The following is a 53761-nucleotide window of genomic DNA, read 5'->3' on the forward strand; positions in this document are numbered from 1 at the left end:
AATGCCGAGCTCGGGGAGGCCGATGCGCGCCGGAGCGCCGCTGCCGACAAGCTCGCGGGCGCCGAGGCGGCCCTCGCCGCGGCCGACCGGGACGCCCGGGCCGCCCTCGAAGGATTGTCGGCGGCGCGCGAGCGCCGGGCCGCGTCCGAGGTGCGCGCGCAGGCGACGGCCGAGCGCCTCGCGGAGCTGACCCGCCTCATCGCCGAGACCTTCGAGACCGACCCGGCCGGGCTGATGCAGCTGGCGGGGCTCGCCGAGAACGATGCCGTCACGGATCTTCCGGCCGTCGAGGCGCGCCTCGCCTCGCTCAAGGCCGATCGCGAGCGCCTCGGCGGGATCAACCTGCGGGCCGAGGAAGAACTCGCCGAGACGGAGGGCAAGCGCAGCCAGCTCGCGGCCGAGCGGGACGATCTCGTCGAGGCGATCCGTCGCCTGCGCGGGGCGATCGGCAACCTCAACCGCGAAGGCCGCGAGCGCCTCGTCGCAGCCTTCGGGATCGTCAACGGCCATTTCGGCCGCCTCTTCACCAAGCTCTTCGGCGGCGGCGAGGCCGAGCTGACCCTGATCGATTCGGACGATCCGCTGGAGGCGGGGCTGGAGATCCTGGCCCGCCCGCCGGGCAAGAAGCCCGCCTCGCTCTCCCTCCTGTCCGGCGGCGAGCAGGCCCTCACGGCCACCGCGCTCATCTTCGCGGTGTTCCTGACGAACCCCTCCCCCATCTGCGTGCTCGACGAGGTCGACGCGCCGCTCGATGACGCGAATGTCGAGCGCTACTGCGACCTATTGCGCGAGATGGCGGGCGAGACGGAGACGCGCTTCCTGGTCATCACCCACAACCCGATCACCATGGCCCGCATGGACCGGCTGTTCGGCGTGACGATGGCGGAGCGCGGGGTCTCGCAGCTCGTCTCGGTCGATCTGGTGGTGGCCGAGCAGCTGCGCGAGGCGAGCTGATCCGACCTGCCGCCCAGGGCCGGCAGGGATAGCAAATTCTCCAGTAGTTTCAGCGGCTTACGCCACTATCTCACGTTGTTGACACCCCCCGGAGGCGCCACTATGGTGCCGGCCGACCTCGGAGGGTGTTCGGCCGCTCCGCATCTGTTTTCGCGAGTTTTCGCCATCATGAGCGGTAACGGCACGCGGGACGGGCGCGATGAGACGTCCGGATCAGCCGCCGACGGGGACCTGTCCGGGAGGCTTCAGCGTCTCGGGGCTCAGATCGATGCGAAGCGGCCACCCGCAGACCAAAAGAAGAGCCCCGGCGACGCGCAATCGGGACATTCCTCCGCGATAGGTCTTGCTTTTCGGCTTTCGGCAGAGTTTGTAGCCGGGGTCTTGGCAGGGGGCATCCTGGGCTGGCTGGTCGACCGCATGGTCGGGACCGCGCCCTGGGGCCTGATCATCTGCCTGATCCTCGGCTTCGCTGCCGGCATGCTGAACCTGCTTCGGGCAACCGGATCAGTTAAGTCTGCCCGGCCGGGCGGCCATTGAGGTGCGGCTAGCAGCTGCGACTGCCCTAGAGGTGCGAGAGTAACGACGGACCATGGCGAGCCCGATCGAGCAATTCGAACTAAAGCCCATCATCCCCGCTCTTGGCTTCACGAATTCGTCGCTGTTCATGGTCGGCGGGGTCGCCTTGATCGTTGGCGGGCTGCTCTATGCCACGCGCAACCGTTCGGTGGTGCCTGACAGATTTCAGGCCGGCGCGGAGATCCTGCACGACTTCGTGGCGGGAACGCTGACGGATGCCGCGGGCCGCGACGGGATGAAGTTCTTCCCGCTCGTCTTCTCCCTCTTCATGTTCGTGCTGACGCTGAACCTCGTCGGGCTGATCCCCGGGTTCTTCACGGTCACGAGCCACATCATCATCACCTTCGCGCTTGCCGTCCTCGTGATCGGCACCGTGATCGGCTACGGCTTCTACAAGCACGGCACCCACTTCCTCGGGCTGTTCGTGCCCTCCGGCGTGCCCGGCTGGCTGCTGCCCTTCATCGTGGTGATCGAGATCATCTCCTTCATCTCGCGGCCCATCAGCCTCAGCCTGCGTCTCTTCGCCAACATGCTGGCGGGCCACATCGCCCTGAAGGTCTTCGGCGGCTTCGTGGTGGCGCTCGGCGGCGCCGGCGTCCTCGCCGTGCTGTCGCCCCTGCCGCTCCTGATGGCCGTGGCCCTCACGGCGCTCGAGTTCCTCGTGGCTGGGCTCCAGGCCTACGTCTTCACGGTTCTCACCTGCATCTACCTCAACGATGCAATCCACCCCGGCCACTAGGGCCTAGCCCTAGCCCGGTTCCTTCACCCGCCCTGACCGAACCCACCGTTCAAGGAGTTTTCCATGGATCCAGTCGCCTTCAAGTACCTCGGTGCCGGCCTCGCCTGTATCGGGATGGGCCTCGCCGCTATGGGCGTCGGCAACATCTTCGGCAACTTCCTGTCCGGTGCGCTGCGCAACCCGTCGGCTGCCGACGGCCAGTTCGCCCGGGCCTTCATCGGCGCCGCGCTCGCGGAAGGTCTCGGGATCTTCTGCCTCGTCGTCGCTCTGGTCCTTCTCTTCACCTGACGCCGGGACCGGTTCAGGGCGGTTTTTCGGACGCCGCTTCCCGCGGCGTCCTCCCTTTTTCGAGTAGAGGCAACTGACGCGCGATGGCCCAGACGACGACACAGCAGGTCGCCGGCACGGTGCAGGAAGCCGCTCACGGCGGCGAGTTCCCGCCCTTCAACACGGCCACCTATCCCGGCCAGATCATCTGGCTCGCGCTGACATTCGGCTTCCTCTACTTCATGATGGCGCGGGTGATCGTCCCGCGCCTCTCGGGAATTCTGGGCGACCGGCGCCGCCGGATCGCGACCGATCTCGAGCAGGCAGCCGAGATGCGCAGCCGCGCCGAAGAGGCCGGACGTGCCTACGAGCAGTCCCTCGGTGAGGCCCGCGCCAAGGCGCAGGCGATCGCCCAGGAGACGCGCACGGCGCTGAACACCGAGAGCGAGGTCCGGCGCAAGGGGCTCGAGGCCGATCTCGCGCAGAAGCTGGCGGAAGCCGAGACCACCATCCAGGCCAAGACCGCGAGCGCGATGTCGAATGTTCGCGAGGTCGCGACCGATGCCGCCACGGCCATCGTCGAGCGGCTGACCGGCCGTGCGCCCGACCGGGCCACGATCGACGGCGCCTACGACCGTGCCGCGCGGAGCTGAGTTGATCCCATGCTGAGCAATGCAACGTTCTGGGTCGGCGTCGCCTTCGTCATCTTCATGGCGCTGGCCTGGCGCATGGGCGCCTTCCGGCAGATTGCCGACAGCCTCGACGGCCGCGGCAGCCGTGTCCGGGCCGAGCTCGAGGAGGCCCAGCGCCTTCGCGCCGAGGCCGATGCGCTTCTGGCCGAATACAAGCGCCGCCGCGACGAAGCCGAGCGCGAGGCTCAGGACATCGTGAGCGCCGCCCGCGAGGAGGCCGAGCGGGTCGCCCGCGAGGCGCAGGAGCGGATGACGGAGTTCGTCCGCCGCCGCACCGCCGCCGCCGAGGCGAAGATCGCCCAGGCCGAGGCTTCCGCCGCACAGCAGGTCCGTGCCGCTGCGGCCGACGCCGCTGTCCGGGTGTCCGAAGCGGTGCTGCGCGACCAGATGCGCGGCCCGACGGCCGAGGACCTCCTCGCCCGCAGCCTCACCGAAGTTCGCGGGAAGCTGCATTCCTAGTCATCCGGATCACCCGGAGATGCAAAAAAGCCGGCCCTTGGGCCGGCTTTTCTGTTTTGGAGGCTCTCTCTACTCCGCCGCCTGGAGGGCCGGGATCGGGGCCGGCGGCGTCCAACGCAGCACCGGCTGCCTGGCCGCGCGGGTCTCGTCCAGCCGGCGGCGCGGGGCGAGGTAAGGTGCGCCGGTGAAGCGCTCCGTCTCGCCGCGCTTCGCCGCGAAGGCGAGGTCGCGCAAGGCCGCGATGAACAGGTCCAGCGAGGCCTTCGATTCGGATTCGGTCGGCTCGATCAGCATCGCCCCGTGCACGACGAGCGGGAAATACATCGTCATCGGGTGGTAGCCCTCGTCGATCATCGCCTTGGCGAAATCGAGCGTCGTGACGCCGGTATCCTTCAGCCAGGCATCGTCGAACAGAACCTCGTGCATGCAGGGCTTGTCGCCGAAGGGCAGGGACATGAGGTCCGACAGGCAGGCCCGGACGTAGTTCGCGTTGAGGACCGCATCCTCGGACGCCTGCCGCATCCCGTCCGAGCCGTGCGAGAGCATGTAGGCGAGCGCGCGCACGAACATGCCCATCTGCCCGTGGAAGGCCGTCATCCGGCCGACCGCCTCCGGGTTCTCGGCGTCCTCGACGAGCTGAAGCGCGTCGTCCTCCTGCCGCAGGAACGGCACGGGCGCGAAGGGCGCGAGTCGCTCGGACAGCGCGACCGGGCCGGCGCCCGGCCCCCCTCCCCCGTGCGGGGTGGAGAAGGTCTTGTGCAGGTTGATGTGCATGGCGTCGACGCCGAGGTCGCCCGGCCGCACCTTGCCGACGATCGCGTTGAAGTTCGCACCGTCGCAATAGAAGTAGCCGCCCGCCCCGTGGATCGCCTCGGCGATTTCGGCCGCGCGCGGCTCGAAGAGCCCGCAGGTGTTCGGGTTGGTGAGCATGATGGCCGCGATCTCGGGGCCGAGCAGCGGCTTCACGTCCGCGAGATGGACCCAGCCGTCGTCGCGCGCCGGCACGCTCTTCACCGTGAAGCCGAGCAGCGCGGCCGTGGCGGGGTTCGTGCCATGCGCCGAATCGGGGACGAGCACCACGTTGCGCGTCTCGGCCTCGCCGCGGGCCGCGATCGCGGCCTTGATGGCCATCATGCCGAGAAGCTCGCCATGCGCACCCGCCTTGGGCTGCAGCGCGACGGCGGGCATGCCGGTCAGCGTGGTCAGGTAGCGGGCGAGTTCGCTCATCAGCTCCAGCGCGCCCTGCACGGTCGAGACCGGCTGCAGGGGATGGATGTCGGCGAATCCCGGCAGCCGCGCCATGCGCTCGTTCAGCCGGGCATTGTGCTTCATCGTGCACGAGCCGAGCGGGAAGAGGCCGGTGTCGATGCCGTAATTGCCCTGGCTGAGGCGGACGTAGTGCCGCATCGTCTCCGGCTCGGAGAGGCCGGGCAGGCCTATGGGAGCCGTGCGCTCCAGCCCGCCGAGACGCGGCTCGAAAGCCTCCGGCTCGTCGAGATCGATGCCGCTCACGTCCGGCCGCCCGATCTCGAAGATCAGCGGCTCTTCCTGCACCAGCCCGCGGTTGCCCGTGAAGGTCTGGGGAATTCCGGAAGCCGCCGCTGCTCCCCCGGAGGCGCTTGCCGGCGGGCGCTCGCTGCCGGCTGCGCCGGCCACCGCCGGCTCGTCCGCGAGCGGCCTGATGGAAGTCGGGCGTCCCTGGCGGTTCAGCATCACAGAATGTCCTTGAGGCCCTGGACCAGCGCCGCCCGGTCCTCGTCCGTGTTGATCTCGGTCGTGGCGACGAGAAGCAGGTCGTCGAGCCCGCCGCCGGGGATCAGGCGCGACACCGGGACGCCGGCCAGGATGCCCTCGGCGGCGAGGGCCTCGGCGACGCCCGCCGCCGGCTCCGGCAGCCGCAGCGTGAACTCGTTGAAGAAGGTGGCGTTCAACACCTCCACGCCCGGAACGCCGGCGAGCATGCCGGCGAGCTTCACGGCATTGGCGTGGTTCACGCGCGCCAACCGCCGGAGGCCCGCTTCGCCCAGCAGCGTCATGTGGATCGTGAAGGCGAGGCAGCAGAGGCCCGAATTCGTGCAGATATTCGAAGTCGCCTTGTCGCGCCGGATATGCTGCTCGCGCGTGGACAGCGTCAGCACGAAGCCGCGCCGCCCTTCCGCATCGGTCGTCTCGCCGCAGAGCCGCCCCGGCATCTGGCGCACGAATTTCGACCGGGTCGCGAAGAGCCCGACATAGGGGCCGCCGAAGGACAGCGCATTGCCGATCGACTGGCCCTCGCCGACCACGATGTCGGCCCCCATCGCCCCGGGCGATTCGACGAGCCCGAGCGACACGGCCTCCGTGAAGACCGCAATCAGCAAGGCGCCGGCCTTGTGCGCGGCCTCGGCGATCGGCCGGAGGTCCCGCAGGTTGCCGAACACGTCCGGGCTCTGGACGACCACGCAGGAAGTCTCGCGATCGATCGAGGCGACGATGTCCTCGGAGGCGGAAACGTCCGGCGGCAGCGAGACCACCTCGTCCCCGGCCATTCCGGAGACCGTGCGGACGACCTCGGCATAGTGCGGATGCAGGCCGCCCGAGAGCACGGCCTTGCGGCGCTTCGTGACCCGGTGCGCCATCAGGACGGCCTCGGCCGTGCCGGTCGAGCCGTCGTACATGGAGGCGTTGGCCACCTCCATGCCGGTGAGCGCCGCGACCTGGGTCTGGAACTCGAAGAGATATTGCAGCGTGCCCTGCGCGATCTCCGGCTGGTAGGGCGTGTAGCTGGTGAGGAACTCCGAGCGCTGGATGAGGTGGTCCACGCTCGCCGGGACATGGTGCTTGTAGGCGCCCGCCCCGACGAAGAACGGAACGGAGGAAGCCGGCATGTTCCGGCCCGCCATCCGGGACAGGATGCGCTCGACCTCGAGCTCGCCCTTGTGCCGCGGCAGGTCGGGCGGCGCGGTCATGCGCCTCGCCTCCGGGATGTCGGCGAAGAGCGCGTCGATGTCGGGCACGCCGATGCGGCCGAGCATCGCCTCGCGATCGGACGGGGTCAGGGGGAGATAGCGCATCAGGCGGGCTCGGTTTCCGCATGCGCCAGCCCCGCGATCGTCACCTCGGCGAGGATCGAGTTCGCGATGTAGCACTCGGCATGCGCGCGGTGGTGGATGTCGGCGAGTTCGGCCTCGCTCGGCCGCTTCTCGCCCGAGAACGCGACCTGCGGGTTCAGGGCGATGGCCGAGACGAAGAGCTTGCCGCGCTCGTTCCGGCTCATCGTGGCCACCGCCTCGTCGCGGTAGCTGTCCACGACGAAGCCCTTCTTGGCCGCGAACGCGAGAAAGAAGAGCATGTGGCAGGCCGACACGGAGGCGCAGAGCGCCTCCTCGGGATCGACGGCATCCGCCCGCGAATAGGGCAGCGGGACCGAACTCGGCGCGGAGGAGCCCGGCACCTCGACGTCGCCATCGAAGATCCAGCGATGGCCGCGGCCGTATTTCCCGTCCGTGAAGACGGCGCCGTCCCGGCTCCAATCCACGGTCGCGCGATATTCGTGGGCCATCGGCGGATCCTCAGCTGATCGACGAGAGGTATTCGGAATACTCGGCCTCGCTCATCAGGCCTTCGAGCTCGGCCGGATCCTTGAGCTTCAGCTTCAGGAACCAGCCGCGGCCCGCCGCATCGTCGTTGACGGTGCCGGGCGCGGCTTCGAGCTCGCCATTGACCTCGACCACGTCGCCCGAGACGGGGGCGTAGACCTCGCTCGCGGCCTTCACGCTCTCGACCACGGCGGCCTCCTGCCCCTTGGTGAGCGCCTTCCCGACCTCCGGCAGCTCGACGAAGACGACATCGCCGAGCTGGGCCTGGGCGTAGTCGGTGATGCCGACCGTCCCGGTATCGCCCTCGACGCTGATGTATTCGTGGTCGCGCGTGTAGCGGATCGTCATGTCAATGGACCTCAGCGGCGGTAGCGGTGGGGGACGAAGGGCAGCTTCACGACCTCGGCCGGGACCCGCTTCTCGCGGATCATGACGCCGATGCGGGTACCGGGCGCGGCGTAGTCCGCGACGACGTAGCCCATGGCGACCGGACCGCCGACGCTCGGCCCGAAGCCGCCCGACGTGACCTTGCCGATGAGCTCGCCCGCGAGATCGAGGATGTCCGCATGCTCCCGGGCCGGGGCGCGGCCCTCGACCCGGATGCCGACGCGGCGCCGCAGCGGGCCGTTGGCGATCTCCTCCGAGATGCGGATATGGCCCGGGAAGCCGCCCTCCTCCCGGCGCCGACGCTGGATCGACCAGGCGAGGCCCGCTTCGACCGGCGACGTCTCCTGGTTGATGTCGTGGCCGTAGAGCGGCAGCCCCGCCTCCAGGCGGAGCGAATCGCGGGCGCCGAGGCCGACCGGCTTCACGGCCGGCGAGCGCGTGAGAAGCCCCCAAAGCTCCTCCGCCCGGTCCGCCGGGACGGAGATCTCGAACCCGTCCTCCCCCGTATAGCCGGAGCGGCTGACATGGGCCGGGATGCCGGACAGGGTCATGGAGGCTCCAGTCATGAAGGCGAGCTCGCCGGTCTCCGGCGCGATCGCCCCGAGGACGCCCGCCGCTTCGGGCCCTTGCAGCGCGAGAAGCGCGCGATCGTCCTCGCGGCGCAGCTCGACACCCTCGGGCAGCCGGGCCGCGATATGACGGTAATCCGCCTCCTTCGTGGCGGCATTGACGACGAGGATCAGTTCGCCGCCGCCGGCGCTGCGGGAAGGGCGGGCCACCATGAGGTCGTCGAGGATCCCGCCCTCCTCGTTCAGCAGCTGCGTGTAGCGCTGCTGGCCGAACGCGAGCCCGGCAATGTCGGCGGGCACGAGCGCCTCCAGGGCAGCCGCGACCGTCGCGTGGTCGGGCCCGACGAGACGGGCCTGCCCCATATGCGACACGTCGAAGAGGCCCGCATGCTCGCGGGTCCAGCTGTGCTCCGCGAGGATGCCGGCCGGGTACTGGACCGGCATGGCATAGCCCGCGAAGGGCACCATGCGGGCGCCCGCCTCCCGGTGCAGCCGCGCGAGCGGCGTCTCCAGCAGGTCGTCCGGTTGCTTGTCGTGTGCCATTGGCTCCTCGGGTCCGGACGATGCAAAGGCGCGAGACCGCTGGCGCGGCCCGGCCCTTGCCCCCTCTGTCCACGGACCTGAGAGATTCCCCCCGTCGGACCGGGGGTTACTCCGTCGGTGGGCGGCGCCTTTCGGCGCAGCCGCTTTCCAGAGTGCCAGCTCCCGCGCGGTCCTTTAGGCCTGAGCGTTTCCGGGGCGGTTGCGCCTTCGGCGTCGAGCCGGCCTTTCAGCCGCCTCGAACTCTCCCGCGGGGGATCATTGACGGGCGGGAGCTTAAGGAGCCCCGGCGCAGGGTGTCAACGCGGCCCGAGCAGGCGACTCGCCTTGCGCACGCCTGAATTGCCCGCGACACCCGCTGGATGGAGACGCGAATGATCGATCGGCGACGCATCCTGGCCATGGCGGGAGTGGGAGCGCTCGGCGCGCTCTCGGTGGCGTCCGCCCGGGCCGAATCCTCCGCCGCCAACCAGTGGTTCGCGGTCACCGGGGACGACGGCAAGCCGGTTCCCAACTTGCGCATCCCGGTCGAACTCGCCGAGGACATCGAGGACCTTCCGGGCGCGATCTGGGGCGGGCCCGCCGATGCCGCCATCAAGCTCGTGGAGTTCTTCGACTACAATTGCCCCTGGTGCCGAAGCGCCTACGACCAGGTGAACGTGCTCCTGCGGGAGAACCGCGACCTGCGCATCGGACTTGTCAACAACCCGATCCTGTCGCCGATGTCGATGCAGGCCGCCAAGGTCGAGCTCGCCCTGCTCAAGCTGAAAGGGGCGGCGGTGGCCCACAAGCTGACCGACATGCTCTATGCCGTGCCCGGCCGCATCGACGGCCCGCGGGCCTTGGACGTCGCGGCGAAGCTCGGCGCCGATCGCCGCGAGGTCGAGCGCGTGGCCGACGGCGCGGACGTGGACACCATGCTGAGCCGGCAGATGAAGCTCGCGGCCTCGCTCGGAATCGTCGCGACCCCGTCCTACGTCGTCGGCGGGGCCGCGGTCCTCGGCTATCCGGGACCCGAGACGCTGGCCCGCATCGTCGCGAATACGCGCGAATGCGGGACGATCAGCTGCTGAAGCTCAGCTGCGGCCGCGGCGCGTAGGCGCGGCACGACCGGCGGAGCCGAGCGCGACCTCGATGTCGAACTCGCCCGTGCCGGGCGGAACGACCATGCCGTCCTCCACCACGATGCCGCTCTGCTCGTATTGCCCCGCCGGAATCGAGATGGGGACACGCTGCGAGCGGCTGGCGATCACCTGATCGCCGCGCTTGAGGACGAAACTCACCGGCGCGTCGAAGCGGCCGCCCGAGCCGCCCGGCCCTAGCAGCGCGCGCACCTGCACGCCGACCTTCACGATGACCGCGCCGTCATCGCGCCCGATGCATTCGCGAGCGACATTCGCGATGGAGAGCTGGCTGCGGACGGCCGCCGTGTCACCGCCGCCGGCGCGGATCGCCGCGCCGCCATCCCGCACCGTCACCGGAGGGCAATCGGCAACCTCGATCGGTGGGACCACCTGGGCGGCGGGCACGGTGGCGCCGCCATAAAGAAGGAAGTTCTTGAACGTGCTTCCTGTCCCCTCGCCCGTGTCGGACGAGGTCGAGCTGCAACCTGCGAGCGCCAGGGGCACCAGCGCGCAGGCAAAGAGCTTGGCCACCTGCGCAACGTAATCCGACTGCATTCCAGACCTCAGGGCAGACTATCGAAACCGGGTCCAAAGCCCTCGAGGGACACGGGAATTCCCACACCTTCCTCTGGCGTCTGGAAGACGATGAAGGTCGCGGTCTTGCCGCTCTTGAGCTGGTTCAGGAGATTGTCCTCGAGCACCACCTCGGCGACGCAGCCGGTCGTCAGGCAGCGCACGAAGCCGGCGCGGCCCACATCCGTCTCGTCGATCTTGAGGCCGAGCCCGGCAGGAAGAAGGACGCCGAGCGGCGCCACAACCCTGAGCAGGCGGCTCTTGGCGTCGGCCGTCTTCAGCACGATCACGAGGAGCGTGACGTTCGGCCGGTCCTCGGCCGCGACGTTCTGCACCAGGGCGCACTGCTCGGTTTTGGCCCCGGCTGGGGTCTCGCAGCGGAGCTGCCAGTCGTTGAAGGTGTTCCGCACCACACCCTGAGCGGATGCAGGTGAGGCTCCCGCCAGCGCTCCCCAGATCAGGCCGAGGCCAAGCCCCAACCTCGAAAGCTTTGCGATTGATGCCATTTTGGATCCCGCCACAGGCTCTCGACAGCCCGCGGATTAACCGAACTCGGACCATGGTGGAGGTGCGCCTGTCAAGGTCGCGCGCCTGAAGCAGGAATTCGGATAGCGCTGGCCCTTATGACGCACGAAATCGCGAGCTTGGCGGCGTTGCGTCGTGTCGGGGGATGTGTTCTTAGACGCGTTGTAATCGGGGGCCCGATGGCACGCGCTCGTCTGCCGGACCTTGTGCCGCGCCCGCCCCTCTCGACGGTTCGTCGGTCAAAGAGTTCTGGACGAGGATGGGATGGCAAATCGGCTACGCGGTCTGAGATCGGCTCTGATCGCCGCGGGTGTGACGACGGCTTGCGCGGGGACGGCCCTGGCCGCCGGAATCGGGCAGCCTGAAGATTGGCAGGTGGGCATGCAGCAGGCGGTGACGCCGCTCGCCCGCGAGATGCAAAGCTTCCACACCCAGCTGATGTGGATCATCACGGCCATCGTGCTGTTCGTGCTGGCCCTCCTGGTCATCGTGGTCGTGAAGTTCAACGAGCGCGCGAACCCGACGCCCTCCAAGACCAGCCACAACACCGCCATCGAGATCGCCTGGACGGTCGTCCCGGTGCTGATCCTCCTCCTGGTCGCCATCCCGTCGTTCCGGCTGCTGCGCAACCAGCTCGTGATCCCGAAGGCTGACGTCACCATCAAGACGACCGGCCACTCCTGGTACTGGTCCTACGAGTACCCGGCCGACCAGGGCGGCGGGTTCACGTTCGACGCGAACATCGTCGAGGAGAAGGACCTGAAGCCCGGCCAGCCGCGCCTCCTGGCGACCGACAACGAGGTCGTCGTGCCGGTGAACAAGGTCGTGCGGCTGCAGACGACGTCTGCCGACGTCATCCATTCCTGGGGCGTGCCGTCCCTCGGCTTCACCATGGACGCCGTCCCCGGCCGCCTGAACGAGATCTGGTTCAAGATCGAGCGCGAGGGCGTCTATTACGGCCAGTGCCGCGAGCTCTGCGGCCAGCGCCACGCCTACATGCCCATCACGGTCCGCGCCGTGAGCGATGCCGAATACGCAAACTGGCTGGCCGAAGCGAAGCAGAAGTTCGCCGCGACCACGACGGACGGCACCAAGCTCGCCGACGCCACCCGCTGACCTAGACCACGAAGAAGTCCGCCATGGCCCACGCTGCCCACGCTGACCACGCCGATCATCACACCCCCACGGGGTGGCGGCGCTGGCTGTTCTCGACGAACCACAAGGACATCGGCACCCTCTACCTGCTGTTCGCCTTCATGGCGGGCATCATCGGAGGCCTCCTCTCCATCGCCATGCGCATGGAGTTGCAGGAGCCGGGCCTGCAGATCTTCACCAACCCGCAGACCTTCAACGTCTTCGTGACGGGCCACGGCCTGATCATGGTGTTCTTCCTGGTCATGCCGGCGCTGATCGGCGGCTTCGGAAACTGGTTCGTGCCGCTGATGATCGGCGCGCCGGACATGGCCTTCCCCAGGATGAACAACATCTCGTTCTGGCTGACGGTCTCCGCCTTCTGCCTGCTGCTCATGTCCCTCTTCTTCGAGGGCGCCCCGGGCTCGACCGGGTTCGGCGGCGGCTGGACGGTCTATCCGCCGCTCTCGACCTCCGGCCACCCCGGCCCGGCGCTCGATTTCGGCATCTTCGCGCTCCACCTCGCGGGCGCGGCCTCGATCCTGGGCGCGATCAACTTCATCACCACCATCCTGAACATGCGCGCCCCGGGCATGACGCTGCACAAGATGCCGCTCTTCGCCTGGTCGATGCTGGTCACGGCGTTCCTGCTGCTGCTGTCGCTGCCCGTCCTCGCCGGCGCGATCACCATGCTGCTCACGGACCGCAACTTCGGGACGACCTTCTTCGACCCGGCCGGCGGCGGTGACCCGATCCTCTACCAGCACCTGTTCTGGTTCTTCGGTCACCCCGAAGTGTACATCATGATCCTGCCGGCCTTCGGCATCGTGTCGCACATCGTGTCGACCTTCTCGCGGAAGCCGATCTTCGGCTATCTCGGCATGGCCTACGCGATGGTGGCCATCGGCGTCGTCGGCTTCGTCGTGTGGGCGCACCACATGTACACGGTCGGCCTCTCGCTCCAGACGCAGGCCTACTTCGTCTTCGCCACGATGGTGATCGCGGTGCCGACGGGCGTGAAGATCTTCTCCTGGATCGCCACCATGTGGGGCGGCTCCATCCGCTTCACGGCCGCCATGTACTGGGCGATCGGCTTCATCTTCCTGTTCACGGTCGGTGGCGTGACCGGCGTCGTCCTCGCGAATGCGGGCGTCGATCGCTACATGCACGACACCTATTACGTGGTGGCGCACTTCCACTACGTGCTGTCGCTCGGCGCCGTGTTCATGATCTTCGGCGGCGTCTACTACTGGTTCCCGAAGATGACGGGCCGGATCATCCCCGAGCGGATCGGCATCATCCACTTCTGGATCTCGTTCATCGGCGCGAACGTCCTGTTCTTCCCGATGCACTTCCTGGGTCTCGCCGGCATGCCGCGCCGCTATGCCGACTATCCGGACGCGCTCGTGGACTGGAACCGCGTTGCCTCGTTCGGCGCCTACGCCTTCTTCCTTGGGCTGTTCGTGTTCCTGTACGGCGTCTACCGGGCCTTCACGTCCGGCGAGCGTGCGGCCGCGAACCCCTGGGGGCCTGGCGCCACGACGCTGGAGTGGACGCTGTCGTCCCCTCCGCCCTTCCACCAGTTCGAGACCCTGCCGCGGATCGCGGATACGGATCACCACTGACCATCCGTCGTCCCGGAACCCGCTAGGCGGGATCCGGGACCCACGACCGGGCTCGAAAGCGTGATCGGGGGATCCGGGACCGCCGCCGGGGTCCCGGGAATGACGGGCCTGAAAAGACCATGACCAGCGCAACCGACACCATCTCGACGAATTCCGGACCGGCCCTGGAGGCCGCTCCGGCCTTCTCGAACGGCGAAGTCGGCGACTTCATCGCCCTCCTCAAGCCGCGGGTCATGTCGCTCGTGGTCTTCACGGCCCTGGTCGGCATGCTGGTGTCGCAGCCGGCCGTGAACCCCATCCTCGCCGCGGCCTCGCTCCTGATGATCGCGATCGGGGCCGGCGCCTCCGGCTGTCTCAACATGTGGTGGGACGCCGATATCGACGCCGTCATGAGCCGGACCCGCACCCGGCCGATCCCGGCCGGGCGGATCACGCCCGACGAGGCCCTCGCCTTCGGGCTGACGCTGTCCATCGGCTCCGTCCTGGCTCTCGGCCTGATCGCGAACTGGCTCGCCGCCGCGCTCCTCGCCGGCACGATCGCGTTCTACGTGGTCGTCTATTCGATGGGCCTGAAGCGCTGGACGGACCAGAACATCGTCATCGGCGGGCTCGCCGGGGCGCTTCCGCCCGTGGTGGCCGATGCGGCCGTCAGCGGGTCGGTCGGAATGCCGAGCCTCGTGCTCTGCGCGCTGATCTTCCTGTGGACGCCGCCGCATTTCTGGGCGCTGGCTCTCGTGAAGTCCGGCGACTACGCGAAGGCCGGCGTGCCGATGATGCCGAACGTTCGCGGCCCGGACGCCACCCGCACCCAGATTCTCGCCTACACCCTGGTCCTCGTGCCCTTCGGGCTCCTGCCCGTGTGGCTCGGCTTCGGCGGCCTCGTCTACGCGGTGGTCAGCGCCCTGTCCGGCCTCGGCATGGTCGCGCTCGCCGTGCAGGTCTATCGCATCCGCGCGGGTGACGAGGCGGCCCGCACCGCCATGCAGCTCTTCGGCTTCTCGGTGCTGTACCTGTTCCTCCTCTTCGCGGCGCTTCTGGCGGAGCACGGCCTCGGCCTGTTCCACGCCGTGCCGGGACTGGCCTGATGGCCCCCGAGGCACCCCGGCCGCCGGGGCTGACCGAGGCGGAGAGGAAGCGTCGCCGCACGCGCTCCTTAGCGATCGCGCTCGTGCTCGGCTTCATGGTCCTGCTGTTCTACGTGGTGACCATCGCCAAGCTCGGGCCACAGGTCCTGAACCGTCCGTTGTGAGGGAGCCATGAGCCCGCACGAGAGAGAAGAGCGCGAGAAGCGGATCGCACGCGGCATCCGGAACACGGGCATCGCGTGCCTGAGCCTGGCCGTCGCCATGGTGGGCGTCGCCTATGCGGCCGTGCCGCTCTACGACCTGTTCTGCCGCGTCACGGGCTTCGACGGCACGCCGATCGCCGGCACCGAGGCGCCGTCGGAGACCCTCAACCGCCGCATGACCGTGCGGTTCGACACGAATGTCGCGCCCGGGCTCGGCTGGAGCTTCAGGCCGGAGGTCGCGCAGGTCGAGGCCCGCCTCGGCGAGACGCGCACGGTCTTCTTCAAGGTCAAGAACGAGGGCCCGCGGCCGACCACGGCCGTCGCGACCTACAACGTGCAGCCGGGCCAGCTCGGCGCCTATTTCGTGAAGCTCAAATGCTTCTGCTTCGACGAGCAGACGCTGCAGCCCGGGGAGACGATGGACTTCCCGGTCGTCTTCTACATCGATCCCTCGATCGCCAAGGACCGCAACCTGGACGACATGGAATCGGTGACCCTGTCCTACACCTACTTCAACTCGCGCAACGGCCAGCCGCTCGCGGCTGTCGATCAAGGTCCGGCAAAGCCGAAACTTTGACGCGCGGGACGTGACAAGATCAGAGCCCGCGTCGTAACGAGGGCGCAGCGAACGGAGACAAGGCGGCATGGCCGACACTGCCGAGATTAAGCACGATTATCATCTCGTAGACCCGAGCCCCTGGCCGCTGGTGGGCTCGATCAGCGCCTTCGTCATGATGGTCGGCCTCGTCTTCACCATGAAGGGGCTGCCGGTCGCCGGGCTGAAGCTTGGCCCGTACATCCTCGGCGCCGGTTTCCTCGGCGTCCTCTACACGATGGCCGCATGGTGGAGCGACGTGATCCGCGAGGCGGGTCCGGAGCACAAGCACACCCGCGTGGTGCAGCTCCACCACCGCTACGGCATGATCATGTTCATCGCCTCCGAGGTGATGTTCTTCGTCGCGTGGTTCTGGGCCTATTTCGATGCGGCGCTCTTCCCGGCCGATCCGCACCAATATGCCCGCGCCGAGCTCCTGGGCGCCTGGCCGCCGAAGGGCATCGAGACCTTCGATCCCTGGCACCTGCCGCTGCTCAACACGCTGATCCTGCTCACCTCGGGCACGACGGTGACGTGGGCGCACCATGCCCTGCTCGAAGGCGACAAGAAGGGCGTGCTCCAGGGCCTCGCCCTGACAGTCGGCCTCGGCGTGCTGTTCACGATCTGCCAGATCTTCGAGTACAGCCACGCCGCCTTCGGCTTCTCGGGCCACATCTACGGCGCCACCTTCTTCATGGCGACGGGCTTCCACGGCTTCCACGTCGTGATCGGCACCATCTTCCTCGCCGTGTGCCTGTGGCGCGCCTACCAGGACCAGTTCACGCCGACCCGGCATCTCGGCTTCGAGTTCGCCGCCTGGTATTGGCACTTCGTCGACGTGGTGTGGCTGTTCCTGTTCGCGGCGATCTACGTCTGGGGCGCCGGGCCACATGCCGGCGGCCACTGACGGCCGGGCCGCTCAGCTCCCATATGAAGGGCGGCCTCGGCCGCCCTTTTTCGTTTCAGCTCCCGGTGACCCGAGTGTACGACCAGCATAACCGCCCCTCCGCTCTCTCCAGCGGCCTCCGCTGCCGCTGCCCGCGCTGCGGCGAGGGCAAGCTGTTCGACGGCTTTCTCACCGTCCGGCCGCGCTGCGAGGTCTGCGGGCTCAATTTCCAGTTCATCGATTCCGGCGACGGCCCGGCCTTCTTCGTCATGTCGATCGTGGGCGTGATCGTGGTGGGGCTCGCGATGTGGGCCGAGTTCGCCTACGAGCCGCAGATCTGGGTGCACATGGCGCTCTGGATCCCCCTTACCTTCCTGCTCAGCGCGATTCTGGTGCGACCCGCGAAGGCGCTGCTGATCGCCTCGCAATTCGCCAACAAGGCCGAAGAGGGTCGGCTGCAGCAGTGAGCACCTTCGCACGCGCCGCGGGCTGGCGCGGCCTCGTCGCCCCGGCGATCGCGACGGCGATCGCCCTCGCGATCCTCGTCACGCTCGGATACTGGCAGCTCGAGCGGAAGGCCTGGAAGGAAGACCTGCTCGCCGCCATCAATTCGCGCGCCTTCGGAGCAGCCGTCGCGGCTCCGGCCGAGCGCGACTGGCCCTCATGGTCGCCCGCCCAGGACGAGTTCCGCCGGGTTCGGCTCACCGGGACCTTCCTGCACGACCGCGAGATCCAATTGCACGGCCTTGCGGAGGAGCGCCGCGGCCAGCCGCTGCAGGGCTTCTACGTCTTCACGCCGCTGCAGCGCCCCGACGGCTCGATCGTGATGGTCAACCGCGGCTTCGTGCCGACCGCCCTGCGCAAGCCCGAGAGCCGGGCCGAGGCGCAGCCCGCCGGAGAGGTCAGCGTGACCGGCCTCCTGCGCAATCCGGAGCAGCGGGGCTGGTTCGTTCCGGCCAACAATCCCCAGCGGGACCAGTGGTTCGTCCGCAGCATCGGCGAGATGGCACAGGCCCGTGGTCTCGGCCGCGTGGCGCCGTTCTATGTCGACGCGGACAACACGCCCAATCCCGGCGGCTGGCCGCGCGGCGGGCAGACGCGCATCAATCTGCCGAACGACCACCTGCATTACGCGCTGACCTGGTTCGGCCTCGCGCTGACGCTGATCGGGGTCTTCGTGGCCTTCGCCTGGCGGCGGCTGCACCCGGCCCCGTCACGAGACGAGCTTCAGCCCCAGGATGCCCGCCACGATCAGGCCGATGCAGAGGAGCCGGAGCACGGTCGCCGGGTCGCCGAATAGGACCATGCCGAGGATGGCCGTCCCGACCGTGCCGATGCCGGTCCAGACCGCATAGGCGGTCCCGACCGGAAGCTCCTTCAGGGCGAGGCCGAGCAGGGCGACGCTGGCCACCATGCTGACGACCGTGAGGGCCGTCGGGACAACGCGCGTGAAGCCGTCGGTGTATTTCAGCCCGATCGCCCAGCCGATCTCGAACAGGCCGGCGACGAACAGCAGAACCCAGGACATCTCTCGATCCGATGGAGGCCGAACGGCACCCCCCCTTCCGGGGCAGAGGCGCGCTCGGCTGAAGCGTGACGGCGCGGCGGCGGAAAGCCGCCCGCCTATCTGGGGCCGGATGGTCCCGGCCGCCAAGCGAGGAGGCGGTTCTCGACGATCGTGACGAGCGTGTCGATGATGATGACGAAGATCGCCAGGATGAACATGCCGGCGAAGACGCCCGTCACGTCGAAGACGCTCTCCGCCTCGTGGATCTTGTAGCCGAGGCCGGCGGAGGAGCCGAGATACTCGCCGACCACCGCGCCCACGAGCGCGAATCCGACCGAGGTATGGAGCGAGGAGAACATCCAGGTCAGCGCCGCGGGCCAATAGACGTGCCGGAGCAGCTGGCGCTCGTTCATCCCGAGCATCCGGGCATTGGCCAGCACCGTCGGCGAGACCTCGCGGACGCCCTGGTAGACGTTGAAGAAGACGATGAAGAAGACGAGCGTGAAGCCGAGCGCCACCTTCGACCAGATCCCCAGCCCGAACCACAGGGCGAAGATCGGGGCCAGCACGACGCGGGGCAGTGCGTTCGCGGCCTTGATGTAGGGGTCGAAGACGGCCGCGAGCAGGTCGTTCCGGGCGAACACGAAGCCGACCAGGATGCCGCCTCCCGCCCCGAACACGAAGGCGAGGATCGTCTCCTGCAGGGTGATCCAGAGATGGCCCCAGATCTCGCCGCCCGAGAGCTCGCGCCAGACGCGGGCGATCACGTCCAGCGGCGTCGAGAAGAAGAACTGGGCGTTCCGGACGCTGCCGAAGACCGGATAGACCGTCACCACGTGCCAGATCGCCAGGAGGGCGACCGCGACCAGGATCTGGAGGACGAGAAGCTTGACGCGGCTCATCAGGCGATCTCCTCGGCCCCGTAGGCCTTCTGGACCTCGCTGCGCAGCCGGGCCCAGATCTCCTTGTGGATGTGGTGGAATTCCGGATCGAGCCGGATCTCGGCGGTATCGCGCGGGCGGGCGAGCGGGACGGGGAAATCGCCGATGATCCCGGCCGCGGGTCCTGCGGACATGACGACCACCCGGTCGGCCAGCGCGATCGCCTCCTCCAGGTCGTGGGTGACGAAGAGGCAGGCCTTCCGGTCGGCCGCCCAGAGCTTGAGGAGGAGGTTCCCCATCAGCTGGCGCGTCTGCGCGTCCAGCGGCCCGAAGGGCTCGTCCATCAGCAGGATCTCGGGATCGCGGATCAGCATCTGGGCGAGCGCCACGCGCTTGCGCTGCCCGCCCGACAGCATGTGCGGATAGCTCTCGACGAAGCTCTTCAGGCCGACGCGGCCGAGCCAGGCGCGGGCCTGATCGAGGGCCTCGCGGCGCGGGACGCCCTTCGGCTCGAGCGCCACGGCGACATTGTCGATGGCGCTCTTCCAGGGCATCAGGGCATCGGCCTGGAAGAGATACCCGGCCCGCCCGTTCAGGCCGGAGAGAGGCGCCCCGAAGACGTCGACGCGGCCGGCGCTCGGCACGAGGAGGCCGGCGGCCGCATTGAGCAGGGTCGACTTCCCGCAGCCCGTGGGGCCCACGATCGCCACGAACTCGCCCGGCCGCGCCGTGAGGTCGATTCCCTCGACGGCCTTGTAGGTCGCGCCGTTCTTCAGGGGGAAAGTGATCGCGACCCCGGCCAGCGAAACGGCTGCCGAGCCGGGCGAAGTCTCGTCCATGAACGTCCCGGATCCCTTGCGGTGATTGGCGCAGCCGTCGAGCGGGCTGCCGGTGCCCTCATACGATGCCAAGCGTGCCGGGGCGAGCCGTACGATATGCTCAGCCGTCCTTCGAGGATCCGCTGTCCGGGCGCTCCTGGCCGGCTCAGTGGTAAGCGGCGAGTTCGCGCGGGTCGAGCACGCTGATGTCCTCGCGGGCGGTCTCGTAGCCGCCCTTCACGGCATCGTCGAACCGGTTCCAGTCCAGCAGCCCGATCCCGTTGAGCAGCGGGCGGAAGCAGATATCCGCCTTGGCCCGCATCTCGCGCTGGCGCCCGGTGGACTGGAGCGTGCTCGCGTTGAGGAGCATCTCGGGAAGGCTCGGGAGATCGTATTGCCGCTTGCCGCCCTTCAGCCGGTCCAGCAGGAGCGAGATCGTGCTCGGCATGCGGTCGAAATCGACCTTGCGGATGCGGTCGGTCTGGAGATCCACGGCGATGATCTTCCTCACCCCGTAGCGCTGCATGACGTCGACGGGGAGATTGTTGACCGTGCTTCCGTCCACATAGAGGTGGCCGTCGATCACGACGGGCGGCAGCGCACCCGGGATGGCGAAGCTCGCGAGAAGGCTGCGCGACAGCGAGCCGTGCGTGAGCACCGCCTCCGAGGAGGTGGAATAGTTCGCCGCCACGCAGAAATAGGTGATCCAGGTGTCCTCGACCCCGATGTCGCGGCCCGCGATCTCCGCCACCGTCGCCTCGATGATCTTACGGCTGCGCTTGCCCTTGGCGAGCGAGATGAGCGGCAGGAGGTTGTAGTCGCCCGTCGGCGTGCCGTTCTCGACGAAGATCCGCCGCGCGGCCCGCACCAGATCCTCGCCGACGAGGTCCATGGCGCGCAGCCCCCCGATCGCCGAGCCGATGCTGGCCCCGCCGACGACATCGACGACCAGCCCCGCGTCGCTCAGCGCGTTCATGACGCCGACATGCGCGAAGCCGCGCGCCCCTCCCCCCGAAAGGACGAGGCCAACCGCCCGGCCCGTGACCAGCCGCGCGAGCCGCTTCACGTCCCGGTCGAGCGCCGGCCGGACATGGATGTGCCGCGACACGGCGCGGCGATCGAGCCAGGCCTGCGTTCCGAGGGGGGAGCGCTTGACCGCATTGTGCAGGAGAACGAGGCTCTGCACGGGGCGGACCGCGATGCTCTCGTCATCGAGGAGCCTCGCCTCGACCTCCGATACCTGCACGGGCGAATCCGCATCCGCCACGAGCAGGATCTCGTCCGCCCGGCGCAGGCAGGCCCGGGTCCAGTCGCTCGCCTCCTGATCGGCGAGCATGAGGAGCGCCGCGCTCGTGACCTCCGCATTGTCGAACCAGCGGGCAACGCCGCCATGCGGGTTGCCCTGGTCCGCACGGTCGGCCGCCGGCAGGGTGGCGTAGTCCTCCGCGGCCAGCAGGCGAGCCGGGCCCGCGAGCGTGCCGATCGCGTCGGTGAGCGCGTGCGCGAAGCCGCGCAGATCCGCGATGGGCGTGATCGGCAGGATGCAGATCGTGACACGCCCCGTCGCGCCGCGATGCGTCTCCTCGCGGCGGAAGCGCTCGATGATGGTCCGCATGACGCTGAGGGAGATGTTCGGGCCGCCACCCGCCAGGATCCGCTCGAAGGTCGGCCGCGTCATCCGGGCGACGAGCGAGTCCCGGACCGCCACCACGGTCGCCGACCGCGGCTCGCCCGAGATGAGCGCCAGCTCGCCCACCGTCTCCCCACGCACGATCTCGCCCAGCAGCTGCTTCATCTGCCCGAGGCGCCGTGTGGCACGGAGACGGCCGCTCACGACGAAGAAGAGCTCTTCGGAGCGCTCGTCCTCGCGGACCAGCGTCTCGCCGGCCCGGAGCGCCAGGACCGTCAGGTCCTTCTCGACCTCGTCGAAGAGTCTGTCGTCGGGTGTCCCGAAGAACTCGCGAAAGGCCGCCCGGAGCTCCTCCCTGTGCTGCCGGGAACCCGCGAGATCATCTGCCATGAACCGCTCCAAGAGGGCGCCACGCGGACCATCGGCCGAGGATGGGGCCGAGAGGATGGGACAAGCGGAGACGAGCCCCGCCCGAAGTCAAGACGGCTCGACCGGGGGCAGGCCGTCCGCCCGGGTGAACAGCCACTCGGCCGGGCCTGCTTCCACGACATCCTCCAGGCGCGCCGGAACGAGGTCGGTGGTTCCGACGCGTTCGACATTCCATCCGCGAAGGATTTCCAGCGTGTTTCGCGGCTCGAGCTCCGCGCCCGAGGCCTGCAGGATGTCGGGATGGAGGGCGAGAAGGAGCGCCGCGGCCCGGTCCAGGATCGGGCCGAGCTGCGGAAGCAGCGCATATTCGCCACCCTCGATGTCGATCTTCACGAGATCGAACCGGCGACGGCCCGGGATGCCGAAGGCGATCTCGCCCGGCGTGACGGACGGACTGGTCCAGGTTTCGCCCGCCCCCGCGAGGAGCACGCTCGACATGGAATCGCCGGGCTTTCGGCGCGCTCCCAGCCGCACGGGGCCCGCGGCCGCCGCGATCGCGCGAGGCACGACCCGGACCCGCTCGGCGAGATGAGGATTGGCTGCGAGGTTGCGGCCGAGCTGCTCCAGCGCCTTCGGATCAGCCTCGACGGCCACCACCTCGGCCCCGAGCGAGGCCGCGTAGAGCGTCAGCGCGCCGACCCAGGTGCCTATGTCGAGAAACAGGGAGCCCGGCCGCAGGAACCGCTCCAGGACGCCGAGCGTGCCCGGCTCCCATCGCCCCGCCTCCACGCGTTCCCAGAATGTCGGCTGGTCGTCGTCGACGAAGATCGTATGCGAGCCGATCGCGACCTGCCGGACATTCGACGTCATGCGCCGAGCAGCCGGGCCGCCAGCGCCGTGTCGGCGAATTGCTTGAACAGCACGATCTTGTCGCCCTCGAAGCCGATCAGGTCGAGGAGCTCGGTCTCCGCCTCCTGCCCGCTCGCCGGGACGCGCACGCGAGCGCTCCAATGGACGGCTGCCTTGTCGCCCTCGATGAGGAGCAGGCGCAGTTCGACCTCGCGGAACTCGAAGCTCGCCATCAGGCGCCGCAGCACCTCGCGGACCGCCGCATCGCCCATCGCGCTCAGCGGGACCGGGCTCGCGGCAGGCGAGCCGACCAGCATGAACTGCGCCCGGGGGGCGAAATGGGCCATCACCCCGTCCAGGTCCCCGCGCCGCCGCGCCTCGTAGGCGGCCCGGATGACCGCCTCGATCCTCGCCCGCTGCTCCATGCCAGCCCCCTTCGGCACGAAACCTTGTCTCGCTGGCAGCGAGGCTATCAAACTGTGCAGCGAAAGCTGTGTCCCGGGCGCCTCAGCGCGCCGCCGTCCGGGGCCGTCAGGCGAGCAGCCGCTTCGCCAGGGCCGTATCGGCGAATTCCCTGAACGACCGAACCTTGCCGCCCTCGAACGTGAGCAGATCGACCAGCTCCGTCTCCGCCTCGGCGCCGGATTTCGGCACCTTGACCTGCGCGCGCCAGTGAACGACCGCCCGATCGCCGTCGATCATCTGGTTGAGCACGCGCCGGTTGCTGAACTGGAAGGTCGCGATCAACTCCTGCACGACACCGCGAAACGCCTTTGCGCCCTCGACCTGGCAGGGGATCGAGCTGGAGGCACCGCAACCCGCGATCGAGAACTGCACATCGTCGGCCATCAGCCGCAGGATGCCGTCCACATCGCCGCGCATCCTCGCATCGTAGATGTCCCGGATCACGGTTTCGAGCGTAGCCTTGTCGGACATGCCACCCTCCTGCCTGTTCAGCAGGAAGAGAGTAGACGCCGCTCGGCGGCAGCAAAAGACAAAAAAGAGGCGGCGCGACCACTCCGGTCGCACCGCCTCGCTGCTCAGATACTCTTCCTGTCGTCAGGCCAGGGTTGCTCAGTTCTTGGCCTTGTCCACCAGGGCCTTCTCCTTGATCCACGGCATCATGCCGCGAAGGCGCTCGCCGACTTCCTCGATCGGGTGAGACGCCATGCGGGCGCGGGTCGCCTTGAACGAGGTCTGGTTGACGCGGTTCTCGAGCATCCAGTCGCGAGTGAACTTGCCGCCCTGGATGTCCTTCAGCACGCGCCGCATCTCGGCCTTGGTCTCCTCCGTGATGATGCGCGGCCCGGTCACGTACTCGCCGTACTCGGCCGTGTTCGAGATCGAGTAGTTCATGTTCGCGATGCCGCCCTCGTAGATGAGGTCGACGATCAGCTTCACCTCGTGCAGGCACTCGAAATAGGCCATCTCGGGGGCGTAGCCCGCCTCGACCAGCGTCTCGAAGCCGCCCTTGATGAGCTCGACGAGGCCGCCGCAGAGCACGACCTGCTCGCCGAAGAGATCGGTCTCGCACTCCTCCTTGAAGGTCGTCTCGATGATGCCGGCGCGGCCGCCGCCATTGGCCGAGGCGTAGGACAGGCCGAGGTCATGCGCGTTGCCGGTCGCGTCCTGATGGATGGCGATCAGGGTCGGCACGCCGCCGCCGCGCAGGTACTCGGAGCGGACCGTGTGGCCGGGGCCCTTCGGGGCGACCATGAGGACGTCGAGGTCCTTGCGCGGCTCGATCAGGTTGAAGTGCACGTTGAGGCCGTGCGCGAAGAGGAGCGCGGCGCCCTCCTTCATGTTCGCCTCGAGGTCGTCGCGGTAGATGTCCGCCTGCAGCTCGTCGGGCGTCAGCATCATGACGACGTCGGCCCACTTGGCGCCTTCGGCCGGGGTGTAGACGGTGAAGCCGGCGCCCTCGGCCTTGGCGCGCGTGGCCGAGCCGGCCTTCAGCGCGATGGCGACGTTCTTCACGCCGGAGTCGCGCAGGTTCTGCGCATGGGCATGGCCCTGGCTGCCATAGCCGACGATCAGGACCTTCTTGCCCTTGATCAGGTTTATGTCGGCGTCACGATCGTAATAAACGCGCATCGAGGTTCCCTCCGGTTCAAACGTTGCGGGGCCGACCATCGGCTCCACGGTGACCCGCCCCGAACAGGGCGAAGAATTGCGCCGTCGCCGCGACGGCGTGCTCGTCGATGTCCTTCTCGCTCGGGCGCTTCTTGTCGCCGAGGAGAAGGCGGATTTGTGTGTCGCGGACGACCAGGCCGAAGAAGGTCCGGAAGGCGTCGCGCGTATCGGCGAAATCCAGCAGCCCGGCTTCGCGTCCCGCCTCGAGCACCGGCTCGAGGCGCTTCTGCATGGCCGAGGGCCCATTCTCGAGCACGATGCGCCCGAGCGCCCTCCCCTTGATCCCGGCCTCGCCAACGGCGAGGCGGTTCAGGGCGATCGAGGTCTCTCCCGTCAGCGTGCGGAGCCAATTCCGGGCGAACTGGACGAGGCTGGTTCGAAAGGTGTCAATGTCATAGCCGCCGTCCGGCACGGGCAGTCCCCGGACGCCGGATGCCTGCCGCTGGACGGTCGCCGTCAGCAGGCCCTCGCGGCCGCCGAACCACTTGTAGAGCGTCTCCTTCGAGCAGCTCGCCCGCTCGGCGACGGCATTCATGGTCGGCGCCTCGCCCTTCTCCTTGAGAAGCGCGAGCGCGGCATCGAGCACTTCCGCCTGTCGCTCGGTGAGTTCCACAGCCTTCCTGTCCAAGCACTTCGCCCCCGCGTCACGACCAGCAGGAGATGAAGTACCGTAACGTACGGTACGGCTCTCTAGCCACGCCGGGCCGCGCCGGTCAAGCGCAAAGGCGCAATTGCAGCCGCGCAGAACACCGCGCGGCAAACCGCGCTACCTTGCGGGCGAGCAGGGACAGAGAGATTCGAGATGAGCGAAGCGACGACGCCGGACGACATTCTGCGGTTCTGGCGCGAGGCGGGACCGGATGCCTGGTTCACGAAGAACGCCGAGTTCGACGAGCGGTGCCGGGCCGGCTTCCTGGAGGCCTATGAACGCGCGGCGGGGGGCGAGCTCTCGGACTGGGAGGAGACGCCGGAAGGCGCGCTGGCGCTGGTGATCCTGCTCGACCAGATGCCCCGGAACATGTTTCGCCAGGACCCGCGCACCTGGGCGACCGACCCGCTGGCGCTGACGATCGCCGATCGCGCCATCGAGAAGGGTTTCGACAAGGCCGTACCGCGGGACCTACGACAGTTCTTCTACCTGCCCTTCATGCATTCCGAAGCCCCCGCGATCCAGGAGCGCTCGGTCGAGATCTACACGGCGCACGGCGACCCCGAGAACCTGAAGTTTGCCCTGCATCACCGGGACATCGTTGCCCAGTTCGGGCGCTTCCCGCACCGGAACGAGGTCCTCGGGCGAGAGACGACGCCCGAGGAACTGGCCTACCTCGAAACGGATCCGTTCCGGGGATGATCAACGCTGCGCGGGCGGCTGGTTCTGCTGCTGCTCGCGCTTGTTGGCCTGATGCCGGCCCACGGCGCAGCCCGCGGCGGCGCCCATGGCGCCATGGTTGCCGGCGACATGGCCGGCGATCCCGCCCGCGATCGCGCCCTTAATGCAGCCCTTGGCGTCCGCTGCCTGGCTGATGAACGTCGCGCCCGCGAGCGCGACAGCCACAATGACGTGCTTCATGGGAGAAGCCTCCAGTTGGGAGGTCTCAACGGCGGCCCGCGACCGCCGTTCCGGCGTCACGGCAGCGCAATCCCCTCCCGCTGCAGGGCCCGCTGCACGGCCGGACGCTCGCCCATCCGCCTCGCATGCGCGGTCCAGGCCGGGAACTCGCGCGCCATGTCGTATCCGAGCACGGAGCCCCGCCCCCAGGTCCAGAAGGTGAAGATGTAGGGGTCGGCGACGGAATAGCTGTCGCCGGCAGCCCAGTCGGAGGCCGAGGCCGCAAAGCGCTTCTCGACCTGTGCCCACACATCCCGGCAGGTCTCGCGCCCCTTCTCCATCACGTCCGCCTTGGCGGCATCGCTCGTGGCATAGCGCTCGGGCCGGCGGATATGCGCGTAGGAGACATGGATGGTCGAGGCGCACCAGCCGAGCCATTCCACGCACCGCGCCTCGTCGCGCGGATCGTCCGGCCACAAAGCCGCCGTCGGATACTTGCGGGCGATGTAGCGCAGCACGGCCGGGTTCTCGGTCACCACGAACCCGTCATCCGAGAGTGCCGGAACGCGCCCCTTCGGGTTGATGGCGAGGTATTCGGGCGTCCGCTGGGCTCCGTCCGCCAGCTTCACGAGGACGGGCTCGTAATGCGTGCCCGTCTCCTCGAGGGTGATGTGCGGGGCGAGCGAGCAGGCGCCGGGGGAGTAGTAGAGCTTCATTGCGTTTCCTCAGCCAGACCTAGAAGGGCCTTAAGACGCCCACGCACTTCCGCAACAAGAGCGTCCGGCGCGGTTTCGATATGTTCCTTGAGGCGCGAAGCGCGATGCAAGGTCCTGATCTGATCCACCAGGACGAAGCCGACGGTCTTCAGTCCAGGAGGCAGCATCACGTCGAACGGCCAATCGCGGTCAGTCTTGGAGATCGGGCAGACGATCGCCCGCGTGGACCGCCCGTGGTAGGTCCGGTCCGTGAGGATCAGTACAGGCCTGCGTCCGGCCTGCTCCGTCCCAAGCACCGGGTCCAGGACGGCCCAGACGATCTCACCGCCGTTTGGCAGCACGGCCGCTCAGGACGTCATCAAGCGTGATTTCACCGCGCGAATACTCGTCGTCGATGATCTCGGAGCCGCGGTCGGGGCCCCAGTCGATCGTCTCGGGCTCATCCTCCGGCTTCATCTGAGCGACGAGCTCTTCCAAGCTGTAGATCGGGATGCCGCTGGCCGTGTAGCGGCGCTCACCCTCCCGGGGCGCGACCTCGAGCTTCGGCTTGTTGGCGGTCAGTTCGACGATCTGTCCCTCGCGGAAACCCAGGTCGCGCACGATTTCGGCCGGCAGGCGAACCGCGAGGCTATTCCCCCACCGGGCGATCTTGGCTTGCATAGGTCGCTCCAAGCCGGACGGATATACGTCGGATATCCGCCCTCCGCAAACTCACATGGGGTCGGCGCCCCGCCCCATCGCGGCGACGCCGGTACGGGAGACCTCGACGAGCCCGACGGCAACCATCAGGTTGATGAAGCGCTCGACCTCGTCCGTCGTCCCGGTGAGTTCGAAGACGAAGGAGGACAGCGTCGCATCGACGGTCTTCGCGCCGAAAGCGGAGGCCAGCCGCATCGCCTCGACCCGGGTCTCGCCCTTGCCCTGCACCTTCACGAGCGCGAGCTCGCGCTCGATGGCGTTCCCCTGGACGGTCAGGTCCACGACGCGGTGGACCGGGACCAGCCGCTCGAGCTGGCTCTTGATCTGTTCCAGGATCGCGTTCGTGCCGGCCGTCACGATCGTGATGCGCGAGAGGTGCTTCTCGTGCTCCGTCTCCGACACCGTCAGGCTCTCGATATTGTAGCCGCGGCCGGAGAACAGGCCCGCGATGCGCGCCAATACGCCGGGCTCGTTGTCCACCACCACAGCAAGCGTGTGCCGGGCCACGGGTTCAACGAGCGTCGGGTCGGGGTAATGCGTATTCATGGCGTTCATCGGAGGCGCTCCACTCGGCCGGACGTCTAGCGGACCAGGCGGAAATTGGCGACCGGTTCCTCGTCGACCTCGTCCTCCTTGTAGAACCAGGGTTCCTGGAGCGCGGCAGCGCGCCATTCCCCGAAGGCAGGCAGGCCCAGGATGGCCGACATATAGGCGTGCGAAACGGGCGAGACCTTCACCGAGTAGGTCTCGAAACGAGTCACGACCGGCGCATACATCGCATCCGCGGCCGAGAAGGCGCCGAACAGGAACGGCCCGCCCTGGCCGAACCGTGCCCGGGCATCCTGCCAGAGCGCGTCGATGCGGGCGACGTCGCGGGACACGGCCTCGCCCCGATCCTTCGGTCCGAAGCGCTTCCCCAGGTTCATCGGGCAGCCATTGCGGAGAGCCTGGAATCCCGAATGCATCTCCGCCGAGATCGAGCGCGCCAGGGCGCGCGCCTCGCGGCTCTCTGGCCAGACCTGCGCCTGGGGCCATCGCTCGGCCGCGTATTCCATGATGGACAGCGAGTCCCAGACGGCGACCGAGCCATCCTTGAGGATCGGAACCCGGCCCGCCGGCGAATGCTCGCGGATGCGGTCGGACGTGTCCGGCTGCCCGAGCGGGATCAGGATCTCGTCGAAGGCGATCCCGAGTTGCTTCAGCAGGAGCCATGGACGCAGCGACCACGACGAATAGCACTTGTTGGCGATCACGAGCGTCGGCATGGCATTCCCTCGGGAGGACAGCCCTTCTGTCCGATGCGACGGACCGGACGCCAACAAAAAGACGTCAGGTCGACGATCACGGGCCCTGATGAATGCGCGTCAGAGCGCAGGCAGGCGCCCCGGCGCGAGCTGCGCCTCGGTGACCCCGAGATCCGCGATCGGCTCCGGCATCGTCCCGCGGACGATCAGCCCCGCCGTGACGGCGGCAAGGGCCGGTGCGGTATGGAAGCCGTAGCCCCCCTGCCCCGCAAGCCAGAAGAAGCCGGCAGCATCCGGGTCGAAGCCGACGACGGGCGTCTTGTCCGGCGCGAAGCTGCGCAGGCCGGCCCAGCGGCGGGCGATCCTGCGGATCGGCAGGTCGGCGACCTGCTGGATCCGATCCACCGCGATGGCGACGTCGAGTTCGTCCGGCTGGGCATCCATGGGCTCGCTCGGCGTCTCGTCCGCCGGTGAACCGAGAATCATTCCCGCATCGGGCTTGAAGTAGAAGGCTTCGCCTGGGCCGATGACCATGGGCCACTCTCGGGCGGAGACGCCCTCCGGCGGTGCGAAGAGGAAGGCCGTCCGGCGCTTCGGCACGATCCCGCGACGCGCCACCCCGGCGAGACCCGCGACCGTGTCGGCCCAGGCACCGGCCGCGTTGATGACGATCTCGGCCCGCACCTCCCCGGCCCGGCTCCGGATCTGCCAGCGGCCATCTCGCCTCTCGAGCCCGGTGACCTCGGCGCGCGGCAGGACCTGGGCGCCATGGGTCCGGGCCACGCGCAGGAAGCCCTGCAGGCAGCCATGCGTGTCGATGTCCTGCGCGTCCGGTTCGAGAACGCCGCCGTGCAGCCAATCCTCCCGCAGCGCCGGCACGAGACGGCGCGCCTGCTCGGCATCGAGCAGCCGCACGCCGGGCACCAGGGCGCTCGTCTCGGCATGGAGAGAGGCGAGCGCCGGGAGGTCGCCCTCCCCGCCGATATGCAGCACGCCGCGCGGCGTCAGGAGCGGATGCTCGGCAAACCCCTCGGGCGGGGCGCTCAGGAAGGGGCGGCTCGCGACCGTCAGCGCGCGAACGACGGCGTTGCCGTAGGTCTCCGTGAACAAGGCCGCCGAGCGGCCTGAGGCGTGATAGCCCGGCTGGTCCTCCTGCTCGAGCAGGACGACGCGGCGGTGAGGAGCGAGGTGAGCGGCCGCCGAGGCGCCGGCGATGCCGCCCCCGACGATCGCGATATCGGCTTCGATCATCCGTTATCCATCCGCCCTTCCGTCATGCGCGGTGACGGCTACGAAACCATCTCGCTCAATCTCGAAGCAAGGCTTGCTCCCTAGATCCCGCTCGCAACAACCGGGACAACAGGGACATCAATGGTCGAAACCGCCTTCTGCTTCGCGATCGGGGTCGTCTTCCCGCTGGCGAGCGTCGTCTGGCTCATCGCGGCGCATTGAGCGCGCCGAGACGCGCTCAATGCTTCGTCGAGGGAGCCTTCGGGCTTACACCGCGCCCGTAAAGGTCTCGCCCGCCTCCGCCTTGCGGCGAAGCAGTTCGGAGGGCTTGAACTCGGGACCGAGCTCGCGCTCCCACTGCTCCATCCGGGCGAGGACGTTCCTGAGGCCGACCGTGTCGGCGTAGAACATCGGCCCGCCGCGATAGACCGGCCAGCCATAGCCGTTGATCCAGACCATATCGATGTCGGAGGCGCGGATGGCCTTGCCCTCCTCGAGGATCTTCGCGCCCTCGTTGATCATCGGGTAGACCAGCCGCTCGAGGATCTCGGAATCCGAGATCTGCCGGCGCGTGATGCCCTTCTGCTTGGAATGGTCGAGCACCATCTGCTCGACGATCGGCGAAGGCGTCGCCTTGCGGCTGGAATCGTAGTCGTAGAAGCCGGCGCCCGTCTTCTGGCCCCGGCGATCCATCTCGCAGAGTTTTTCGCGCAGCGTTTCGCCCTTGCTCGTCTCGCGCGACCAGCCGATATCCAGGCCCGCGAGGTCGCTCATGGCGAACGGCCCCATCGGCAGGCCGAAATCGTAGAGGACGCGGTCGACGTCCCACGGCATCGCGCCTTCCTCGACGAGGCGGTTCGCCTCGCGCTGCCGCTCGGCCAGCATGCGGTTGCCGACGAAGCCGTAGCAGACGCCGACCAGCACGCCGATCTTGCCGATCTTGGGCGCGAGCTTCACGGCGGTGGCGACGACATCCTTCGAGGCCTTCTCGGCCCGCACCACCTCGAGCAGCTTCATCACGTTCGCGGGCGAGAAGAAATGCATGCCGATGACGCTCTCCGGCCGGCTCGTGACCGAGGCGATCTCGTCGACATTGAGATAGGAGGTGTTGGAGGCCAGGATCGCGCCGGGCTTGGCGATCTTGTCGAGGCGGGCGAAGACCTCCTTCTTGATGTTCATGTCCTCGAACACGGCCTCGATGATGAGGTCGGGCTTGGACAGCTCGTTGAAATCCAAGGATCCCTTGATCAGGGACATGCGCTTCTCGACGTCTTCCGGCTTCAGCCGCCCCTTTGCTGCCGTCGCCTCGTAGTTCTTGCGGATGATCGACAGGCCGCGATCGAGCGCTTCCTGCTTCATCTCGACGATGGTCACCGGGATGCACGCGTTCAGGAAGTTCATCGCGATGCCGCCGCCCATCGTGCCGGCCCCGATGATGCCGACAGAGTTCACGGGCTTGGTCGGGGTGTCGTCGGGCAGGTCCGGGATCTTGCGGACCTCGCGCTCGGCGAAGAACACGTAGCGCTGGGCCTTCGACTGCGTGCCGTCGATCAGGCCGAGGAAGAGCTCGCGCTCCCTTGCGAGACCCTGGTCGAACGGAAGCTCGACGGCAGCCTTGACGGCCTCGATGCAGGCGGCCGGCGCCTCGAAGCCGCGGAACTTGCGGGCATTCGCCTTGGCGAAATCAGCGAAGATCTCCGGCTTGCCGCGGGCCGAAGCCGTCCTGTCGGACAACTCGCGCACCTTGCGCGGGCCCTTCCCGTCCGCAACGAGGCGCTTTGCGAAATCCACTGCCGCCTGACGCAGGTCGCCTTCCGGCGCGAGTTCGTCCACGAGACCCGATTCCTTCGCCTTCGGGGCGGGCACATGCTCCCCGGAGGTGATCATCTCCAGCGCCCGCTCCGCGCCGACGACGCGCGGCAGGCGCTGCGTCCCGCCGGCACCCGGGATCAGGCCGAGCTTCACCTCCGGCAGGCCGACGCGCGCGGAGGGGACCGCGACCCGGTAATGGCAGCCGAGCGCCGTTTCCAGGCCCCCGCCGAGCGCGGTGCCGTGGATGGCCGCGACGACCGGCTTCGGCATGTCCTCGATCTGGGTCACGAGTTCGCCGAGCGGCACGCCCTTCGGGGGCTTGCCGAATTCCGTGATGTCGGCGCCGGCGAAGAAGGTGCGGCCTTCGCAGATGAGGACGACGGCCTTCACGGCCGGGTCGGCGGCAGCCTCGCGCATGCGGGCCGATACGCCGTCCCGCACGGCGGCGCCCAGCGCATTCACGGGCGGCGAATTCACCGTCACGACGGCGATGCCGTCCTCTACCTTCAGGTCCGTTACGCCGGATTGAGTGTCGGCCACGATGCTACCTCCCTAAAGCTGAATGCCCAGTCTGGGAGGCGTGTATCGGCAGGATCGGTGCCGGGGCAAGGCCGCCCGGCCGGTCGGTCAGCCCCGGCCGGCGGGATCCTCGACGAAGAGCCTGAGCCGCCCCAGCGCATCATCCCACTGCGCGGCAACGCTCTCCAGGTAGGAGCGCGCCTGACGGAGGGCCTCCGGCCGGAGTTCGAACCGGCTCTCCCGTCCCAGCCGGGTGCTGCTGACGAGCCCGGCCTCCTGGAGAACATGCAGGTGCTTGGTGACCGCCTGCCGGGTGAGTCCCTTGTCGACCGCCAGAGCCGAGATGGAGCGCGCCGAGCCGTCGCTCAGGTCCTTGATGATGGACAGCCGAGTCTCGTCCCCCAGCGCAGCGAAGATCAACGCGGGACTGGAGGAGAAGAATGCCGGCTCAGCGCTCGACATGCGCCTTGATGTTCCCGGCCTGCTCCGCCCAGCCCTGCTCGTTGCGGCGCATGAATTCGACGCGCCGCTCGGGCGGCAGGGCATCGAACCCCGATTCGACGACGGTCAGCCGGGTTCCGGCCGGGATCGGCGCCAGCGAAAATTCGACCCGGGTCCAGGGCGCCTGATCCGCGTCCTCGTCCGCAGCCTCGATATGCGGCCATTCGAACGCAAAGCGGCGGGGCTCGTCCATGACCAGGACCCGTGCGTCCCACGGAAAGGCCTCGAAACCCGGGTAGGTCATCCGCCCGCGCGACCGGGAGCCCACGACGAAGGGCCCGTCGAGCCTCACCCGGAACCAGGCTCCGAACTCTTCGTGATCGGTCAGGGCACGCCAGACGCGCTCGACCGGCGCGTTGATCTCGATCGACTTCTCGACACGATCCGACATGAGCAACCCTCCGGTTGCTCATTCCTATGCCAGCCTCGGACGCGATGCGCAACCGACTTGTTGCGCGATGCTCAATGCGCGGGATGGATGTTCTGGTTCATCCGGAACATGTTGTGGGGATCGTACCGCCCCTTGATCTCGGCCAGCCGGCGATAGTTCGCCCCATAGATCCGCTCCACCCGCTCCCCCTCGTCGGCGGGCATGAAGTTCACGTAGGCCGTCCCGGTCGCGAACGGCTCGGTCGCCGCGAAGAACTCCCGCGCCCAGCGGATGCAGGCATTGTCCTCATGGTCCTGCCGCCAGCGGGTATGCACGTTCATCGAGAAATGCGTGTCGCGGGCCGGGAAGGCCGTTGCGTTCGACTGGATCTGGCTCATTCGCCCGCCGAGATGGGCGATGAACACCTCGCACTCGTCGCCGGGGAGCGTCTTCACCGCCCGGGCGATGACGTCGATCAGGCTGTCGGGCAGGGCCTCGAAGTCGTGGCTCTTCCAGTAATTGCGCGCGCCAGGCGTGAGGAGCGGATCGAAGGCGGCCTGCCAGTCGACGAAGCGGTGCGGCCCGACCACGTCCGCGATGGGCCGGCCGATCGAGCGAAGCTGGCGCGTCGCGGCCTCCCCGGCCACGAGATCCCCGGCGTAGCACATGGCGAAGATCAGGACCTCGCGCCCGTGCCACTCGGCCGGGATGAAGGGCAGCGGCGGCGCCTTTCGCATCACTACCCAGCAGCTGAGCTCGTCGGGAGCGCGGTCGACCGCCTCCCGGTATTGGCGAAGCAGATCGGCCGCGTCGTCGAACGGGTGGATGACGAGCCCGGAGATGACCTCGGGATCGAGCGGCTGCAGGTCGAACTCGAAGCTGGTGACGATCCCGAAATTGCCGCCGCCGCCGCGGATGGCCCAGAACAGGTCGGGATTTTCGAACGTGCTCGCCCGGAGGAAGCGGCCATCGGCCGTGACCACGTCGGCGGCCGAGAGATTGTCGATGGTCAGCCCGAACTTGCGGGTGATCCAGCCGAAGCCGCCGCCCAGCGTCAGGCCGGCGATGCCCGTCGTGGAGTTGATGCCGGTCGGAACCACGAGGCCGAAGGCCTGCGTCTCGCGATCCAGGTCCCCCAGGGTCGCGCCGGGCCCCACCCAGGCTCTCGCGGTCGCCGGGTCGACCCGGACGGAGTTCATCGGCCGGAGGTCGATCATCATGCCGCCCTCGCAGACGGCGTTGCCGGCGATGTTGTGGCCGCCGCTGCGGACGGACACGACCAGTTCGTGCTCGCGGGCGAAATTGACGGCGCGGATGACATCGGCCGCGCCGAAGCACCGGACGATTACAGCGGGCCGTCGATCGACCATGCCGTTCCAGATGGTGCGGGCGCCCTCAAAGCCCTCGTCGTCCCGCAGCAGGGTCTCTCCGCGAAGGCCGGCCCTGAAGGCGAGGAACGCGTCCGGCGACAGCGCCGCGCTGTGGCCTGTGAACGTCGTGATCGAGAGCATGGCCATGTCGTCTCTCCCGCGTGAGGACGGTCGATTCAGCCGATCGCTCGGGCCGGCTCCCTCCCGGCCAGCGGCGCATCGTTCGGGCCCGCGGGGCCGCCAGCCGAGCCGAACTGGCCGGCCTGCGCCTCTCCGCAAGCCCTCCTGCGAAGGTCCTGCCGCCCGATGTGGCTGTCAACGCCTCAAAAGAGGCAGGGAAGGCATCGTCCTCTCATGTCGCCGAGCGGGCGTTTCCGGACGGGAATGCGCTGAAGCCGCTCGCAACCGAATACACGGCCGAGGACCGAGGCGCGGCGCGCCGCTCAGAGCTTATCGAGATCAGGAAGGCGGCGTTGATGGAGTACAGCCAGCACGAGAACGCGGCCGTCCTGCTCGCGGTAGAAGATCACGTGTCGTCCGTGCTCATGGCGCCGCACGCCAGGCCGGACGCGCACCGGCCTGCCGATGTGAGGATTGTCGCCGATCAGCTCCAAGCAGGCCTTGAGCCCGTCCCGATAGCGTTCAGCCTGTCTCGGGCCAAAGAACGTCAGGCTGCGGGCGAAAATGTCGGCGAGATCGGCTTCCGCGCGAAGCGTAAGCCGGTACGGCATCTCAGCCCGCCCGTCGGGACCATGCGGCCGCCGCGATCTCGTCCACCGAGCGATCGCTGAGACCGCCAGAATCGGCATCGTCCAGTAGGCGCCCGAGTTCCTCCTGACTCAGCTGCCGCTCGTCGCGGTCACGTTCTATCAGCGAGCGCACATAGTCGCTCGCCGTCGTGTACTCTCCGGACCGAACGCGCTCGTCGAGCCAGGCCGTACTCGCCTCAGGCAGCGAGATGGTCAACGTGGCCATCCATTCCTCCGCTCCGATGGCGAACCTCCGTCGCCGGCTCCCGGCAAGATCGTATCAGAAAATCTCGAACAGGCCCGCCGCGCCCATGCCGCCGCCGACGCACATGGTGACAACGCCGTACTTGGCGCCCCGGCGCTTGCCCTCGACCAGGATGTGGCCGGTCATGCGGGCGCCGGACATGCCGTAGGGATGGCCGATCGAGATCGCGCCGCCGTCGACGTTCAGCCTCTCGTTCGGGATGCCGAGCTTGTCGCGGCTGTAGAGCACCTGGCAGGCGAAGGCCTCGTTCAGCTCCCAGAGGTCGATGTCGTCGACCGTGAGCCCGTGCTGCTTCAGGAGCTTCGGCACTGCGAAGACGGGCCCGATCCCCATCTCCTCCGGGCCGCAGCCGGCCACCGCCATGCCGCGATAGGCACCGAGCGGCTGAAGGCCACGGCGCTCGGCCTCCTTCGCCTCCATGAGGACGCATGCGGAGGCGCCGTCGGACAGCTGGGAGGCGTTGCCGGCCGTGATGAAGCGGCCCTCCTTCACGCGCTGCCCGTTCTTGAAGACGGGCTGCAGCTTCTCCAGGTCCTCGAGGCGGGTCTGCGGCCGGTTGCCTTCGTCCTTGTCGAGCGTGATCTGGCGCGAGGAGGTCTCCCCCGTCGCCTTGTCGGTCACCAGCATGGAGGCCGTGAGCGGAGCGATCTCCTCCTTGTAGCGACCGGCATCCTGCGCCTCTGCGGTGCGGCGCTGCGACTGGAGCGCATATTCGTCCTGCGCCTCGCGCGAGACGCCGTATCGCTCGGAGACGATCTCGGCCGTCTCCAGCATGGTCATGTAGAGCTGGGGGATGCGCTCGACCAGGAACGGGTCGGCCGCGCGGAAGCGGTTCTGGTGCTCGTTCTGGACGAGCGAGATCGATTCCAGCCCGCCGCCGACCGCGACCTGCATGCCGTCCACGATCACCTGCTTGGCGGCCGTCGCGATGGCCATCAGGCCGGAGGCGCATTGCCGGTCCATGCTCTGGCCGGCGACACTCTCCGGCAGGCCGGCGCGCAAGGCCGCCTGGCGCGCGATGTTGTAGCCCGTCGAGCCCTGCTGGAGGGCCGCGCCGATGATGACGTCGTCGACCTCGCCGGGCTCGATGCCGGCCCGCTTCACGGCTTCCGCGATGGCGTGCCCGCCAAGCGTCTGGGCCTGCGTGTCGTTGAAGGCGCCGCGATACGCCTTGCCGATCGGCGTGCGGGCGGTGGACACGATGACGGCTTCACGCATGGGCGTTGCTCTCCCGGGAGTCTGGCGTCGGCCGCCAGCGCAGATCACGGGCCTGTCCGGCCGGACGGCCCCTTCCCGTGCATATCGCGCCAGCCCGCGCGTCGGGCAAGTCCGCGTTCAGCGAGCCCGGGATGCACGCGAAAGTCGCACCCCCGCCGCTTGGCATCCCATGCGCCGGGGGCATAATGACCGCCGAAAAGCCGTGCGGTGGCGCGGCGGAACGGCAAAAACCGAGGAAACGCGATGTCCAGTCCTGCCGACCGGGAGCGGGCGTGAGCACCCGGCCCTTCGCCTGGGAACGATCCTATCCCGCGGGCCTGTCCTGGGATGCCCCGATCGTCATCGGAACCGTTCCCGACCTGCTGCGGGAGGCCGCGCAAACCTTCGGGGACAGGACCGCACTCGAGTTCCGCGGCCGCGCCGTCAGCTATGCCGGACTGCTGCGCCAGGCTGAGATCACGGCAGCGGCGCTCATCCGGGCGGGGATCAGCCGCGACTCGGCCGTCGCCCTCCATCTTCCCAACACGCCCTATCACCCGTTCACGTTCTTCGGCGGCACGATGACGGGGGCGAGGGTCGTGCATCTCTCGCCGCTCGACGCCGAGCGGGAGCTTGCGCACAAGCTGAAGGATTCCGGCGCCCGGACGCTCGTCACCACCAATATCGGCGGCATGTACGAGCGGGCCGAGAAGCTGCTCGACATGGGCCTGATCGACCTCCTGATCGTCGGCGACGACGCGGAATGGGGCCCCTCGCCCGTCCCGGCCTCCTCCCCGATCAACGAGCGCCCGCGCGTCATGAGCTTCGCGTCGTTCACGGCGGGCGCGGAGCCGACCGGCCCGCTGCCGGAGATCCGGCCCGAGGACGTGGCGCTTCTCCAGTACACGGGAGGGACGACGGGGCTGCCGAAAGGCGCCATTCTCAGCCACGCAAACCTGACTGCCGCGGTGTCGATGTACGCCACCTGGTTCGGCGCGATCCCGAAGGACCGGACGGGGCATGACAGGATCCTGTGCGTCCTGCCGCTCTTCCACATCTATGCCCTGACCACGATCCTTCTTCGCGGCTTGAAGCGCGGCGCCGAGATCATGCTGCGTCCCCGCTTCGACGTGGAGCAGACGCTGCGCGACATCGAGGTCGGCCGGGCGACCCATTTTCCGGGCGTGCCGACCATGTGGATCGCGCTCTCTGGCGTGCCCCGAATCGAGGAGCGGGACTTCTCCTCCCTCGCCTATTGCGGCTCCGGCGGCGCGCCTCTCCCGGTCGAGGTGGCGGAACGATTCCAGCGGCTGACGGGCCATCGCCTCGTCGGAGGCTGGGGCATGACCGAGACCTCGCCGGCCGGAACGAACCGCCTGTCCGCCGGACCGACGAAGCCCGGCACTATCGGGCTGCCCCTCCCCGGCGTCGAGATGGACATCTGCTCGCTGCAGGATCCCACCAAGGTGCTGGCACCGGGCGAGGTCGGCGAGCTTCGGATCAGGGGACCGAACGTCACCCGGGGCTACTGGAACAAGCCGGAGGAGACCGCCGCCGCCTTCGTGGGCGATTGGTTCCTGACCGGCGACATCGGCTACATGGACGAGGACGGCTTCTTCTTCATCGTCGACCGCAAGAAGGACATGATCATCTCGGGCGGCTTCAACGTCTACCCGCAGATGATCGAGCAGGCCGTCTACGAGCATCCTGCCGTCGAGGAATGCCTGGTCGTCGGCGTGCCCGACCCTTATCGGGGCGAGAGCGCCAAGGCTTTCGTCAAGCTTCGCGCCGGGTCCGAGCCGTTCACGCTGGAAGAGCTTCACGTCTTCCTGAAGGACAAGCTCGGCCGTCACGAGATGCCGCATGCGCTCGAGATCCGCCCGGCGCTTCCCCGGACCGGCGTGGGCAAGCTCTCCAAGCTGGAATTGCGGGACGAGGAGCGCCGGAAGGCCGCGGCGCAGCGCGGCGCGGCCTGAGGAAGCCCGCCGCGTGAGCGCACGCACCTCTCGCCAGCAGCATGCGGCGTATTCTCCTTACGACACGGACGGTGGGGGGGTTGAGGTCATGAGCGGGAGCCTGGATTCTGCCGTGCTCGGCGGCATGCGGGAGAAGGATGCGGCCGTCTTCGCCGAGGCCGCGCGCTGGTTCGAGCTCTTCATCCTGGTCCGCGCGACCAACCCGCATTCGCTGCCCTACATGAGCCAGGACGGCTATTCGGCGAAGCGGCTGGACTGCAAGGCAAAGACCGCCGATCTCGACGTGATCATCGAAGGTCGGATCTACAAGACGGCCGGACTGGTGGTCGACCCGAACGTGGTCGGTCACTCCGCCTTCAAGGGCGGCAAGCACGCCAAGGCGCTGGAGGAATGGGGGAAATTCGCTCCAAAGGTCACGTCCGGGATCTACGACCGGAGCGGCCGGCCGACGAAGACCTATTATCCCGGTGGCGGCCTCTACGGCGTCCAGATGAACCCGCAGCACAAGCATTACGGCTGCGTGATGTTCTCCTCCAACTCGCTGATCTCAGCCGCCACCTACATCCACGGCGACTATGACCTGTACGCGATCGTCGACAGGGATTCGCCCCTGGACACCGTGTTCGTGACCGAAACCCGCCTGGGCGAGAAGCATGTCCGGTCCAAGGAGCTGACGGACGTGCAGACCTATGTGAACCGCCGTCTCGGCCGGCCCATGGTGCTGCATGGCGACCAGGAAAAATACGCCCCCCACTCGGACGAGGACGTCTACGTCTTCTTCCCGGATGCGCGCGCGCCGCGCGTGCTGTCCGGCCAGCGCGAGATCGAGCAATTCTATCTGTTGACGCTCGGCGGTCGACAGACCGGCGGCAAGAACGCTCAATTGATGTCGGCCGGGGGGCTCTGGCAACGCGTGCGTTGATGGGGCATTGAGCTTCTGAAGCGCGCCGCAACGGCGGCGATCGGCTGGGCCGGTAACGGTCCGGGCGGAGGAGACGACAGATGGATCTGCGGTTCACCCCAGAGGAGAACGCCTTCCGCGAGGAGGTGCGCTCGTTCTTTCGCGACAACCTCGATCCGAAGCTGCGCGAGAAGCTGGTCGCCGGCCACCATTTCACCAAGCCCGAACTCGTCCAGTGGACCCGCACCCTGAACGGGCATGGCTGGGGCGTCCCGCACTGGCCGGTGGAATATGGCGGCACGGGCTGGGATCCGGTGCGCCAGTACATCTTCCTCGAGGAGCTGCAGGCCTTCCCGGCCCCCGCGCCGCTCGCCTTCGGCGTGAACATGGTCGGCCCGGTGATCTACACCTTCGGGAACGAGGCGCAGAAGCAGCGCTTCCTGCCCCGCATCGCCAACCTGGACGACTGGTGGTGCCAGGGCTTTTCCGAGCCCGGCTCAGGCTCCGACCTCGCCTCATTGAAGACGCGCGCCGTGCGCGAGGGCGACCACTACGTCGTCAACGGCCAGAAGACCTGGACGACGCTCGCCCAGCATGCGGACTGGATCTTCTGCCTCGTCCGCACCGATCCCGCTGCCAAGAAGCAGGAGGGCATCTCCTTCCTGCTCATCGACATGAAGACGCCCGGCATCACGGTGCGGCCGATCGAGACCCTCGACGGCGGGCGCGAGGTGAACGAGGTCTTTTTCGACGACGTGAAGGTGCCGGTCGAGAACCTTGTCGGCCAGGAGAACAAGGGCTGGGACTACGCCAAGTTCCTGCTCGGGAACGAGCGCACGAACATCGCGCGCGTCGGCGTGTCCAAGGAGCGGCTGCGGCGCATCCGCGAACTCGCCTCGATCGAGCGGATCGGCGAGGAGCCGATGATCAGGAACCCGCGCTTCCGCGAGAAGCTCGCCGCGGTCGAGATCGAGCTGAAGGCGCTCGAGATGACGCAGCTCCGGGTGGTCGCCGCCGAGCGCACGCGCGAGAAGGGCAAGCCCGATCCGGCCTCCTCCGTGCTGAAGATCAAGGGCTCGGAGATCCAGCAGATGACGACGGAGCTGCTGATGGACGTGGTCGGGCCGTACGCCCTCCCCTACGTGCCGGAGCCGGAAGGCGACGACGCGCATCTCTCCAACGAGCCGCCGATCGGACCCGACTGGGCCGCCTCCGTCGCGCCGACCTACTTCAACTGGCGCAAGGTCTCGATCTACGGCGGCTCGAACGAGATCCAGCGCCAGATCATCGCGAAGGCGATCCTGGGGCTGTAGCGGCCCCGCGTCATGCCCGGGCTCGTCCCGGGCACCCCGATCCAATGGGCTGCGCGGCATCTCCGATCGAGATCGCCGGGACAAGCCCGGCCATGACAAGGTGAGTGCATGGATTTCGACCTTACCGAAGAGCAGAGCCTCCTGAAGGACTCGGTCGATCGCCTGATCGCCGATCGCTACGACTTCGAGAGCCGCAAGGGGTTCATCGCCGGGCCGGACGGCTATTCACGTGACAACTGGCGCCAGTTCGCCGAGCTCGGCCTGCTCGCGGTGCCGTTCGCCGAGGAGCACGGCGGAATCGGCGGCGGTTCGGTCGAGACCATGATCGTCATGGAAGCCTTCGGGCGTGGCATCGTGGTCGAGCCGTATCTGTCGACCGTGGTGCTCGGCGGCGGCCTCCTGCGCCATGCGGGGAGCGATGCCCAGAAAGCGGAATTGCTGCCGCAGGTCGCCGCAGGCGAACTCACCCTCGCCTTCGCGCAGGTCGAGCGCGCCTCGCGCTACGATCTCTTCGATGTCTCGACCACGGCGAAGAAGGACGGCGACGGCTGGGTGCTGAACGGCGAGAAGGGCGTGGTCCTGCACGGGGACTCTGCCGACAAGCTCCTCGTCACGGCCCGCACCGGCGGGGACCGTCGCGACCGCAGCGGCATCGGCCTGTTCCTCGTCGACGCCAAGGCGCCCGGCATCTCCCGCCGCGGCTACCCGACCCAAGACGGAATGCGGGCGGCCGAGATCACGCTCGACAATGTCCGCGTCGGGCCCGAAGGCGTGCTCGGCGATCCGTCCGGCGCGCTGCCTGTCGTCGAGCGCGTGGTCGACGAGGCGATCGCGGCGCTCTGCGCCGAGGCGGTCGGCGTCATGGACCGGATGCGCGAGCTCACCGTCGACTACATGAAGACGCGCAAGCAGTTCGGCATGCCGATCGGCTCGTTCCAGGTGCTGCAGCACCGGGCGGCCGACATGGTCGTCATGATCGAGCAGGCGCGCTCCATGGCGTTCTTCGCCACCATGATGTCCGCCGCGGACGACCCGGCCGAGCGCGGCCATGCGGTCTCCGCCGCGAAGGTGCAGATCGGCCGGTCGGGCCGCTTCGTCGGCCAGCAGGCCATCCAGCTCCATGGCGGCGTCGGCATGACCCAGGAATACTCGGTCGGCCACTACTTCAAGCGCATGACCATGATCGACACCGCCTTCGGCGATGCCGACCATCATCTCTCCCGGGTCGCCGAAGCCGGCGGCCTCTTCAAGGCAGCCTGATTCATGAACACCGTGACGATCCCCCCCATGAGCGCCCGCGCCGAGGAGCTGCGCGACCGCGTCGCCGCCTTCATGGAGGAGCATGTCTATCCGGCCGAGCACGAATACGAGGACTTCGTGAACAAGGCCGCGGACCGGTGGACCATCCCGCCGGTCATGGAGGAGCTGAAGAAGAAGGCGAAGGCGGCCGGCCTCTGGAACCTGTTCCTGCCGAAGGACCACTACCCGGACGGGCTCACCAACGTGGAATACGGCCAGATCTGCGAGATCATGGGCCGCTCGCCGATCGGGCCGGAGCCGTTCAACTGCAACGCGCCCGATACCGGCAACATGGAGACCCTTATCCGCTACGCCACGCCGGAACAGCAGGAGCGCTGGCTTAAGCCGCTGATGGAGGGCGAGATCCGCTCCTGCTTCTCCATGACGGAGCCCGCGGTGGCGTCTTCCGACGCGACCAACATCCAGACCGAGATCCGGTCGGACGGCGACCACTACGTCATCAATGGCCGCAAGTGGTGGATCACGGGTGCGCCGGACCCGCGCTGCAAGATCTCGATCCTGATGGGCAAGACGGACCCGAACGCCGAGAAGCACCGGCAGCAATCCATGGTGCTCGTGCCCATGGACACGCCCGGGATCACGGTCGTGCGGCCGCTCACGGTGTTCGGCTACGACGACGCACCGCACGGGCATGCCGAGATCATCTACGAGAACGTCCGCGTGCCGAAGTCGAACATCCTGCTCGGCGAGGGCCGCGGCTTCGAGATCGCGCAGGGTCGCCTCGGCCCCGGCCGCATCCACCACTGCATGCGCTCGATCGGCGTGGCAGAGCGCGCGCTGGAGACGCTCTGCCGTCGCGCCCTGTCGCGGCATCCCTTCGGCAAGTCCATCGCCGACCAGGGCGTGACCCGTCACTGGATCGCAGAATCCCGCATGCAGATCGACCAGGCGCGGCTCCTCACCCTGCAGGCCGCGCACATGATGGACACGGTCGGCAACAAGGCCGCGCGGGCCCAGATCGCGATGATCAAGGTGGTTGCCCCGAACGTCGCCTGCCAGGTCGTCGACCGCGCCATCCAGGTCCATGGCGCCGGCGGCATGAGCCAGGACTTCCACCTCGCGGCCGCCTACGCGCATTCGCGCACGCTCCGCATGGCGGATGGTCCGGACGAGGTGCACCGCGAGACGGTCGCCAAGATCGAGCTGAAGAAGCACCAGGGCGCGAATGCCGGCCCGCGGGACAGCTTCCCGCTCTCCTCGGGCCAGTCGTGAGCCGGACGGCCATGACGCCCGAGGCCGATTCCGAGACGATACCCGTTCGGGAGGCGCATCGCTTCGACACGGCGCGCCTCGCCGAACTGCTCGGGGACAAGCTCGGCGAGAAGCTCGTCGAGCTGCGGCAGATGCGCGGCGGCCAGTCGAACCCGACCTTCCTGGTCGTGACCGACCGGGGCGAGTATGTCCTCCGCAAGCAGCCGCCCGGCGAGTTGCTGCCGTCGGCGCACGCCGTCGATCGCGAGTTCCGCGTGATCGAGGCGCTGTCGAAGACGGACGTGCCCGTTCCCCGTGCGATCCTCTTCTGCCCGGACCGCGAGGTGATCGGCACGCCCTTCTACCTGATGGAACGGCTGCGCGGCCGCATCTTCTGGGAGCCGACGCTGCCGGAGCTGCCGCGCGAGGAGCGCGCCGGGATCTACGAGGGCATGGTCGACGCGCTGGCGCGCCTGCACATGGCCGATTGGAAGAGCATCGGCCTCGAGGATTTCGGCCGGCCGGGCAACTACTTCGCGCGCCAGCTCGGCCGCTGGTCGAAGCAGTGGGAACAGTCGCGCACGCGCGACAACCCGGCCATCGACAAGCTCGCCGAATGGCTGCCGAAACACGTGCCGGACAGCGAGGAGACTGCCATCTGCCACGGCGATTTCCGGCTCGACAACATGATCTTCGCGGCCGACGCGCCGCGCGTGATCGGCATCCTGGACTGGGAGCTCTCCACCCTCGGCCACCCTCTGGCCGACCTCGCCTACAACTGCCTGCCCTACATCAACCCGCCGGCCGCGTTCCGGGGCATGCGGGGCCTCGATCTCCCGGCGCTCGGCATTCCCTCCCAGGACGAGTACCTGGCGATGTACGCGCGCCGGACGGGGCGCCAGGACAGCATCACGCCGTTCCACATGGCCTTCTCGCTGTTCCGGATCGCCGTGATCCTCGAAGGCGTCATCGCCAGGGGCAAGAAGGGCAACGCGTCCTCGGCGGACGCAACCTCCCACGGCGAGCGCGCCACGCTCCTGGCCGAGCGCGGCTGGGAGATCGCGCAGGGCGGGTAGCTCGGAGGTGCCATCGCCGGGCCTGTCCCGGCGACCTCGTCCGCGGGCGCCCGAGGGGTGCCGATCATCATCGGAATGGTCGGGGCAATCACGGCCATGACAAGGAAGCGCGCATGAGATCTCCCTTCGACCTCACCGGCAAGGTCGCGATCGTCACCGGCTCGAGCCGCGGCATCGGGCGCGCGACCGCCGAGCTCTTCGCGCGGCTCGGCGCCAAGGTTGTCGTGTCCAGCCGCAAGGAGGAGGCCTGCCGGCCAGTCGCCGAGGCCATCGAGGCGGCCGGCGGCGAGGCGGTCGTGATCCCCTGCAATATCGGCCGGAAGTCCGAGGTCGAGGCATTGGTGGCCGGTACGGTCGAGCGCTTCGGCCGCGTCGACATCCTCGTCTGCAACGCGGCCGTGAACCCGACCTACGGCCCGATGGCCGACCTGCCGGACGAGGCCTTCGACAAGATCATGGGCTCGAACGTGAAGTCGAACCTGTGGCTGTGCAGGCTCGTCCTGCCCGGCATGGCCGAGCGGGGCGGCGGCTCGATTGTCATCGTCTCGTCGATCGCGGGCCTGCGCGGGACGGAGAATATCGGCGGCTACGGCATCTCGAAGGCCGCGGATTTCGCGCTCGCCCGCAACCTCGCTGTCGACTGGGGCCCGAAGAACGTGCGCGTGAACTGCATCGCGCCGGGCCTGGTGAAGACCGATTTCGCCAAGGCGCTCTGGGAGGACGAGGCGCGCGTCGCGCAGCGCAACGCCACGACGCCGCTCCGGCGCATCGGCGAGCCGCACGAGATCGCGCCCGTCGCCGCCTTCCTGGCCTCGGATGCGGCGAGCTTCATCACCGGGCAGGTGATCGTGGCGGACGGGGGCGTCACGATCGCCTGAGGTCGTCGCGCAGAGCCGACTTGATGCGCCGGGCGGGCTCCATCGCGTCGTGGAGGACGCGCATGATCACGAGTTCCGGCGTGCCGTCTCGCCCATTCTGGACACGGTAGTAGAGCTCGTGACGGGCAGCGCGACGGCGCCGCGCCACCTGGGCAAGATGAAGCGACCGCATCGAGGGACCGAGTTCGGCCCTTGCGCGTGAGCCCTGAAGATCGGGATTGGCCGCGAGCGCCTGAATTGCGGACTCGATGAGCTCGGCATAGGCGGCGAGTTGGCGCGGACCGAACAGGTCGAAGCTTTGTCGGAGAGCGCCTGCGACATCGGCAGCCGCCAGCGGAGTGAGTCGCGCCCGCAGGCTCAGCGCTGTCGCTCCGCCAAGACCTCTTCGGCGATATCGGCTATCGTGCGCGCACTGAAGATCCCTTGTTCCGCCTGGTCGATCCCGGCCTGGACGGCCGACTTCAACAGCGCCTGCCGCTCGGCCTCGAACTCTCGCTCGCTTTCGAGGAGGAGCAGGCTCTCGCGCACGACTTCGCTCGCGGAGCTATAGCGTCCGCTGCGCACTTCGTGCTCTACGAACTCGGCGAGTTCGGACGTGAGGCTGATATCGATCGTCGGCATCGCGCCGCCTCCTTGCCCTTAGAGGAACGCATCTTGGCGAACAGTGTCAACGAGGCAGGCCCCCGCACCGCCACCGGCTGGCGCTCCGTCTTCGAGGGCCGGCTCCGCCTTCCGGTCATCGCCTCGCCGATGTTCATCGTGTCCAATCCGGACCTCGTCATCGCGCAGTGCAAGGCCGGGATCGTCGGCTCTTTCCCCTCCTTGAATGCCCGGCCAGACTCGAAGCTCGACGAGTGGCTGGCCCGCATCACGGAAGAACTCGCGGCGCATGACCGCGCGAACCCGGACAGGCCGGCGGCGCCCTTCGCCGTGAACCAGATCGTCCACCGCTCGAACAGCCGGCTCGAGCACGATCTCGAAGTCTGCGCCCGCTACAAGGTGCCGATCGTCATCACCTCCCTCGGCGCGCGCGAGGATCTCAACCAGGCCGTCCATGGCTGGGGCGGCATCACGCTGCACGACATCATCAACCAGACCTTCGCCCGCAAGGCGATCGAGAAAGGCGCGGACGGCCTGATCGCGGTCGCGGCGGGAGCGGGCGGCCATGCCGGCACCGTGTCGCCTTTCGCGCTCATTCAGGAGATCCGCGAGTGGTTCGACGGACCCCTCGCCCTCTCCGGGGCGATCGCCACCGGCCGGGCCGTCCGGGCGGCCGAGATCCTGGGCGCCGATTTCGCCTATGTGGGATCGGCCTTCATCGCGACGGAGGAAGCCAACGCTCCGGCGCGCTACAAGGAGATGATCGTCGAGAGCGCCGCCGACGACATCCTCTACTCGCCGGTCTTCACGGGCGTGCACGGCAACTATCTCCGGCCCTCGATCGTCGAGGCCGGCTATGACCCGGCCGCCCTCGGGCAGCTCGAGGCCGTGAAGATGGATTTCGGCGCCCGCGACGAGAGCGGCAAGCAGGTGAAGGCCTGGCGCGACATCTGGGGCTCGGGCCAGGGCATCGGGGCCGTCAAGGGGATCGTCCCGGCAACCGAACTGGTCAATCGGCTCGCACGGGAATACGAGGAGGCCCTCTCCCCGGCACGCCGCGTCAGGCTCGCCGGCTGAGCATCCAAGCCCGCCCAATACTCACCTCCCGGACCTGATGATCACGATCGATGAACTTGAAGCGCGCGTCGGGCAGGAGCTCGGCGTGTCCAGCTGGCGCGAGGTCACGCAGCCCGACATCGACAGCTTCGCCGACGTGACGGGCGACCACCAGTTCATCCATGTGAATCCGGAACGCGCGCTGGCCGAGACGCCCTTCGGCGGCACGATCGCGCACGGCTTCCTGACCTTGTCGCTCCTGTCGGCCTTCGGCCAGGAGGCATTGCCGAAGATCGCGAACCGCCGGATGGGCGTGAACTACGGCCTGGAGCGGGTGCGGTTCCTGTCGCCCGTCCGCTCGGGCGCCCGCGTGCGCGGACGCTTCGTGCTGGCGCGGCTCGAGCGCCGGCGGGCGAACGAGATCCTGCTCGGCTACGACGTCACGGTCGAGATCGAGGGCGGCGCCAAGCCCGCGCTTGCGGCGCAGTGGCTGACGCTGGCGGTGATCGAAGAAGCTTGAGGCTCAGCCCTGGCCGCGCAGCCCGGCGGCGATGTCGCGGTTGATGCGCACGAGGAGGTTCAGCTTCTCGGGCGCCGGCTCCTGGGTCACGTCGTAGATCCGCTGGAAGATCACGACCGCGAGCTGCGCGATGCCCTGCTTGATGGCGGGCGGAAGCGGATTCGAGGGCTCGGTCGCGGAGGTCGCGAGGATCGACCAGATCCGGCCGTTATAGGCGAGGGCCGGCGCGAGCTCCGTGCCGGACTTGCTCCAATCCTCGATGAGACCCTGCAGCCGGAAGGCGGCCTTCAACAGCAGCGCCGCCTCGACTTCACGGGGCGGCTGCGCGAACTTCGCCGCCTGAGCGTAGGCGTTGGCTGCCGCGTGCTGCATTCTGCATCAAGTCCTGTTCGTAGGCGACGAGGGCCTTGGCCGCCTTGAGCGCCTTGTAGGATTCGCCGTCGAGCACGAGGCTGTTCATCTCGTCGATCAGCGGCAGCGCGCTGGGGGCGGCTGCAAGGAAGTCACGTACCAGTGGGAAGTAAATCTTTTCGGAAGAGCCGAGGTCGCCCTCCAAATACATGAGCTGAAGAGCGAGGTAGATCTTCTTGGCGGGCGTGTCGGCCGTCATGGCCGTTAGGACGTCCTTTTCGCGCAGGATCGGCGCATCGCCTTCGATGAAGAGCCGGGTGCGCGTGTCCCCGTTTCGGATCACTGCGGTTCCGATGATGATTCGCTCGTTGGGCTTGAGCTCGACCTTGAGAGCCATCCTGGTTCTCCTTGCGAAAGATCCTCAGCCGAAGAGGCGAAGGACCGCCTGATCCGCCTGGCTGGCGAGGGACAGGGCCGTCTGCGAGAGCTGCTGGCGCGTGTTCAGCGCCAGGAGGTTCGCGCCCTCTTCGTTCATGTCCGCGTTGACGAGGAAATCGGACCCGGTCTGCAGCGTCGTGATCATGTGCTTGGTGAAATCCTGCCGGATCTGCACCACGCTGAGATTGGCGCCGAGCTGGGACGATTGCGCCTGCAGGGTCGTCATCGATTCCTTGAGCGCATTGAGCCGGGCATCGAGCAGCTCGTCGTTCGAGTACTCTTCTTCCGTGACGGCGCTGATGTTCAGCGAATTCGACGCGGTGCTGACGCCCGAAAGGCCCGTCTTGTTCTTGGCCTCGACATCGATGGAGCTCGTGCCGCGCTCGTTGAACACGACCCGAAGCTTGTCGCCCCGCAGGATGTTCACGCCGTTGAAGCCGGCGTCGCCGGCGATCTTGTCGAGCTGATCCCGAAGGTCGTTGAACTGCGTGATCAGGTTCTTGCGGATCTCGTTGCCACCGATCGTCGTGGTGTTGGAAGCGCCGGCGCCGCCATTGATCCCGGTCGCACTCGCGCCGGCGATCGTCATCTCCGTGGTGGAGAGATTCTCGATCCGCAGCTTGCCGCCATCCAGTGATGCACGCACCTTTCCGACCAGGCTCGGATGCTCGTTGATGGCGGTCGCAAGTTCATCGACCGTGCGGACCCGACCGGGCGTGGTCGGCGCGGTGCCCGCCACGGCGGCATCGAACATGCCTGCCGCCGTCGAGCCGGCGGTGTTCGAGATCGACAGGGCGGTCACGCCCGCGGACTTCGCCCGGAAGCCGAGCTTGCCGCCATCGTCGAATGCTTCGAAGGCATGCGTGGGCCCAAGATCCGCGTTCGCCTTGGCGACCGCCTGTCCGACGGTGACCTGTCCCGGCGTCAGAGTGACCTGGGTGCCGTTCACGGAAAAGGAATGCAGCCCGTCCGATCCGGGTGCCGAAACCTGCGCCCCGAAAATTGCCGTCTCGCCCGCTCCGGCGACGGTGACGGACCCGTCCACGTTGGCCGTGGTCCTGATCTGGAGGTTGCCGCCGGCGTTGAAGGCCTCGATGTCGGTCCTGCCGGCCGCGGCGAGTTGCGCATTGATAGAAGACACGGCCGCGCCGACGGTCGTGTCGGCGGGTGCCACCGAGACGCTGGTCGTCACGCCGTTGAATGTCAGATCGAGCGCCTGCGCTGTCCCCGGCGCCGCATAGGTGTTCTCCGCCGTGTAGGTCGCCTTGGCGGCGGTGGCCGGGGGAGCATAGGCGGCCGTCGTGGACTGGCTGGTCCGCGAGCCGCCGATATCGGCCACGATCGCGTCGATCGTCACGGGCGTCGTGCCGATCGAGCCGCCCGAGAAGCTGAGCGTCTTCCCCGTGAACGACCCCATGTTCAGGGTGTCGAGGGTGAACGAGGTGCCCTTGAAGGACTTGTCCTGCCGCGCCTGGCGGACATTGGCCTGCATCGATTCGATCACCTTCGTGATCGAGGTGGCGCCGTTGGAGGCCGCCTCCAGCGTTTTCACGCCATTCGAGATCCCGTCGAGCAGCGCCGCGAGGTCGTTCGCCCGCTGCGTCAGGCCGGCCGAGGTGAAGAAGTTGGTCGGGTTGTCGAGCGCGGAGATGACCTTCTTGCCCGTCGCAAGCCGGTTCTGAACGATACCCTGCTGGGTGGTTGTGTCCTGAAGCGAGAGCAGATTGGTGCGCACGCTTGAGGATAGAACGATACCGTTCGCCATCGGACCCTACCTGGATCGCGGGTCTGGGAACCCGCCATCGCCTTGATGGTACCGTTATGGCTAACGAAGGGTTAAAAAGCCCTTGTCTTGGTTGCTCAATTGTAAAGAAGGCGGCCAGCGGAGCCGAAGCGCCGCTGGCCTTTTCTTTCCCAGATCTCGATCAGAAGAGCCGGAGCACCGCCTGGTCCGCCTGGCTGGCGAGCGACAGGGCCGTCTGCGAGAGCTGCTGGCGGGTGTTGAGGGCGAGCAGGGTGGCGCTCTCCTCGTTCAGGTCGGCGTTGACGAGAGAATCGGCGCCGCTCTGGAGGGTGTTGATCATCGACTTTGTGAACTCTTCACGGTTCTGGATGGTCGACAAAGCCGATCCGAAGCTCGACGCCTGGGTCGCGAGCGTCGTCACCGCCTTGCTGAGGACATCCAACCGCGCGTCGAGCTGCGCGTCGTCGGAGAACTCGGCGTCCGTCGCGGCGCCGACGTTCAGCGAATTCTCGGACAGGTCGATGGCCCGCACCGTCCCGCTGACGTTCTTCGCCTGGATCTCGATGTTGTTGGTGCCGTTCTCGTTGAACGTCAGCTTCAGCTTGTCAGCCTTCAGAAGGTTGATGCCGTTGTAGCTGGCGTCGTTGGCAAGCTTGTCGATCTGGGTGCGGAGGTCGTTGAACTGGCTGACGAGGTTCTTGCGCACCTCGTTGCCGCCGACCGTCTGGGTGTTGGAGGTGCCCGTCCCACCGGTGACGGCGCTGGCACTCATGCCGACGACGCTCAGGTCCGTGGTCGAGAGGTTCTCGACACGGAGCTTGCCGCCGTCGTTCGACGCCCGCACCTTGCCGGCAAGCGAATTGTTGCCGTTGATGTCCGCGACGAGTTGGTCGACCGTCTTCACGGCTCCCGTCACGCCAGGAACACCATTCGTCGATGCGGTGGTGCTGCCGAAGCCAATGCCACCAAGCAGGCCTGACGTCGAGCTGGCAACGGTGATGTTGTTGCCGGTCGTGCCCGTCAGAACAAGCTGGCCGCTCGTCTTGGACGCCGTGATCCCACCATCCCCGCCAGTTGCCCCGTCAAGCGCGGTGTTGATCTTGCCAAGGACATCGTCAACGTCATCATCGGCAGCGATCGTCACTGAAACAGCGTTGCCCCCGTTCAACCCAGCAGCCTGGATCGTGAATGTGCCAGCGGTACCGGCCTCGTTCGTCCCGGTGCCAGCTGCAAAGCCACTCGCGCCAGTCAAGGTCGCGTTCGTGGCCGTGACATCCGCGGTATTCAGCGCGATGTTGACGGGCGTCGTACCGACCGAACCACCGGAAAAGCTGAGGTTCTTCACCGCTGACGTGCCGATAGTCGTCGTGTCAATTGTGACCGACTTGCCCTGGAACGACTTGTCGGCGCGCGCCTGGCGGATGTTCGCCTGCATCGACTCGATGTTCTTGGTGATGGCCTTCATGCCGTTGTCGGCGGCTTCGAGCGTCTTGATGCCGTTCGCCATGCCGTCGAGCAGCGAAGAGAGGCCAGACGCGCGATTGTTCAGCGAGGAGGCGGTGAAGAAGTTCGCCGGATTGTCGAGCGCCGAGTTGACCTTCTTGCCGGTCGCGAGGCGGTTCTGAAGCGTCGCCTGCATCGACGTCGTGTTCTGGAGCGCGAGCAGGTTGTTGCGAACCGCGCTCGAAATAACGGTACCAGCCATAGTCCAAACCTTTCTGGTTTGTTGCCTCTCGGCACGCCTTCATCCTGAAGACGTCCAGATGATGCCGGGACAGGTACAAACGAGAGGTAAAGAGGCGCGGCGGTCGAACGGCGAGGTGAACGGATCGTTCAGGCGATGCGCGAATGGACGAGCGGTCCCATTCCCCGGCTGGAACGCCATGCGTGCAGCTGCCGTCCGGAGCGGCCACGCCAAAAACCCGCAAGCGCGTACGCTTCGGGCAAAACCTTCAGGGATTGGTAAGCAGGCGCGCTTAGACGAACCTGCTCAGTCGATAGCGCTCCTCGGGAGCCGCGTCGGCCTCGAGCAGCTCACGGGAATAGGCACGGATCCGCAGAAGCGCCTGGTCGGGCACCTGGCGGAGAACCTCTCCCGATTCCTCGCTGATCGTCTGGAAGACGAGGTCCTGCGTCTGCGCGTCGATGGTGACGTTGCGCGAGACGTCAGAAACCGAGCCGGCCTCGGGCCTGCTCTTCTCGGCGGACGGTTTTTCTGGTGCGCCGCCCTGTTGGACGGTCGCTTGGGCCGGTAGCTCGGTCTTGACCGAATCCGGCGGAGGCGGCGCGCTGATACGTGGCGCGTCGCCCAGGACCGGCAAGACGGAAGCTCTGGCGCTCGAAACCACTTCCATGGTCGAACATCCATGTTGATGCAGCCTTCTGCTGCATCCTCCGTCATACGGCCAGGCGCTGAATCACAGGTTTAAACGTGAGGTTAATTTTCGGCTCGGTCGGTTCGTCAAATATGACTATGCACGGCGCGGGTTAAAAACGCCCTGAGAAGACGAGCGGCGAGGCCGCTTGCAGCGCGGGAGCGGGACGGCTCGGCAGGGCATAGACGTTCGGCCGCGCCTCCTTCTGGACCGCCTCGGACAAGCCGCGGATCAGCCCTTCGGCAACGGCGCGCGCGGTTGCGATCACCGTCTGGTTGCGGCTGATCACGCGCTCGAAGGCCGCCTGGCGCTCACGGAACCGTCGAAGCCCTTCAGGCGAAAGCCGGGCGAGCGCGACGACATTCGCCTTCGCGCGCTGGAGATGGAGCACATAGGCCGCGGAGAGCTCTCCCTTCCGCTTCTCCTCGGCGAGCCCGTCGCGGATGCGGCCGGCCCCGATCAGTGCGGTCTCCGCCTCCAGGGCTCCTTCAAGCTCCTCCAGCGCCGCGGTGAGGGCCGCGAGGAGGCGCTCGGCATCCTCGCGCGTGGCAACCTGCCGGTTGAGGGTGTCAGCGGGAGCCGGCATCGGCTGCTCCTTCCTGCATCTGCAGCATCTGCCGGTAGATCTGGTCGGCAATGCCGAGCCCGCCCGTCTTCACGATGCTGCCGGCATATTCCTTGGCGAGCATCGATCGGTACACGCCGCCGCCCGTCCCGTTGGCCCCGAGCGGCCCGTCCTCGCCGGCACCTTCGGTCAACCGGTCCATGGTCTGCTCGAGGAACATCGTCTCGAAATCCTCGGCAGTTTTGCGGGTCCTGCCCAGTTGCGCCGCCTCGGACGCGCCGGACACCGATTCCGCGATCCCCTTGACGGCGTTGGCCGCAAGCGAAAGCCCCAGCATGGCAAGCGGTGCCACCATCACATCACCTCGATATCGGCCTGGAGCGCGCCGGCCGCCTTGATGGCCTGAAGGATCGAGATCAGGTCGCGCGGCCCGATCCCGAGTGCGTTGAGCCCGTCGACGAGTTCGCGGAGCGTCACCCCTTCCCGGACGATGGCGAGCTTGTTCTTGTCGCCGGTATCGACCTTCAGGCTGGTCCGAGGC

64 protein-coding genes, 1 pseudogene and 1 riboswitch (1 of these 66 cut by a window edge) are annotated in these 53761 nt (G+C 67.9%); of the genes and pseudogenes, 25 read left to right on the forward strand and 40 right to left on the reverse strand.

Annotation, left to right across the window (positions count from 1 at the left end; genetic code table 11):
* The 6 genes and pseudogenes from ACO2SS_RS22780 to ACO2SS_RS22805 form a co-directional block, all read left to right on the forward strand.
* Positions 1-954, forward strand: a pseudogene (locus tag ACO2SS_RS22780) (chromosome segregation protein SMC); the annotation flags it as partial.
* A 168-nt stretch (positions 955-1122) separates the two neighbouring features.
* Positions 1123-1491 (forward strand): AtpZ/AtpI family protein, encoded by a 369-nt coding sequence (locus tag ACO2SS_RS22785; protein WP_423280132.1) that lies wholly within the window; start codon positions 1123-1125, stop codon positions 1489-1491.
* 52 nt (positions 1492-1543) lie between these two features.
* Positions 1544-2269, forward strand: a complete 726-nt coding sequence (locus tag ACO2SS_RS22790) for a F0F1 ATP synthase subunit A (protein ID WP_423280133.1) — start codon at positions 1544-1546, stop codon at positions 2267-2269.
* A gap of 63 nt (positions 2270-2332) precedes the next feature.
* Positions 2333-2557, forward strand: coding sequence for a F0F1 ATP synthase subunit C (locus tag ACO2SS_RS22795; protein WP_150949349.1), 225 nt, complete (start codon positions 2333-2335; stop codon positions 2555-2557).
* Between the two features lie 83 nt (positions 2558-2640).
* Positions 2641-3189 (forward strand): F0F1 ATP synthase subunit B', encoded by a 549-nt coding sequence (locus ACO2SS_RS22800; RefSeq protein ID WP_423280134.1) that lies wholly within the window; start codon positions 2641-2643, stop codon positions 3187-3189.
* Between the two features lie 12 nt (positions 3190-3201).
* Complete coding sequence (locus ACO2SS_RS22805) at positions 3202-3687, forward strand: ATP F0F1 synthase subunit B (RefSeq protein ID WP_423280246.1); 486 nt, start codon at positions 3202-3204, stop codon at positions 3685-3687.
* Positions 3688-3756: 69 nt separating this feature from the next.
* On the opposite strand, the gene gcvPB is transcribed toward ACO2SS_RS22805, so the two are convergent.
* From gcvPB to gcvT, 5 genes are read right to left on the reverse strand one after another with little or no spacing between them, the layout of a single operon-like run.
* A complete protein-coding gene (gcvPB, locus tag ACO2SS_RS22810) occupies positions 3757-5400 on the reverse strand; it encodes an aminomethyl-transferring glycine dehydrogenase subunit GcvPB (RefSeq protein WP_423280135.1) in 1644 nt (547 codons plus the stop codon).
* A complete protein-coding gene (gcvPA, locus tag ACO2SS_RS22815) occupies positions 5400-6740 on the reverse strand; it encodes an aminomethyl-transferring glycine dehydrogenase subunit GcvPA (RefSeq protein WP_423280137.1) in 1341 nt (446 codons plus the stop codon). The genes gcvPB and gcvPA overlap by 1 nt, the downstream gene beginning before the upstream one ends.
* Positions 6740-7228, reverse strand: coding sequence for an OsmC family protein (locus ACO2SS_RS22820; protein WP_423280138.1), 489 nt, complete (start codon positions 7226-7228; stop codon positions 6740-6742). Before ACO2SS_RS22820 ends, gcvPA begins: the two co-directional genes overlap by 1 nt.
* A gap of 10 nt (positions 7229-7238) precedes the next feature.
* Positions 7239-7613, reverse strand: coding sequence for a glycine cleavage system protein GcvH (gene gcvH / locus ACO2SS_RS22825; RefSeq protein WP_423280139.1), 375 nt, complete (start codon positions 7611-7613; stop codon positions 7239-7241).
* 11 nt (positions 7614-7624) lie between these two features.
* Positions 7625-8764: a glycine cleavage system aminomethyltransferase GcvT gene (gcvT, locus tag ACO2SS_RS22830; RefSeq protein ID WP_423280140.1), complete on the reverse strand. Its 1140-nt coding sequence runs from the start codon at positions 8762-8764 to the stop codon at positions 7625-7627.
* A gap of 157 nt (positions 8765-8921) precedes the next feature.
* Positions 8922-9022: riboswitch (glycine riboswitch) on the reverse strand.
* 113 nt (positions 9023-9135) lie between these two features.
* On the opposite strand from gcvT, the gene ACO2SS_RS22835 reads away from it, so the two are divergent.
* Entirely contained in the window at positions 9136-9834 is a 699-nt protein-coding gene (locus tag ACO2SS_RS22835; protein WP_423280141.1) for a DsbA family protein, read from the forward strand.
* Positions 9835-9837: 3 nt separating this feature from the next.
* Here the strand turns inward: ACO2SS_RS22835 and ACO2SS_RS22840 are convergent, their stop codons facing one another.
* Entirely contained in the window at positions 9838-10440 is a 603-nt protein-coding gene (locus ACO2SS_RS22840; protein ID WP_423280142.1) for a hypothetical protein, read from the reverse strand.
* 8 nt (positions 10441-10448) lie between these two features.
* Positions 10449-10964 (reverse strand): invasion associated locus B family protein, encoded by a 516-nt coding sequence (locus ACO2SS_RS22845; protein ID WP_423280143.1) that lies wholly within the window; start codon positions 10962-10964, stop codon positions 10449-10451.
* A gap of 283 nt (positions 10965-11247) precedes the next feature.
* On the opposite strand from ACO2SS_RS22845, the gene coxB reads away from it, so the two are divergent.
* The 8 genes from coxB (at position 11248) to ACO2SS_RS22885 (ending at position 17808) form a co-directional block, all read left to right on the forward strand.
* Positions 11248-12099: a cytochrome c oxidase subunit II gene (gene coxB, locus ACO2SS_RS22850; RefSeq protein WP_423280144.1), complete on the forward strand. Its 852-nt coding sequence runs from the start codon at positions 11248-11250 to the stop codon at positions 12097-12099.
* Between the two features lie 23 nt (positions 12100-12122).
* Positions 12123-13739, forward strand: a complete 1617-nt coding sequence (ctaD, locus tag ACO2SS_RS22855; protein ID WP_423280145.1) for a cytochrome c oxidase subunit I — start codon at positions 12123-12125, stop codon at positions 13737-13739.
* 119 nt (positions 13740-13858) lie between these two features.
* A complete protein-coding gene (locus tag ACO2SS_RS22860; protein ID WP_423280146.1) occupies positions 13859-14824 on the forward strand; it encodes a heme o synthase in 966 nt (321 codons plus the stop codon).
* Positions 14824-14988, forward strand: a complete 165-nt coding sequence (locus ACO2SS_RS22865; RefSeq protein WP_423280147.1) for a hypothetical protein — start codon at positions 14824-14826, stop codon at positions 14986-14988. The genes ACO2SS_RS22860 and ACO2SS_RS22865 overlap by 1 nt, the downstream gene beginning before the upstream one ends.
* Before the next feature lie 7 nt (positions 14989-14995).
* Positions 14996-15604, forward strand: a complete 609-nt coding sequence (locus ACO2SS_RS22870; RefSeq protein ID WP_423280148.1) for a cytochrome c oxidase assembly protein — start codon at positions 14996-14998, stop codon at positions 15602-15604.
* A gap of 67 nt (positions 15605-15671) precedes the next feature.
* Positions 15672-16529, forward strand: coding sequence for a cytochrome c oxidase subunit 3 (locus ACO2SS_RS22875; protein WP_423280149.1), 858 nt, complete (start codon positions 15672-15674; stop codon positions 16527-16529).
* Positions 16530-16603: 74 nt separating this feature from the next.
* A complete protein-coding gene (locus ACO2SS_RS22880) occupies positions 16604-16975 on the forward strand; it encodes a DUF983 domain-containing protein (protein ID WP_423280150.1) in 372 nt (123 codons plus the stop codon).
* Positions 16972-17808, forward strand: a complete 837-nt coding sequence (locus ACO2SS_RS22885) for an SURF1 family protein (protein ID WP_423280151.1) — start codon at positions 16972-16974, stop codon at positions 17806-17808. The genes ACO2SS_RS22880 and ACO2SS_RS22885 overlap by 4 nt, the downstream gene beginning before the upstream one ends.
* Here ACO2SS_RS22885 and sugE read toward each other — a convergent pair.
* The 9 genes from sugE to ACO2SS_RS22930 form a co-directional block, all read right to left on the reverse strand.
* The gene (gene sugE, locus ACO2SS_RS22890) at positions 17722-18036 is read right to left on the reverse strand and encodes a quaternary ammonium compound efflux SMR transporter SugE (protein ID WP_423280152.1); all 315 of its coding nucleotides are present in this window, start codon (positions 18034-18036) and stop codon (positions 17722-17724) included. The two genes, ACO2SS_RS22885 and sugE, sit on opposite strands and share 87 nt — an antisense overlap.
* A gap of 95 nt (positions 18037-18131) precedes the next feature.
* Entirely contained in the window at positions 18132-18917 is a 786-nt protein-coding gene (locus ACO2SS_RS22895; RefSeq protein WP_423280153.1) for an ABC transporter permease, read from the reverse strand.
* A complete protein-coding gene (locus ACO2SS_RS22900; RefSeq protein WP_423280154.1) occupies positions 18917-19735 on the reverse strand; it encodes an ABC transporter ATP-binding protein in 819 nt (272 codons plus the stop codon). Before ACO2SS_RS22900 ends, ACO2SS_RS22895 begins: the two co-directional genes overlap by 1 nt.
* Before the next feature lie 145 nt (positions 19736-19880).
* The gene (locus tag ACO2SS_RS22905; RefSeq protein WP_423280155.1) at positions 19881-21734 is read right to left on the reverse strand and encodes a patatin-like phospholipase family protein; all 1854 of its coding nucleotides are present in this window, start codon (positions 21732-21734) and stop codon (positions 19881-19883) included.
* An 87-nt stretch (positions 21735-21821) separates the two neighbouring features.
* The gene (locus tag ACO2SS_RS22910; RefSeq protein ID WP_423280156.1) at positions 21822-22583 is read right to left on the reverse strand and encodes an FkbM family methyltransferase; all 762 of its coding nucleotides are present in this window, start codon (positions 22581-22583) and stop codon (positions 21822-21824) included.
* The gene (locus ACO2SS_RS22915; protein ID WP_423280157.1) at positions 22580-23005 is read right to left on the reverse strand and encodes a nuclear transport factor 2 family protein; all 426 of its coding nucleotides are present in this window, start codon (positions 23003-23005) and stop codon (positions 22580-22582) included. Before ACO2SS_RS22915 ends, ACO2SS_RS22910 begins: the two co-directional genes overlap by 4 nt.
* A gap of 88 nt (positions 23006-23093) precedes the next feature.
* Positions 23094-23498, reverse strand: coding sequence for a nuclear transport factor 2 family protein (locus ACO2SS_RS22920; RefSeq protein WP_423280158.1), 405 nt, complete (start codon positions 23496-23498; stop codon positions 23094-23096).
* Positions 23499-23636: 138 nt separating this feature from the next.
* Positions 23637-24656, reverse strand: coding sequence for a ketol-acid reductoisomerase (gene ilvC / locus ACO2SS_RS22925; protein WP_423280159.1), 1020 nt, complete (start codon positions 24654-24656; stop codon positions 23637-23639).
* A gap of 16 nt (positions 24657-24672) precedes the next feature.
* A complete protein-coding gene (locus ACO2SS_RS22930; protein ID WP_423280160.1) occupies positions 24673-25323 on the reverse strand; it encodes a TetR/AcrR family transcriptional regulator in 651 nt (216 codons plus the stop codon).
* Positions 25324-25497: 174 nt separating this feature from the next.
* On the opposite strand from ACO2SS_RS22930, the gene ACO2SS_RS22935 reads away from it, so the two are divergent.
* Positions 25498-26046, forward strand: coding sequence for a DUF924 family protein (locus ACO2SS_RS22935; RefSeq protein ID WP_423280161.1), 549 nt, complete (start codon positions 25498-25500; stop codon positions 26044-26046).
* Here ACO2SS_RS22935 and ACO2SS_RS22940 read toward each other — a convergent pair whose 3' ends face one another.
* From ACO2SS_RS22940 to ACO2SS_RS23005, 14 genes are all read right to left on the reverse strand, one after another.
* On the reverse strand, positions 26047-26265 hold the full coding sequence (locus tag ACO2SS_RS22940) for a hypothetical protein (RefSeq protein ID WP_423280162.1): 219 nt from the start codon (positions 26263-26265) through the stop codon (positions 26047-26049).
* A gap of 56 nt (positions 26266-26321) precedes the next feature.
* Positions 26322-26960 (reverse strand): glutathione S-transferase family protein, encoded by a 639-nt coding sequence (locus ACO2SS_RS22945; RefSeq protein ID WP_423280163.1) that lies wholly within the window; start codon positions 26958-26960, stop codon positions 26322-26324.
* Positions 26957-27301, reverse strand: a complete 345-nt coding sequence (locus tag ACO2SS_RS22950; protein ID WP_423280164.1) for a type II toxin-antitoxin system PemK/MazF family toxin — start codon at positions 27299-27301, stop codon at positions 26957-26959. The genes ACO2SS_RS22945 and ACO2SS_RS22950 overlap by 4 nt, the downstream gene beginning before the upstream one ends.
* Positions 27282-27620, reverse strand: coding sequence for an AbrB/MazE/SpoVT family DNA-binding domain-containing protein (locus ACO2SS_RS22955; protein WP_423280165.1), 339 nt, complete (start codon positions 27618-27620; stop codon positions 27282-27284). The genes ACO2SS_RS22950 and ACO2SS_RS22955 overlap by 20 nt, the downstream gene beginning before the upstream one ends.
* Before the next feature lie 51 nt (positions 27621-27671).
* Positions 27672-28214, reverse strand: coding sequence for an acetolactate synthase small subunit (ilvN, locus tag ACO2SS_RS22960; RefSeq protein WP_423280166.1), 543 nt, complete (start codon positions 28212-28214; stop codon positions 27672-27674).
* 26 nt (positions 28215-28240) lie between these two features.
* Positions 28241-28924, reverse strand: coding sequence for a glutathione S-transferase family protein (locus tag ACO2SS_RS22965; protein WP_423280167.1), 684 nt, complete (start codon positions 28922-28924; stop codon positions 28241-28243).
* A gap of 99 nt (positions 28925-29023) precedes the next feature.
* Positions 29024-30154, reverse strand: a complete 1131-nt coding sequence (locus tag ACO2SS_RS22970; protein ID WP_423280168.1) for an NAD(P)/FAD-dependent oxidoreductase — start codon at positions 30152-30154, stop codon at positions 29024-29026.
* Positions 30155-30400: 246 nt separating this feature from the next.
* The gene (locus ACO2SS_RS22975) at positions 30401-32485 is read right to left on the reverse strand and encodes a 3-hydroxyacyl-CoA dehydrogenase NAD-binding domain-containing protein (RefSeq protein WP_423280169.1); all 2085 of its coding nucleotides are present in this window, start codon (positions 32483-32485) and stop codon (positions 30401-30403) included.
* 87 nt (positions 32486-32572) lie between these two features.
* Positions 32573-32926: an ArsR/SmtB family transcription factor gene (locus tag ACO2SS_RS22980; RefSeq protein WP_423280170.1), complete on the reverse strand. Its 354-nt coding sequence runs from the start codon at positions 32924-32926 to the stop codon at positions 32573-32575.
* Complete coding sequence (locus tag ACO2SS_RS22985; protein WP_423280171.1) at positions 32913-33356, reverse strand: SRPBCC family protein; 444 nt, start codon at positions 33354-33356, stop codon at positions 32913-32915. Before ACO2SS_RS22985 ends, ACO2SS_RS22980 begins: the two co-directional genes overlap by 14 nt.
* A gap of 71 nt (positions 33357-33427) precedes the next feature.
* Entirely contained in the window at positions 33428-34852 is a 1425-nt protein-coding gene (locus tag ACO2SS_RS22990; RefSeq protein WP_423280172.1) for an FAD-binding oxidoreductase, read from the reverse strand.
* A gap of 296 nt (positions 34853-35148) precedes the next feature.
* Positions 35149-35436: a type II toxin-antitoxin system RelE/ParE family toxin gene (locus ACO2SS_RS22995; RefSeq protein ID WP_423280173.1), complete on the reverse strand. Its 288-nt coding sequence runs from the start codon at positions 35434-35436 to the stop codon at positions 35149-35151.
* A gap of 1 nt (position 35437) precedes the next feature.
* A complete protein-coding gene (locus ACO2SS_RS23000; protein ID WP_423280174.1) occupies positions 35438-35680 on the reverse strand; it encodes a ribbon-helix-helix domain-containing protein in 243 nt (80 codons plus the stop codon).
* 54 nt (positions 35681-35734) lie between these two features.
* Positions 35735-36937: an acetyl-CoA C-acyltransferase gene (locus ACO2SS_RS23005; protein WP_423280175.1), complete on the reverse strand. Its 1203-nt coding sequence runs from the start codon at positions 36935-36937 to the stop codon at positions 35735-35737.
* 272 nt (positions 36938-37209) lie between these two features.
* Between ACO2SS_RS23005 and pimA the strand changes: the two genes are divergently transcribed.
* The 7 genes from pimA (at position 37210) to ACO2SS_RS23040 (ending at position 45571) form a co-directional block, all read left to right on the forward strand.
* Entirely contained in the window at positions 37210-38892 is a 1683-nt protein-coding gene (gene pimA / locus ACO2SS_RS23010; protein WP_423280176.1) for a dicarboxylate--CoA ligase PimA, read from the forward strand.
* A gap of 88 nt (positions 38893-38980) precedes the next feature.
* Positions 38981-39814 carry a hypothetical protein gene (locus ACO2SS_RS23015; protein ID WP_423280177.1) on the forward strand — a complete coding sequence of 278 codons (834 nt, stop codon included), beginning with the start codon at positions 38981-38983 and terminating at the stop codon, positions 39812-39814.
* An 80-nt stretch (positions 39815-39894) separates the two neighbouring features.
* On the forward strand, positions 39895-41106 hold the full coding sequence (pimC, locus tag ACO2SS_RS23020; protein ID WP_423280178.1) for a pimeloyl-CoA dehydrogenase large subunit: 1212 nt from the start codon (positions 39895-39897) through the stop codon (positions 41104-41106).
* Positions 41107-41214: 108 nt separating this feature from the next.
* Positions 41215-42366 (forward strand): acyl-CoA dehydrogenase family protein, encoded by a 1152-nt coding sequence (locus ACO2SS_RS23025; RefSeq protein ID WP_423280179.1) that lies wholly within the window; start codon positions 41215-41217, stop codon positions 42364-42366.
* Positions 42367-42393: 27 nt separating this feature from the next.
* Positions 42394-43638: an acyl-CoA dehydrogenase family protein gene (locus ACO2SS_RS23030; protein WP_423280180.1), complete on the forward strand. Its 1245-nt coding sequence runs from the start codon at positions 42394-42396 to the stop codon at positions 43636-43638.
* 11 nt (positions 43639-43649) lie between these two features.
* Positions 43650-44693 (forward strand): phosphotransferase family protein, encoded by a 1044-nt coding sequence (locus ACO2SS_RS23035; protein WP_423280181.1) that lies wholly within the window; start codon positions 43650-43652, stop codon positions 44691-44693.
* Positions 44694-44806: 113 nt separating this feature from the next.
* Positions 44807-45571: an SDR family NAD(P)-dependent oxidoreductase gene (locus ACO2SS_RS23040; protein WP_423280182.1), complete on the forward strand. Its 765-nt coding sequence runs from the start codon at positions 44807-44809 to the stop codon at positions 45569-45571.
* Here the strand turns inward: ACO2SS_RS23040 and ACO2SS_RS23045 are convergent.
* Together ACO2SS_RS23045 and ACO2SS_RS23050 are read right to left on the reverse strand one after the other, a co-directional pair.
* Positions 45558-45932 (reverse strand): type II toxin-antitoxin system RelE/ParE family toxin, encoded by a 375-nt coding sequence (locus ACO2SS_RS23045; protein ID WP_423280247.1) that lies wholly within the window; start codon positions 45930-45932, stop codon positions 45558-45560. The two genes, ACO2SS_RS23040 and ACO2SS_RS23045, sit on opposite strands and share 14 nt — an antisense overlap.
* On the reverse strand, positions 45929-46192 hold the full coding sequence (locus tag ACO2SS_RS23050; RefSeq protein WP_423280183.1) for a type II toxin-antitoxin system ParD family antitoxin: 264 nt from the start codon (positions 46190-46192) through the stop codon (positions 45929-45931). The genes ACO2SS_RS23045 and ACO2SS_RS23050 overlap by 4 nt, the downstream gene beginning before the upstream one ends.
* A 33-nt stretch (positions 46193-46225) precedes the next feature.
* Between ACO2SS_RS23050 and ACO2SS_RS23055 the strand changes: the two genes are divergently transcribed.
* Together ACO2SS_RS23055 and ACO2SS_RS23060 are read left to right on the forward strand one after the other, a co-directional pair.
* Entirely contained in the window at positions 46226-47248 is a 1023-nt protein-coding gene (locus ACO2SS_RS23055) for an NAD(P)H-dependent flavin oxidoreductase (RefSeq protein ID WP_423280184.1), read from the forward strand.
* A 37-nt stretch (positions 47249-47285) separates the two neighbouring features.
* On the forward strand, positions 47286-47747 hold the full coding sequence (locus tag ACO2SS_RS23060) for a MaoC family dehydratase (RefSeq protein WP_423280185.1): 462 nt from the start codon (positions 47286-47288) through the stop codon (positions 47745-47747).
* Between the two features lie 3 nt (positions 47748-47750).
* On the opposite strand, the gene flaF is transcribed toward ACO2SS_RS23060, so the two are convergent.
* The 8 genes from flaF to ACO2SS_RS23100 form a co-directional block, all read right to left on the reverse strand.
* Positions 47751-48119, reverse strand: a complete 369-nt coding sequence (gene flaF / locus ACO2SS_RS23065) for a flagellar biosynthesis regulator FlaF (protein ID WP_423280186.1) — start codon at positions 48117-48119, stop codon at positions 47751-47753.
* A complete protein-coding gene (gene flbT, locus ACO2SS_RS23070) occupies positions 48058-48495 on the reverse strand; it encodes a flagellar biosynthesis repressor FlbT (RefSeq protein WP_423280187.1) in 438 nt (145 codons plus the stop codon). Before flbT ends, flaF begins: the two co-directional genes overlap by 62 nt.
* A gap of 24 nt (positions 48496-48519) precedes the next feature.
* Entirely contained in the window at positions 48520-50301 is a 1782-nt protein-coding gene (locus ACO2SS_RS23075) for a flagellin (RefSeq protein WP_423280188.1), read from the reverse strand.
* A gap of 160 nt (positions 50302-50461) precedes the next feature.
* Positions 50462-51985 carry a flagellin gene (locus ACO2SS_RS23080; protein WP_423280189.1) on the reverse strand — a complete coding sequence of 508 codons (1524 nt, stop codon included), beginning with the start codon at positions 51983-51985 and terminating at the stop codon, positions 50462-50464.
* Positions 51986-52256: 271 nt separating this feature from the next.
* Positions 52257-52634 carry a hypothetical protein gene (locus tag ACO2SS_RS23085; protein ID WP_423280190.1) on the reverse strand — a complete coding sequence of 126 codons (378 nt, stop codon included), beginning with the start codon at positions 52632-52634 and terminating at the stop codon, positions 52257-52259.
* Between the two features lie 133 nt (positions 52635-52767).
* A complete protein-coding gene (locus ACO2SS_RS23090) occupies positions 52768-53241 on the reverse strand; it encodes a hypothetical protein (protein WP_423280191.1) in 474 nt (157 codons plus the stop codon).
* Positions 53225-53575, reverse strand: a complete 351-nt coding sequence (locus tag ACO2SS_RS23095) for a rod-binding protein (protein WP_423280192.1) — start codon at positions 53573-53575, stop codon at positions 53225-53227. Before ACO2SS_RS23095 ends, ACO2SS_RS23090 begins: the two co-directional genes overlap by 17 nt.
* Positions 53575-53761: the final stretch of a flagellar basal body P-ring protein FlgI gene (locus ACO2SS_RS23100; RefSeq protein WP_423280193.1), read on the reverse strand. Its footprint extends 968 nt past the window's final position; 187 of the gene's 1155 nt are visible here — the last part of the coding sequence; the start codon falls outside the window, past its right edge — the gene reads right to left on this strand; its stop codon occupies positions 53575-53577. The genes ACO2SS_RS23095 and ACO2SS_RS23100 overlap by 1 nt, the downstream gene beginning before the upstream one ends.

The organism is Enterovirga sp. CN4-39, assembly GCF_049446235.1.
Lineage (GTDB): Bacteria > Pseudomonadota > Alphaproteobacteria > Rhizobiales > Beijerinckiaceae > Enterovirga.

Excerpts from the sequence above, each read along its gene's own strand:
- ACO2SS_RS22840 (WP_423280142.1), bottom strand. The coding sequence starts at position 10,440 with ATGCAGTCGGATTACGTTGCGCAGGTGGCCAAGCTCTTTGCCTGCGCG.
- ilvN (WP_423280166.1), bottom strand. The coding sequence starts at position 28,214 with ATGAACGCCATGAATACGCATTACCCCGACCCGACGCTCGTTGAACCC.
- ACO2SS_RS22935 (WP_423280161.1), top strand. The coding sequence starts at position 25,498 with ATGAGCGAAGCGACGACGCCGGACGACATTCTGCGGTTCTGGCGCGAG.
- ACO2SS_RS23080 (WP_423280189.1), bottom strand. The coding sequence starts at position 51,985 with ATGGCTGGTACCGTTATTTCGAGCGCGGTTCGCAACAACCTGCTCGCG.
- ACO2SS_RS23005 (WP_423280175.1), bottom strand. The coding sequence starts at position 36,937 with ATGCGTGAAGCCGTCATCGTGTCCACCGCCCGCACGCCGATCGGCAAG.
- coxB (WP_423280144.1), top strand. The coding sequence starts at position 11,248 with ATGGCAAATCGGCTACGCGGTCTGAGATCGGCTCTGATCGCCGCGGGT.
- ctaD (WP_423280145.1), top strand. The coding sequence starts at position 12,123 with ATGGCCCACGCTGCCCACGCTGACCACGCCGATCATCACACCCCCACG.
- flaF (WP_423280186.1), bottom strand. The coding sequence starts at position 48,119 with ATGCAGCACGCGGCAGCCAACGCCTACGCTCAGGCGGCGAAGTTCGCG.
- ACO2SS_RS22945 (WP_423280163.1), bottom strand. The coding sequence starts at position 26,960 with ATGAAGCTCTACTACTCCCCCGGCGCCTGCTCGCTCGCCCCGCACATC.
- ACO2SS_RS22785 (WP_423280132.1), top strand. The coding sequence starts at position 1,123 with ATGAGCGGTAACGGCACGCGGGACGGGCGCGATGAGACGTCCGGATCA.
- ACO2SS_RS23030 (WP_423280180.1), top strand. The coding sequence starts at position 42,394 with ATGAGCGCCCGCGCCGAGGAGCTGCGCGACCGCGTCGCCGCCTTCATG.
- ACO2SS_RS22875 (WP_423280149.1), top strand. The coding sequence starts at position 15,672 with ATGGCCGACACTGCCGAGATTAAGCACGATTATCATCTCGTAGACCCG.
- ACO2SS_RS23015 (WP_423280177.1), top strand. The coding sequence starts at position 38,981 with ATGAGCGGGAGCCTGGATTCTGCCGTGCTCGGCGGCATGCGGGAGAAG.
- ACO2SS_RS23095 (WP_423280192.1), bottom strand. The coding sequence starts at position 53,575 with ATGGTGGCACCGCTTGCCATGCTGGGGCTTTCGCTTGCGGCCAACGCC.
- gcvT (WP_423280140.1), bottom strand. The coding sequence starts at position 8,764 with ATGGCACACGACAAGCAACCGGACGACCTGCTGGAGACGCCGCTCGCG.
- ACO2SS_RS22980 (WP_423280170.1), bottom strand. The coding sequence starts at position 32,926 with ATGTCGAGCGCTGAGCCGGCATTCTTCTCCTCCAGTCCCGCGTTGATC.
- ACO2SS_RS22920 (WP_423280158.1), bottom strand. The coding sequence starts at position 23,498 with ATGTCCGACAAGGCTACGCTCGAAACCGTGATCCGGGACATCTACGAT.
- ACO2SS_RS22905 (WP_423280155.1), bottom strand. The coding sequence starts at position 21,734 with ATGGCAGATGATCTCGCGGGTTCCCGGCAGCACAGGGAGGAGCTCCGG.
- ACO2SS_RS22895 (WP_423280153.1), bottom strand. The coding sequence starts at position 18,917 with ATGAGCCGCGTCAAGCTTCTCGTCCTCCAGATCCTGGTCGCGGTCGCC.
- ACO2SS_RS23000 (WP_423280174.1), bottom strand. The coding sequence starts at position 35,680 with ATGGCCACGTTGACCATCTCGCTGCCTGAGGCGAGTACGGCCTGGCTC.
- gcvPA (WP_423280137.1), bottom strand. The coding sequence starts at position 6,740 with ATGCGCTATCTCCCCCTGACCCCGTCCGATCGCGAGGCGATGCTCGGC.
- ACO2SS_RS23085 (WP_423280190.1), bottom strand. The coding sequence starts at position 52,634 with ATGGAAGTGGTTTCGAGCGCCAGAGCTTCCGTCTTGCCGGTCCTGGGC.
- ACO2SS_RS22870 (WP_423280148.1), top strand. The coding sequence starts at position 14,996 with ATGAGCCCGCACGAGAGAGAAGAGCGCGAGAAGCGGATCGCACGCGGC.
- gcvPB (WP_423280135.1), bottom strand. The coding sequence starts at position 5,400 with ATGCTGAACCGCCAGGGACGCCCGACTTCCATCAGGCCGCTCGCGGAC.
- ACO2SS_RS22800 (WP_423280134.1), top strand. The coding sequence starts at position 2,641 with ATGGCCCAGACGACGACACAGCAGGTCGCCGGCACGGTGCAGGAAGCC.
- gcvH (WP_423280139.1), bottom strand. The coding sequence starts at position 7,613 with ATGACGATCCGCTACACGCGCGACCACGAATACATCAGCGTCGAGGGC.
- ACO2SS_RS22835 (WP_423280141.1), top strand. The coding sequence starts at position 9,136 with ATGATCGATCGGCGACGCATCCTGGCCATGGCGGGAGTGGGAGCGCTC.
- ACO2SS_RS23060 (WP_423280185.1), top strand. The coding sequence starts at position 47,286 with ATGATCACGATCGATGAACTTGAAGCGCGCGTCGGGCAGGAGCTCGGC.
- ACO2SS_RS22900 (WP_423280154.1), bottom strand. The coding sequence starts at position 19,735 with ATGGACGAGACTTCGCCCGGCTCGGCAGCCGTTTCGCTGGCCGGGGTC.
- ACO2SS_RS22845 (WP_423280143.1), bottom strand. The coding sequence starts at position 10,964 with ATGGCATCAATCGCAAAGCTTTCGAGGTTGGGGCTTGGCCTCGGCCTG.
- ACO2SS_RS22965 (WP_423280167.1), bottom strand. The coding sequence starts at position 28,924 with ATGCCGACGCTCGTGATCGCCAACAAGTGCTATTCGTCGTGGTCGCTG.
- pimC (WP_423280178.1), top strand. The coding sequence starts at position 39,895 with ATGGATCTGCGGTTCACCCCAGAGGAGAACGCCTTCCGCGAGGAGGTG.
- ACO2SS_RS22790 (WP_423280133.1), top strand. The coding sequence starts at position 1,544 with ATGGCGAGCCCGATCGAGCAATTCGAACTAAAGCCCATCATCCCCGCT.
- ACO2SS_RS22910 (WP_423280156.1), bottom strand. The coding sequence starts at position 22,583 with ATGACGTCGAATGTCCGGCAGGTCGCGATCGGCTCGCATACGATCTTC.
- sugE (WP_423280152.1), bottom strand. The coding sequence starts at position 18,036 with ATGTCCTGGGTTCTGCTGTTCGTCGCCGGCCTGTTCGAGATCGGCTGG.
- ACO2SS_RS23075 (WP_423280188.1), bottom strand. The coding sequence starts at position 50,301 with ATGGCGAACGGTATCGTTCTATCCTCAAGCGTGCGCACCAATCTGCTC.
- ACO2SS_RS23090 (WP_423280191.1), bottom strand. The coding sequence starts at position 53,241 with ATGCCGGCTCCCGCTGACACCCTCAACCGGCAGGTTGCCACGCGCGAG.
- ACO2SS_RS22865 (WP_423280147.1), top strand. The coding sequence starts at position 14,824 with ATGGCCCCCGAGGCACCCCGGCCGCCGGGGCTGACCGAGGCGGAGAGG.
- ACO2SS_RS22955 (WP_423280165.1), bottom strand. The coding sequence starts at position 27,620 with ATGCAAGCCAAGATCGCCCGGTGGGGGAATAGCCTCGCGGTTCGCCTG.
- ACO2SS_RS22940 (WP_423280162.1), bottom strand. The coding sequence starts at position 26,265 with ATGAAGCACGTCATTGTGGCTGTCGCGCTCGCGGGCGCGACGTTCATC.
- ACO2SS_RS22995 (WP_423280173.1), bottom strand. The coding sequence starts at position 35,436 with ATGCCGTACCGGCTTACGCTTCGCGCGGAAGCCGATCTCGCCGACATT.
- ACO2SS_RS23040 (WP_423280182.1), top strand. The coding sequence starts at position 44,807 with ATGAGATCTCCCTTCGACCTCACCGGCAAGGTCGCGATCGTCACCGGC.
- ACO2SS_RS22990 (WP_423280172.1), bottom strand. The coding sequence starts at position 34,852 with ATGGCCATGCTCTCGATCACGACGTTCACAGGCCACAGCGCGGCGCTG.
- ACO2SS_RS22860 (WP_423280146.1), top strand. The coding sequence starts at position 13,859 with ATGACCAGCGCAACCGACACCATCTCGACGAATTCCGGACCGGCCCTG.
- ACO2SS_RS22970 (WP_423280168.1), bottom strand. The coding sequence starts at position 30,154 with ATGATCGAAGCCGATATCGCGATCGTCGGGGGCGGCATCGCCGGCGCC.
- ACO2SS_RS23035 (WP_423280181.1), top strand. The coding sequence starts at position 43,650 with ATGACGCCCGAGGCCGATTCCGAGACGATACCCGTTCGGGAGGCGCAT.
- ACO2SS_RS22985 (WP_423280171.1), bottom strand. The coding sequence starts at position 33,356 with ATGTCGGATCGTGTCGAGAAGTCGATCGAGATCAACGCGCCGGTCGAG.
- ACO2SS_RS23050 (WP_423280183.1), bottom strand. The coding sequence starts at position 46,192 with ATGCCGACGATCGATATCAGCCTCACGTCCGAACTCGCCGAGTTCGTA.
- ACO2SS_RS23025 (WP_423280179.1), top strand. The coding sequence starts at position 41,215 with ATGGATTTCGACCTTACCGAAGAGCAGAGCCTCCTGAAGGACTCGGTC.
- flbT (WP_423280187.1), bottom strand. The coding sequence starts at position 48,495 with ATGGCTCTCAAGGTCGAGCTCAAGCCCAACGAGCGAATCATCATCGGA.
- ACO2SS_RS22820 (WP_423280138.1), bottom strand. The coding sequence starts at position 7,228 with ATGGCCCACGAATATCGCGCGACCGTGGATTGGAGCCGGGACGGCGCC.
- ACO2SS_RS22795 (WP_150949349.1), top strand. The coding sequence starts at position 2,333 with ATGGATCCAGTCGCCTTCAAGTACCTCGGTGCCGGCCTCGCCTGTATC.
- ilvC (WP_423280159.1), bottom strand. The coding sequence starts at position 24,656 with ATGCGCGTTTATTACGATCGTGACGCCGACATAAACCTGATCAAGGGC.